Source organism: Pseudomonas sp. GW821-FHT07B01, assembly GCF_059419065.1.
Genome location: NZ_JBWKRA010000023.1, coordinates 55882 through 107808, shown reverse-complemented (window position 1 = coordinate 107808; position 51927 = coordinate 55882). Strand labels below are relative to the sequence as shown.

Annotated in this window: 41 protein-coding genes and 1 pseudogene (1 of these 42 only partly in view); 13 read left to right on the top strand and 29 right to left on the bottom strand. The window is 61.1% G+C overall.

Features of this window, described 5'->3' with window-relative positions; genetic code table 11:
• Positions 1 to 85: 85 nt before the first annotated feature.
• The 6 genes from AC07S6_RS22230 to AC07S6_RS22205 form a co-directional block, all read right to left on the bottom strand.
• Positions 86 to 1582 (bottom strand): GGDEF domain-containing protein, encoded by a 1497-nt coding sequence (locus AC07S6_RS22230; RefSeq protein ID WP_495113063.1) that lies wholly within the window; start codon positions 1580 to 1582, stop codon positions 86 to 88.
• A gap of 102 nt (positions 1583 to 1684) precedes the next feature.
• Positions 1685 to 3007 (bottom strand): OprD family porin, encoded by a 1323-nt coding sequence (locus AC07S6_RS22225; protein ID WP_495113062.1) that lies wholly within the window; start codon positions 3005 to 3007, stop codon positions 1685 to 1687.
• 380 nt (positions 3008 to 3387) lie between these two features.
• Entirely contained in the window at positions 3388 to 4752 is a 1365-nt protein-coding gene (locus AC07S6_RS22220; RefSeq protein WP_495113061.1) for a heavy metal sensor histidine kinase, read from the bottom strand.
• The gene (locus tag AC07S6_RS22215) at positions 4742 to 5434 is read right to left on the bottom strand and encodes a heavy metal response regulator transcription factor (protein ID WP_014716981.1); all 693 of its coding nucleotides are present in this window, start codon (positions 5432 to 5434) and stop codon (positions 4742 to 4744) included. Before AC07S6_RS22215 ends, AC07S6_RS22220 begins: the two co-directional genes overlap by 11 nt.
• Before the next feature lie 7 nt (positions 5435 to 5441).
• Positions 5442 to 8537, bottom strand: coding sequence for a multidrug efflux RND transporter permease subunit (locus AC07S6_RS22210; protein ID WP_495113060.1), 3096 nt, complete (start codon positions 8535 to 8537; stop codon positions 5442 to 5444).
• Positions 8534 to 9700, bottom strand: coding sequence for an efflux RND transporter periplasmic adaptor subunit (locus tag AC07S6_RS22205; RefSeq protein ID WP_197880176.1), 1167 nt, complete (start codon positions 9698 to 9700; stop codon positions 8534 to 8536). Before AC07S6_RS22205 ends, AC07S6_RS22210 begins: the two co-directional genes overlap by 4 nt.
• A 214-nt stretch (positions 9701 to 9914) precedes the next feature.
• Here AC07S6_RS22205 and AC07S6_RS22200 point away from each other — a divergent pair, with 214 nt between their 5' ends.
• Together AC07S6_RS22200 and AC07S6_RS22195 are read left to right on the top strand one after the other, a co-directional pair.
• The gene (locus AC07S6_RS22200) at positions 9915 to 10148 is read left to right on the top strand and encodes a hypothetical protein (RefSeq protein ID WP_495113059.1); all 234 of its coding nucleotides are present in this window, start codon (positions 9915 to 9917) and stop codon (positions 10146 to 10148) included.
• Between the two features lie 162 nt (positions 10149 to 10310).
• Positions 10311 to 11093: a transporter substrate-binding domain-containing protein gene (locus tag AC07S6_RS22195; protein WP_197880177.1), complete on the top strand. Its 783-nt coding sequence runs from the start codon at positions 10311 to 10313 to the stop codon at positions 11091 to 11093.
• A 242-nt stretch (positions 11094 to 11335) separates the two neighbouring features.
• Here the strand turns inward: AC07S6_RS22195 and AC07S6_RS22190 are convergent, their stop codons facing one another.
• The 5 genes and pseudogenes from AC07S6_RS22190 to AC07S6_RS22170 all read right to left on the bottom strand — a co-directional run bounded on the left by AC07S6_RS22190 (position 11336) and on the right by AC07S6_RS22170 (position 15739).
• A complete protein-coding gene (locus AC07S6_RS22190) occupies positions 11336 to 12079 on the bottom strand; it encodes a YkgJ family cysteine cluster protein (protein ID WP_197880178.1) in 744 nt (247 codons plus the stop codon).
• Positions 12080 to 12187: 108 nt separating this feature from the next.
• Positions 12188 to 12670 (bottom strand): GNAT family N-acetyltransferase, encoded by a 483-nt coding sequence (locus AC07S6_RS22185; protein WP_197900829.1) that lies wholly within the window; start codon positions 12668 to 12670, stop codon positions 12188 to 12190.
• Positions 12671 to 12673: 3 nt separating this feature from the next.
• Positions 12674 to 13576 carry a chemotaxis protein CheV gene (locus tag AC07S6_RS22180; protein WP_014716988.1) on the bottom strand — a complete coding sequence of 301 codons (903 nt, stop codon included), beginning with the start codon at positions 13574 to 13576 and terminating at the stop codon, positions 12674 to 12676.
• A 135-nt stretch (positions 13577 to 13711) separates the two neighbouring features.
• Positions 13712 to 14686: pseudogene (locus tag AC07S6_RS22175) on the bottom strand (2-hydroxyacid dehydrogenase).
• An 84-nt stretch (positions 14687 to 14770) separates the two neighbouring features.
• Positions 14771 to 15739: a LysR family transcriptional regulator gene (locus AC07S6_RS22170; RefSeq protein ID WP_038448973.1), complete on the bottom strand. Its 969-nt coding sequence runs from the start codon at positions 15737 to 15739 to the stop codon at positions 14771 to 14773.
• Between the two features lie 181 nt (positions 15740 to 15920).
• Here AC07S6_RS22170 and AC07S6_RS22165 point away from each other — a divergent pair, with 181 nt between their 5' ends.
• From AC07S6_RS22165 to AC07S6_RS22150, 4 genes are read left to right on the top strand one after another with little or no spacing between them, the layout of a single operon-like run.
• Positions 15921 to 17432 (top strand): efflux transporter outer membrane subunit, encoded by a 1512-nt coding sequence (locus AC07S6_RS22165; protein ID WP_073843285.1) that lies wholly within the window; start codon positions 15921 to 15923, stop codon positions 17430 to 17432.
• A gap of 10 nt (positions 17433 to 17442) precedes the next feature.
• Positions 17443 to 19620 carry an FUSC family protein gene (locus AC07S6_RS22160; protein WP_495113058.1) on the top strand — a complete coding sequence of 726 codons (2178 nt, stop codon included), beginning with the start codon at positions 17443 to 17445 and terminating at the stop codon, positions 19618 to 19620.
• Positions 19610 to 19810: a DUF1656 domain-containing protein gene (locus AC07S6_RS22155; protein WP_003188711.1), complete on the top strand. Its 201-nt coding sequence runs from the start codon at positions 19610 to 19612 to the stop codon at positions 19808 to 19810. Before AC07S6_RS22160 ends, AC07S6_RS22155 begins: the two co-directional genes overlap by 11 nt.
• Positions 19811 to 19820: 10 nt before the next feature.
• Entirely contained in the window at positions 19821 to 20681 is an 861-nt protein-coding gene (locus AC07S6_RS22150; protein WP_020301246.1) for an efflux RND transporter periplasmic adaptor subunit, read from the top strand.
• Between the two features lie 38 nt (positions 20682 to 20719).
• On the opposite strand, the gene AC07S6_RS22145 is transcribed toward AC07S6_RS22150, so the two are convergent.
• Complete coding sequence (locus tag AC07S6_RS22145; protein WP_014716994.1) at positions 20720 to 21121, bottom strand: nuclear transport factor 2 family protein; 402 nt, start codon at positions 21119 to 21121, stop codon at positions 20720 to 20722.
• Complete coding sequence (locus AC07S6_RS22140) at positions 21114 to 22301, bottom strand: MFS transporter (protein ID WP_495113057.1); 1188 nt, start codon at positions 22299 to 22301, stop codon at positions 21114 to 21116. The genes AC07S6_RS22145 and AC07S6_RS22140 overlap by 8 nt, the downstream gene beginning before the upstream one ends.
• A 111-nt stretch (positions 22302 to 22412) precedes the next feature.
• Between AC07S6_RS22140 and AC07S6_RS22135 the strand changes: the two genes are divergently transcribed.
• On the top strand, positions 22413 to 23270 hold the full coding sequence (locus AC07S6_RS22135; protein WP_495113056.1) for a LysR family transcriptional regulator: 858 nt from the start codon (positions 22413 to 22415) through the stop codon (positions 23268 to 23270).
• Here AC07S6_RS22135 and AC07S6_RS22130 read toward each other — a convergent pair.
• The 15 genes from AC07S6_RS22130 to yaaA form a co-directional block, all read right to left on the bottom strand.
• Positions 23267 to 24079 (bottom strand): SDR family oxidoreductase, encoded by an 813-nt coding sequence (locus AC07S6_RS22130; RefSeq protein WP_197880187.1) that lies wholly within the window; start codon positions 24077 to 24079, stop codon positions 23267 to 23269. The genes AC07S6_RS22135 and AC07S6_RS22130 overlap by 4 nt on opposite strands.
• 14 nt (positions 24080 to 24093) lie before the next feature.
• Positions 24094 to 24558, bottom strand: a complete 465-nt coding sequence (locus AC07S6_RS22125; protein ID WP_197880188.1) for a multidrug transporter — start codon at positions 24556 to 24558, stop codon at positions 24094 to 24096.
• Positions 24559 to 24832: 274 nt separating this feature from the next.
• Positions 24833 to 26284 (bottom strand): mannose-1-phosphate guanylyltransferase/mannose-6-phosphate isomerase, encoded by a 1452-nt coding sequence (locus AC07S6_RS22120; RefSeq protein ID WP_057976165.1) that lies wholly within the window; start codon positions 26282 to 26284, stop codon positions 24833 to 24835.
• A gap of 187 nt (positions 26285 to 26471) precedes the next feature.
• Positions 26472 to 27128: an alginate O-acetyltransferase AlgF gene (locus AC07S6_RS22115; protein ID WP_032893493.1), complete on the bottom strand. Its 657-nt coding sequence runs from the start codon at positions 27126 to 27128 to the stop codon at positions 26472 to 26474.
• A gap of 17 nt (positions 27129 to 27145) precedes the next feature.
• Positions 27146 to 28318 carry an alginate O-acetyltransferase gene (locus AC07S6_RS22110; RefSeq protein WP_495113055.1) on the bottom strand — a complete coding sequence of 391 codons (1173 nt, stop codon included), beginning with the start codon at positions 28316 to 28318 and terminating at the stop codon, positions 27146 to 27148.
• An 11-nt stretch (positions 28319 to 28329) separates the two neighbouring features.
• Positions 28330 to 29862, bottom strand: a complete 1533-nt coding sequence (locus AC07S6_RS22105) for an MBOAT family O-acyltransferase (RefSeq protein ID WP_495113054.1) — start codon at positions 29860 to 29862, stop codon at positions 28330 to 28332.
• Between the two features lie 189 nt (positions 29863 to 30051).
• Positions 30052 to 31161, bottom strand: coding sequence for a mannuronate-specific alginate lyase (locus AC07S6_RS22100; RefSeq protein ID WP_054898941.1), 1110 nt, complete (start codon positions 31159 to 31161; stop codon positions 30052 to 30054).
• A gap of 8 nt (positions 31162 to 31169) precedes the next feature.
• On the bottom strand, positions 31170 to 32618 hold the full coding sequence (locus AC07S6_RS22095) for an alginate O-acetyltransferase (protein ID WP_060763580.1): 1449 nt from the start codon (positions 32616 to 32618) through the stop codon (positions 31170 to 31172).
• A gap of 11 nt (positions 32619 to 32629) precedes the next feature.
• Positions 32630 to 34198 carry a mannuronan 5-epimerase AlgG gene (algG, locus tag AC07S6_RS22090; RefSeq protein ID WP_019817623.1) on the bottom strand — a complete coding sequence of 523 codons (1569 nt, stop codon included), beginning with the start codon at positions 34196 to 34198 and terminating at the stop codon, positions 32630 to 32632.
• Positions 34198 to 35688, bottom strand: a complete 1491-nt coding sequence (locus AC07S6_RS22085) for an alginate export family protein (RefSeq protein ID WP_495113053.1) — start codon at positions 35686 to 35688, stop codon at positions 34198 to 34200. Before AC07S6_RS22085 ends, algG begins: the two co-directional genes overlap by 1 nt.
• Positions 35685 to 37064, bottom strand: coding sequence for an alginate biosynthesis TPR repeat lipoprotein AlgK (algK, locus tag AC07S6_RS22080; RefSeq protein WP_495113064.1), 1380 nt, complete (start codon positions 37062 to 37064; stop codon positions 35685 to 35687). The genes AC07S6_RS22085 and algK overlap by 4 nt, the downstream gene beginning before the upstream one ends.
• 170 nt (positions 37065 to 37234) lie before the next feature.
• Positions 37235 to 38401: a PilZ domain-containing protein gene (locus AC07S6_RS22075; protein WP_495113052.1), complete on the bottom strand. Its 1167-nt coding sequence runs from the start codon at positions 38399 to 38401 to the stop codon at positions 37235 to 37237.
• Positions 38402 to 38438: 37 nt separating this feature from the next.
• The gene (alg8, locus tag AC07S6_RS22070; RefSeq protein WP_161794312.1) at positions 38439 to 39920 is read right to left on the bottom strand and encodes a mannuronan synthase; all 1482 of its coding nucleotides are present in this window, start codon (positions 39918 to 39920) and stop codon (positions 38439 to 38441) included.
• Between the two features lie 81 nt (positions 39921 to 40001).
• On the bottom strand, positions 40002 to 41318 hold the full coding sequence (locus AC07S6_RS22065) for a nucleotide sugar dehydrogenase (RefSeq protein ID WP_054898938.1): 1317 nt from the start codon (positions 41316 to 41318) through the stop codon (positions 40002 to 40004).
• 878 nt (positions 41319 to 42196) lie between these two features.
• Positions 42197 to 42976, bottom strand: a complete 780-nt coding sequence (gene yaaA / locus AC07S6_RS22060; protein ID WP_133633255.1) for a peroxide stress protein YaaA — start codon at positions 42974 to 42976, stop codon at positions 42197 to 42199.
• A 120-nt stretch (positions 42977 to 43096) separates the two neighbouring features.
• Between yaaA and AC07S6_RS22055 the strand changes: the two genes are divergently transcribed.
• The 6 genes from AC07S6_RS22055 to moaE all read left to right on the top strand — a co-directional run bounded on the left by AC07S6_RS22055 (position 43097) and on the right by moaE (position 51254).
• Positions 43097 to 44221, top strand: coding sequence for a polysaccharide deacetylase family protein (locus tag AC07S6_RS22055; protein WP_197881436.1), 1125 nt, complete (start codon positions 43097 to 43099; stop codon positions 44219 to 44221).
• Between the two features lie 340 nt (positions 44222 to 44561).
• Positions 44562 to 45956, top strand: a complete 1395-nt coding sequence (locus AC07S6_RS22050; protein WP_003188745.1) for a PhoH family protein — start codon at positions 44562 to 44564, stop codon at positions 45954 to 45956.
• Positions 45957 to 46251: 295 nt separating this feature from the next.
• Complete coding sequence (locus AC07S6_RS22045; RefSeq protein ID WP_495113051.1) at positions 46252 to 49980, top strand: autotransporter domain-containing protein; 3729 nt, start codon at positions 46252 to 46254, stop codon at positions 49978 to 49980.
• Between the two features lie 109 nt (positions 49981 to 50089).
• Positions 50090 to 50563: a cyclic pyranopterin monophosphate synthase MoaC gene (moaC, locus tag AC07S6_RS22040; protein ID WP_495113050.1), complete on the top strand. Its 474-nt coding sequence runs from the start codon at positions 50090 to 50092 to the stop codon at positions 50561 to 50563.
• A complete protein-coding gene (gene moaD / locus AC07S6_RS22035; protein WP_014717016.1) occupies positions 50560 to 50802 on the top strand; it encodes a molybdopterin converting factor subunit 1 in 243 nt (80 codons plus the stop codon). Before moaC ends, moaD begins: the two co-directional genes overlap by 4 nt.
• Before the next feature lie 2 nt (positions 50803 to 50804).
• The gene (gene moaE / locus AC07S6_RS22030; protein WP_034128700.1) at positions 50805 to 51254 is read left to right on the top strand and encodes a molybdopterin synthase catalytic subunit MoaE; all 450 of its coding nucleotides are present in this window, start codon (positions 50805 to 50807) and stop codon (positions 51252 to 51254) included.
• Positions 51255 to 51383: 129 nt separating this feature from the next.
• Here the strand turns inward: moaE and rhlB are convergent, their stop codons facing one another.
• Positions 51384 to 51927: the end of an ATP-dependent RNA helicase RhlB gene (rhlB, locus tag AC07S6_RS22025; RefSeq protein ID WP_014717018.1), read on the bottom strand. 923 nt of this gene lie beyond the right edge of the window; 544 of the gene's 1467 nt are visible here — the last part of the coding sequence; its start codon lies off the right edge, out of view; it ends in the stop codon at positions 51384 to 51386.

Sequence of the window (51927 nt, the reverse complement as noted above, 5' to 3'; positions counted from 1 at the left end):
CCCTCGCCACAGATTTAGCGTCGTGCCGAAGTTGTGTAGATACCTATGGCCATCGCAGGCAAGCCAGCTCCCACATTTGACCTCATCAGTTTGAGTTCTTTGAAACATCCACTATCCGGTTACGGCCGCTGTGCTTGGCCTGATACAACGCTTGGTCAGCCTTGAGCAGCAGGTCTTCAAGGGAAATACGGCTGTGCTTTTGCCAAGTACTCATGCCGATGCTCACCGTGATTGGTTGCTCATCCCCGGCCTTGCGCGGCAAGTGCTGGACCCCCTTGCGGATATGCTCGGCGATCACCCAGGCTCCCTTGGCGTCGGTATTGGGTAACACCACCGCGAACTCCTCTCCGCCATAACGCGCCGCCAGGTCGGCAGGGCGGCGGATATGGCTGGCGATCACATGCGCGACTGCGCGCAACGCCTCATCGCCGCCCTGGTGGCCGTGGCGGTCGTTGAAGGCCTTGAAGTGGTCCACATCGATCATCAGCACACTCAACGACTCGATGGAGCGTTGTGCCCGGTCCCATTCCAGCCGCAAGCGTTCGTCCAGCGTGCGGCGGTTGGCCAGGCCGGTAAGGGCGTCGGTGGCTGCCAGTTCTGACAGCACCTGTTCGGCGCGATGGCGACGGCGCAGCTCCATGCACAGTGCCCAGGTCAGCCACAACAGGCCCACGCACAACACTCCGGTCGCGATGCTGACCAGCCACGCCGCACGTCGCCAGGGGGCGAACATTTCATTGCTGGACAAGGCCACTGCCACGATCAGCGGCAAGTTGCCCACATTCGAAAAACTGTAGAGCCGTGCCTGGCGATCGACACTGGAGATACTTTGGAAGCTGCCGTCCCGTTCGCGCAGCATGCGCGCCACATTCGGGCGCTGGCTCAGGTCCTTGTCGACGATATCTGCTTCCAGCAGAGGCTCTTGCGCCAGCAGGATGCCTTGGTGGTTGAGCAGGTTGATGGTGCTGTTGCTGCCGATGTTCAAGCTGCTGAACAACTGATGAAAGTACGACAGGCGCATGGACGCGACCGCCACTCCCAGGAAGCGCCCATCCGGTGACGAAACGCGACGGCTGAACGCGATGCGCCAGGGGTCGGCACACTGGCAGCGCGCCATGAACGGACGGCTGATATACAGGCCCAGGTCGGGGTTGGTGCGGTGCGCCCGAAAGTAGTCCCGGTCGGCAAAGTTACCCAGTTTCGGCGTGAGCAGGGAGGAATCGGCAATCACCTCGCCAGCCGGGCCCAATAGCAGGATATCGCCCTTGTAGGGCGCCGCTGCGGAGCGATCGAACAGCACCAAATGACGGATGCTCTCTGAAACGTCTTGCAGGTCGGTGCGCTCGGTGGCGCTGATCAAGCCTTTGAGGGCCATGTCGTAAAGTTCGACATTGCGCAGCACGTCAGCGTCGATCAATTGAGTGATGGTGTTGGCGGTGCGCTTGGCCGTCTGCAGGGTGTTGGCATGTTCACGAATCAGTAGCGCAGTGACGACCCCCACGATCAGCAACACCGTGAGCGTGCTGCCCAGGATCAGCAGGCGCTCCGGGCGGCGGTTGGGGCGGGTAGGGCTTGAACTCATCGGGCACACTTCTGCATTGAGAATGCCCTTAGCGTAGTAGCAACTCTTAAATATGGCGCAAAGCCAACCTGTAGGAGCGAGCAAGCTCGCTCCTACCTGTACTCAGAACACGTTGATCGGGTAGTCCACGATCACACGGTATTCATCCACATCCCGGTCCACCGCCGAGTAGCCATTGCTGCCGCGATTGGTCGCCCATTGCAGGCGTACGGCCAAGTCCTTGGCCTTGCCGCCCTGCACCACATATTTCAGGTCGATATCGCGCTCCCAGTGCTTGGCATCCTTGCCATCGGCGCTGTACCAGTTGCTGTAGCCGCGACTGTTGGGGTCGACCTTGGTCAGGTCGGTCTTGCCGCTGATGTAGGACACGGCGGACGTCAGGCCGGGCACGCCGAGGCCGGCAAAGTCGTAGGCGTACTTGAGCTTCCAGGAGCGCTCATTGGGCCCGTTGAAATCCGAGTACTGTTGGGAGTTGTCAAGGTACACGCTGTCGCCCTGGGTGATGTAATCGAACGGCGTGTTGCCATTGACCCGCTGATAAGTCGCTGTGACGCTGTGGTTACCCACGCCCACGGTGAAATGCAGGCTGTAGGTGTTGTTGTCGATATCCCCCAGCAGCGATTGACCGGTGTCCTGGGTATGGTAGTAGTGCAGGCCGGGCGTCAGGCTGACCAGGTCGTTCAGGGCGTAGGTGTATTCCAGGTCGTAGTAATACTGGTGCCAGACGTCCTTGAGTTCGGACGCATACAGGTTGCTGGTCAGCCCCTCGATCCCGCTGAACGACACGCCAGCCCAGTCCAGGTGCTGGCTGTCGGTGTTGGCGGGCAGCGTGCCGTAGCTGGTACCAATGCGCCGATGGCCGCTCTGGTTATAAAGCTTGGTGAAACTGGCCTGGCCACCTTCGATCATCCAGCCGTCAAAGCTGTGGTTGGTCAGGCTCACGCCACGGAAAGTCTGCGGCAACATGCGTGTCATGCCGCCGGCGATCACCGGGTTGTTGAGGAACAGGTCGCCGGCTTTCAGTTCGGTGTCGAAGGCGCGCAGCTTCAAGGTGCCGCCAGCCGTCGAGAACGAACCCGGCGCTTTGCCGTTGCCGCTGCCATACGGAAGGATGCTGGAACCATCCGTACCACCACCGCCGTCGAGCTTGAGGCCGAACATGGCATTGACGTCCAGGCCCAAGCCGATGGGGCCCTGGGTGTAGCCGGATTCGAAGGTGCCGATAAAGCCCTGGCCCCATTCCTTGCTGTCGTCGGTATGAATATCGCGTCGGTCGCGGTTCATGTAGTAGTTGCGGGTGTTGATCGTGAGGTGTGAACCCTCGACGAAGCCTTCGACGGGCGGGGCGTCTGCCGCGTGGGCAAGGGGGATGATCGTTGCTGCGATTGCGAGGAATAACGGGGTGAACGTCAGCGAGTTCTTCACCGGTGGAGCTCCTTTGGTCAATCATGAACGGCCAGTGTCGTGGGGTGTGCCCGGCCTTTTTTCACGGCAAAAAAAAGCCGCTGAAGTCAGCGGCTTTAAGACAGATTCCCAGTGTAGAGCCCTGGAAATAAGTCGAGGGAAATTCGGGTGAGTGGTCAGCTGTCTTTGCCGTCGCGCTCATCGATGCGTCAAAGTAACGCAGGCGAGCGGTGCGATACAGAGTGTAACAAGATAATAACTATTGCCCAAACCGCAACAGTGAGGGCCATGGGATCTTCTGTGGGAGCTGGCTTGCCGGCGATGCAGACAGCTCGGTATGCCAAGTGCACCAAGGTGATGCTATCGCAGGCAAGCCAGCTCCCACATTTTGACCGAGTTGTTTAGATCGGCAGGGTGATACCAAACGTATTGCCACCGCCTTCGCTGCGCACAAACACATCCCCGCCATGCATCAACGCAATCGCCTTGACGATCGCCAGCCCCAATCCGTGATTGGCGTCGCTGTTGCTGCGCGATGCATCCACGCGGTAGAAGCGTTCGAACAGGCGTGGCAAGTGTTCGCTGGCAATGACCTCGCCGGGGTTGGTCACGCCAATCGTCACCTGGTGTGCCTGCACTTCAATGTGCACGTCGATGACGTGCCCCGGCGCCGTGTGTTGCACGGCATTGCTCAGCAGGTTGATCAGTGCGCGACGCAGGTGGGCCTTTTCGATCTGCACTACGGCATCGCCGTGCACGCGCACTTCGACCTGGGCGTCTTCGAGGATGAAGTCCAGGTAGTCGAGGGTGGTAGCCACTTCATCGGCCAGGGAGCATTCGATCAGCTTGGTGGCTTTGCTGCCCTGGTCGGCGCTGGCAAGGAACAGCATGTCGTTGATGATCGAGCGCAGCCGTTCCAGTTCTTCCAGGTTCGATTGCAGCACCTCGAAATACTGCTCCGCCGACCGACCGCGAGTGAGGGCCACCTGGGTCTGGCCGATCAGGTTGGTGAGCGGCGAACGCAGTTCATGGGCGACGTCGGCGTTGAACGATTCCAGGCGCGAATACGCCTGCTCGACACGGTCGAGGGTGGCGTTGAACGAATTGACGAACTGGCTCAATTCCGGCGGCAGCGGCGACAGGTGCAGGCGCCCGGAGAGTTTCGGCGGCGCAAGCTTTTGCGCCTCATCCGAGAGTTTGCCCAAGGGCTTGAGGCCGATACGCGCGACCCAGAACCCCAACAGTGCCGCCAGTATTACACCCACCAGCGCGAGGCTGATCAACGCCACCAGCAAGTGATGCTGGGTGGCGCGGAAGTTCTCCGTGTCGATGGCAATCATAAAGCGCAACGCCGGGCGCTGGTCCTTGGCTGCAAATTGGCTGACCAGCACCTTGAAGGGATAATCGTGACCCGGCAGGCGCAGGTCGCGCTTACCTGTGGCGCCTTCGGCAAAGGCGCGAATCTGCGCGTCCGGCTCACCGTATTCGTAGCTCGGGTCGCTGCTGACCACCCAGAAACGGATGCGCTTGTCTTCTTCCCCCAACAGCTTGAGCTTGGACCTGATCTTGGCCCAATGTTCCGGCGTGCCGAAGCGATTGATCGACGATTCCAGCACGCTGTAGCGCGCATCCAGCTCGGCCCCTGGCAACAGCCCCAGGCCACGGTCGACCTGCTGGTACAGCGCGCCGCCGATCAACAGAAAGATCAGCAGCGCCACCAGGGTGAACATGCCACTCAGGCGCAGGGCGATGGAATTAGCGACCACTGTGGTTTTCCTGCATGCGGTTTTCCAGCACATAGCCCATGCCACGAATGGTGTGCAGCAGCTTGTGTTCGAACGGCCCGTCGAGCTTGGCGCGCAGACGCTTGATCGCCACTTCCACCACGTTGGCATCGCTGTCGAAATTGATGTCCCAGACCATCTCGGCAATCGCGGTCTTGGACAGGATCTCGCCCTGGCGCCGCGCCAATACGCTGAGCAGCGAGAACTCCTTGGCGGTCAGGTCCAGGCGTACACCGTTGCGGCTGGCCTTGCGGCTGATCAGGTCGATCCACAGGTCGGCGACGGTGACCTGCACCGGTTCGTGGCCGCCGCTGCGGCGGGTCAGGGCTTGCAGGCGGGCCACCAGTTCCAGGAACGAAAACGGCTTGCCCAGATAATCGTCGGCGCCTTCGCGCAGGCCGCGGATGCGGTCTTCAACGCGCTCGCGAGCGGTGAGCATGATCACCGGCGTCTGCTTGCGGGCGCGCAAGGCACGCAACACACCGAAGCCATCCAGGCCGGGCAGCATCACGTCGAGCACGATCACGGCGTAATCGTTTTCCAGCGCCAGGTGCAGGCCCTCGATGCCTTCACGGGCGACATCGACGGTGTAGCCTTGCTCGGTCAGGCCACGGTGCAGGTAGTCCGCGGTTTTTTCTTCATCTTCAATAATCAGGACGCGCATGACCGCCTCAGTGTGTGGTCGCCAGCGTCAGCGCTGGTTTGGGCCTGTGGAAAAAACGTTCAAGGTACAAGTATATGACCGGCGTGGTGAACAGCGTCAGCGCCTGGCTCACCAACAAGCCACCGACCACCGCGATGCCCAGCGGCTGGCGCAGTTCCGCCCCGGGGCCTGCGCCGAGCATCAACGGCACGGCGCCGAGCAACGCGGCAAGGGTGGTCATGATGATCGGCCGGAACCGCGTGACGCAGGCTTCATAAATCGCATCTTCGGGCGCCAGCCCGCGTACCCGCTGCGCCTCCAGGGCGAAGTCGATCATCAAGATACCGTTCTTCTTCACGATGCCGATCAGCAGCACCAGGCCGATCAAGGCCATGATCGAAAAGTCCTGGCCCAGCACCCACAGCATGATCAGCGCACCGAGGCCCGCCGAGGGCAGGGTGGAAATGATCGTCAGCGGGTGCACAAAACTCTCGTACAGCACACCCAGAATAATGTAGACCGCTACCAGCGCCGCGAGGATCAGCCAGGGTTGGCTGGCCAGCGAGCTCTGGAACGCCTGGGCCGCACCCTGGAAGTTGCCGATGATTGTGCTCGGCATCCCGATTTCGTTTTTGGCCTGGTCGAGCATGATCACTGCATCGCCCAGGGCCACGCCGGGCGCCAGGTTGAACGACAGGTTGGCAGCAGGGAACATGCCGTCATGGCTGATGGACAACGGCCCGACCGTGGGCGGGTCGACTTTGGCCAAGGCCGACAACGGCACCATCTCGTTGGTCAATGGCGAGCGCAGGTAAAAATAGTCGAGGCTTTCGGCCTTGCCGCGCTGTTGGCTGTCCAGTTCAAGTATCACTTGGTACTGGTTGATCTCGGTCTGGAACTCGTTGATCTGGCGCTGGCCGAAGGCGTCGTACAACGCCTGGTCGACATCGGTGGCGGTCAACCCGAAACGTGCGGCGGCCTGGCGGTCGATGCTGATATGGGTGATGCTGCCGCCCAGTTGCAGGTCGTTGGACAGGTCGCGAAACGCCGGGTTGGCGCGCAGTTTTTCGGTGAGACGCTGGGTCCAGGTGTTCAGCGTCGGGCCGTCGTTGCTCTTGAGCACGTATTGGTACTGGGCGCGGCTGGGGCCGGAGCTCAGGTTGATGTCCTGGCCGGCGCGCAGGTACAGCACGATGCCCGGCACCTTCGCCAGTTGTGGGCGGATGCGGTCGATGAACTGGCTGGCGGACACATCGCGCTCACTGCGGTCTTTCAAGGCGATCCAGAAGCGGCCGTTGGCGATGGTCTGGTTGCTGCCGGTAACGCCCACCGAATGGGAAAACGCCTGCACCGCCGGGTCGGCCTTGACGATCTCGGCCAGGGCCTTGTGCTTGGCGACCATGTCCTTGTACGACACATCGGCCGCCGCTTCGCTGGTGCCGAGCACGAAACCGGTGTCCTGCACCGGGAAGAATCCCTTGGGAATGAACACATAGCCGACCACCGCCAGGGCCAGGGTTACCACGAAGATCGCGGCCATGCTGCGTTGGTGCGCCAAGGCCCGGCGCAGGTTGCGCGCATAGCCGGCCAGCAGGCGTTCGCTGAAGCTGGGTTTGGCGTGGGCAGGGTGGGTAGGGGCACGCATGAACAAGGCGGCCAGCGTCGGGGCCAATGTCAGCGAAACCACCACTGAAATCAGAATGGTCGCGGTGGCCGTCAACGCAAACTCCTTGAACAACCGACCGACCACTCCGCCCATGAACAGCAGCGGAATAAACGCCGCCACCAGCGAGAAGCTGATGGACACCACGGTAAAGCCAATTTCACCCGAGCCCTTGATCGCTGCTTCGCGCTTGCCCAGGCCTGCCTCCAGGTGCCGATGGATGTTCTCCACCACCACAATCGCATCGTCCACCACAAAGCCCACGGCGATCACGATGGCCACCAGGGTCAGGTTGTTCAGGCTGAACTCCATCACATACATCAGGGCGAAACTGGCCACCAGCGAGACACCCAGCACCGCAGACACAATCAACGTCGCCGACAGTTGACGCAGGAACAACGCCATCACCGCCACCACCAGCAGGATGGCGATCAGCAGGGTCATTTCCACTTCATGCAGTGAGGCGCGGATAGTCTTGGTGCGATCGGTCAACACGCTGACCTGCACCGAGGCCGGCAACATGCCTTGCAGGCGCGGCAGCTCGGCTTGAATGCGGTCGACGGTGTCGACGATGTTGGCGCCGGGCTGGCGCGAAATCACCAGGTTCACCCCCGGCGTATCGCCGGACCAGGCTTGTACGTAGGCGTTTTCCGAACCATTGATGACCTTGGCGATATCGCGCAGTTGAACTGGCGCACCGTTCTTGTAGGAAACGATCAGTTGGCCGTATTCCTCCGGGTGAAACAGCTGGTCGTTGGTCGACAGGGTGGACACGCTGTTTTCGCCATAGATCGCGCCCTTGGCCAGGTTGAGGCTCGACTGCTGGATGGCCAGGCGTATATCGGCGAGCGTCAGGCCAATGGCCGCGAGCTTGTCAGGGGAGGCCTGCACGCGAATCGCCGGGCGTTGCTGGCCGGTGATGTTGATCTGGCCGACGCCGTCGATCTGGCTGATCTGGCGCGCCAGCAGGGTTTCCACGTAGTCGCTCAGCTCGGTGCTGGGCATGCTGCTGGAACTGACGCTGAGGATCAGCACCGGGCTGTCTGCCGGGTTGACCTTCCTCCAGGTAGGCAAGCTCGGCATGTCGCTGGGCAGCTTGCCGGACGCGGTGTTGATCGCGGCCTGGACTTCCTGGGCGGCGGTGTCGATGCTTTTTTCCAGGGTGAACTGCAGGGTCAAGAGGCTGGAGCCCAAGGCGCTGCTGGAGGTCATCTGGGTCATGCCGGGGATGGCACTGAACTGCACCTCAAGAGGCGTGGCCACCGATGAGGCCATAGTGTCCGGGCTGGCGCCAGGAAGTTGCGCGGTAACCTGGATGGTCGGGAATTCCGCTTCCGGCAGTGGCGCGACGGCCAGGTTCGGGAAGGCAATAATCCCCAGCAACACCAAGGCGAAGGTCAACAGCAGGGTGGCGACCGGGTGATCAACGCACCAGGCCGAGGGCGAACGGCTGGCGCTCATGGCTGCACCTGGGCGTCGGCGGTGTGGATCACTTGCGGCGGCTCCTTGAGCACCTCCACCTGCGCACCGGCCTTGAGCCGAGATTGCCCATCGCTGACCAGCACATCGCCGGCCTGCACGCCTTTGATGATATTGATGTCGCTGTTCTGGTAGGCGACTCGCACCGGCACCACCTCGACTTTGTCAGCGCTTACGCGGTACACGAAATGTGAGTCCAGCCCACGCTGCACCACGGTCGGCGGTACCACCAGGGCGTTCTTGTCGAGGGCCGTCTGGATTTTGATGGTCACCAGTTGTCCCGGCCATAGCTTATGCGCCGGGTTGTTGAACTCGGCCTTGGCCCGCAGGGTGCCGGTGGTGGAACTGATCTGGTTGTCGATCAGGCTCAGGTGGCCTTCGCCGAGCAGGTCGCCGGTCTGGCCATCGGTGTCGGCGCCCAGGTAGGCGTCGACGGTGGCCCGGGCGGGGGCGGCGATCAGGCCCTGCAAGGTCGGCAGCATCTGCTGTGGCAGCGAGAACTCAACGGCAATCGGGTCGAGTTGGGTGACGGTAAACAGCCCCTGGGTGTCGCTCATGCGCAGGAAGTTGCCTTCGTCCACATTGCGGATGCCCACGCGGCCGCTGACCGGGGAGCGAATCTGGGTATAGGAAAGTTGTACTTGAGCCGCATCAATGGCCGCCTGATTGCCCTGCACCGTGGCTTTGAGCTGGTTGACCAGTGCCTGTTGCTGGTCATAGGTCTGTTTCGACACACCGTCGTCGATGCTCAGCGCCTTGTAACGCTTGAGATTGACCAACGCCACTTGCAACTGTGCCTGGCTTTCGCCCAATTGCGCCTTGGCCTGGTCGAGGCTGGCGCGGATCGAGCGGTCGTCGATGGTAGCCAACAGATCGCCAGCTTTCACCGACTGGCCTTCCTTGACCAGCAGTTGTGTGAGGATGCCGTCGATTTGCGGGCGAATCATCACGCTGTGCAACGACAGCACTGAGCCTATGCCGCTGACAAACCTGGGAACGTCCTGTTGCGCGACGCTCACTACCCGTACCGGGATCGCCGTGGGCGCTGCCAGGCGGGGCTTGGCAGGCCGTGTTACTGCCCAGGCGGCCACCGCCAATACCAAGAGGATGCCCACCATCAGGGCCGTGTTTCGTTTTATCTGCATGGGAGGCGCCGGGGCGCAGTTGCACGGTTTAAGCTGCAAGCTGCCAGTTGAAGGTTGGGTAGCTGCTTTATAGCCCGGTAATACGGTCAGCACGGTGACGCGAAACTGACAGCCGCGACAGCTAGCGCTTTTTACTTGTGGGTTGAAGCTTACCGCTTGCCGCTTTGCCCCCGTATACTGGCGCTTTTACGCCTATCGCTGCGCCGGAGCCCCTATGACTTCCCCAACCCAACCCCCTGTCGACGCGGCTGACCTCGTCGATTCGGCCACCGCCGACGGCGTTGAAAAAGCCGAGATCCCGGCGTTCAAGTTCCCCTTCAAACCGGGTGAGCTGACTGGCGCCAAGAATGCCAGCCAGCCCTGGTACAAAGGCGGCGCCAAGAACGGCCATACCAAGACGCCAGGCATGGCGCCTCCGGGCACTCGCCGCTCCATGGGTAAACGCTGAGATTAAAGCGTTGCGTGCGTTATAGGCAGTTGCCTACATCGCCCGTGGACATTTCTGCTTGTAGGTCCGCGACCGATTCTTGAAAGCTTGCACAGCGTTTGCTTCGTCCCGATGACGCTCATCGGGGCGTGGTGAGTCAGCTTTCCGGAAAAGGACATTCCCGTGGCCCTGATACACCTTTGTGCGGTGCTTGCCCTCTTGCTCTCGACAAGTGTCGTTGCCGCCGACGTTCAACCTCGGCGTGAAATCCGTTTCGCCGTCGCTGCACATTTTCCGCCTTTTCAAAGCCGCAATTCCCAAGGGCAATTGGTGGGGCTGAACATCGAACTGGGCAATGCCCTGTGCGAGCAGCTCAACGTGCGCTGTACCTGGGTTGACCAGGTCGTCATGGAAAATTTCCCCGCCCTTGAAGCCAGGCAGTTCGACGCGATCATGGGCATGGCGCCCACCTGCAGTCGACGGCGACGGGTGAGTTTCACTCGTGACCTCTACCCGATCACCACTCGGCTGGTGGCGCGTAAAACCTCGGGCCTGCGCCCTGATCGACGGTCGCTCAGGGGCAAGCGTGTCGGGGTGCTGGTGCGCAGTAATCGGGAAGCCTTTGCCCTGTCGCAGTGGGCGCCGGCAGGGGTAATCATCAGGAGTTTCTGGCTCAACGACCAACTGGTGCAGAGCCTGGTTTCGGGTGATATTGACGCGACCCTTCAAGGCGCCGTGGAGATCCGAGAGGCCCTGCTAGACACGCCCCAGGGCTTGGACTTCAATTTCATGGGGCCGCCTGTGTCGTCTGGCCTGCTGGGTAATAGCGTGGCGATTGCGGTGCGAAAAACCGATACCGCGTTGCGTAATGAGCTTAATCACGCGTTTGAGCAACTGATGCACAATGGCGAATACCAACGCATTCTCCAGCCCTATCGCCTCGATGTATTGCCCGCCCATCCATGAGCGCTAATGTGTGAGTGCAACTCTGTTCCCGAGAGGCGCCTATCTATCTGACACTCCGAGCTCCAGATGTGGGAGCTGGCTTGCCTGCGATGACGGCCTGACAGCCGGCGACTATCTAGCTGACACCCCACAGTTGGATCGAGGGGCGTCAGGGAAATTGTCGTCGAATGGTAGGCCGTCGCGGGAGCAAGCTCCCTCGCCACAGTGAGTAGATACCTATACCGCAATGAGGCCACAGCGGCCTAAGCCGCCCTCAACGAGATAAACGCATAATTGGCCGACACCTCAGTGGCAATTTGCGCCCCGGCATCCAGCACCTGTTCAGCGATGTCCATCCCCGACACATGAAACACCCATTCATTGGCCACTGCCGGCTGTTCAACCGCCTGCTCAATGGCCTGGGCAAACGCCTGCATGTCCGGCAAGTACGCGGTAAACCCGTCGCCCTTGAGTGCGGTCGTGCGAATGCCGAGCAACGCGCATATCGCTTCTTTGGTCTGCACGTCATCACGGTCGGCCTGGCGTGAACGGCGAATCAGTTCGGCCAGTTGCGCATCCATCAACTCACCACCGACGATCAGCGCAGGGCCTTGCTCCCAGGATTCCGGCGGGCAGTCCTTGGCGCTTGGGTTCAGTGGGATATGCGGGTTGATCTCCATCGGGTAGATGCGGCACACCAGCGGGCGCCGTTCGTAGATGCGGCAGCGGTTGTCTTCGTCAAGATTCCGGCAGCGTCCGGCGTTATAGGCGGCAAAGGTAATTGCCACAAACGCCTCGGTATTGCCGCTGGGCACGACCACTGAGCGGCGCTCAGCGTGTTCCCGTTGTTGCAGGGGCAGGCCCAGGCCATTGCCGAGAAAGCCCTCGACCAGAACGATGACGTTGCCGCCGTCCGCCGCCCAGCTGCGGGCTTCTTCGAGGGTCAGGGGCACGTGATGGTCGCTGCAGCATTTACCGCAACCGACGCAGGAAAAGTGTGTGTTCATGGCGGATCTGTCACCAGGCAAGGTCAGAGGGCACGCTTGAGGGGTGACGGGTTTTTACCTCTATCTACCGCTCAGGGGCTCTGGAAGCAAGTTATGCGCCAGTGAGGATCAGCCCTTGGATACGATGTCGCGCAGCACAAATCGCATGCCAGCACTTTCATACAGTTGCCGGGCGCGCAGGTTGCTCTCCAGCACCTTGAGGTCCACATAGGGTTCACCGCGCTGCTTGAATACCTGGAAGCTGTGCAGCAGCAAGGCGCGGCCCAGTCCTTGGCCTTGGGCGCAGGGGTGTACGGCCAGGTTCTTGATAAAGGCGCTGGTCCAGCATTGGGCCACTGCGAGAACACCGTCGTGGTTACTGGCCACCAGGCACAGCGTCGGGTCGTACTCGGCATCGGTGACGAACTGCTGGCGCCACTCATCCAGGTGGCCGACACGGCCGCCGCCCTGGTCCTGGGTCATGCGCAGCACGGCATGGACTGCCGGGGCCAGTTCATCGCGATAATGATCCAGCCGGGTATCCGCTGGCCACTGCGGGGCGGGCAGGCTGCCGGTGAGGTCGCGACGCAGCAGCTGGTAATACTCGCCCAAGGCTTACAGGCCCTTTTGCGCCACGGTTTGTGCGGCGACGACCAGGCATTTGGTCAATTCTGGGGATGAGAATTTGGTGAGTACTGAGTCGGCACCGGCCAGGCGTGCTTTTTCGCTGTTCATCGCGCTGTCCAGGGAGGTGTGCAACAGCACATAGAGGTCCTTGAAATCCGGGGTTTCGCGCAGGGTGCGGGTGAGGGCGTAGCCGTCCATCTCAGACATCTCGATGTCCGACACCACCACGTTGATCTGTTCAACCGTGCCTTGCAGTTCCAGCAACACGTCGATGGCTTCCTTGGCGCTGCGGGCGGTGTGGCAGGTCAGGCCGAGGTTGCGCAGGGTGTGTACCGATTGCTGCAAAGCCACCTGGCTGTCGTCCACCACCAGGATGCGGGCGTTGCCCAGCACTTCGGCTTCTTCCATGGTCAGGTCGGTCGGCGCCGCTTCAATCGGTGCCGGGGCGATGCCATGGATGACTTTCTCGATATCCAGCACCTGCACCAGGCCACCTTCCACCTGGGTAACCCCGGTGATAAACGCCCGATTGCCGCCGGAGCCGTAGGGAGGCGGGCGGATATCGGTGGTCAGGCAATGCACGATCTTGCTCACCGCCTGCACATGCAGGCCCTGCTTGGAACGGCTGACATCGGTGACGATCAGGCAGCCGCCGTCCGGGTCTTGCAAGGGCATTTCACCCAGGGCGCGGCTCAGGTCGATCACCGACAGTGAAGCCCCGCGCAAGGTGGCGATGCCTTTGACGTGCGGGTGGGACTCCGGCAGCTTGGTCAACGGCGGGCAGGGAATGATCTCACTGACTTTCAACAGGTTGATGGCCATCAGCTTGCCGCTGCGCAAGGTAAAGAGCAGAAGCGAGAGTGAGTCTGCGCGGGCTTTGGTGGTGGACATAAAAACCTTCTGTGGATCAGGGATGACGATCTATAGAGAGTTATCGACTTGGCTGGCCTGGGCTTTAACCGGATTTTTGTGTCGGGCACTGTTTATGTGGGAGCTGGCAAGCCAGCTCCCACATTAAGTCCAGTATCAGCCCTTCCAGGCCTGTGGGTTCACCAGATCCTGCGGGCGTTGGCCCAGCAGGGCGCTGCGCAGGTTGTCCACGGCGCGGTTGGCCATGGCTTCGCGGGTTTCACCGGTGGCCGATCCAATATGCGGCAGAGTCACCGCATTGCTCAGCTGGAACAACGCCGATTCAGCCAGCGGTTCCTTTTCATACACATCCAACCCGGCGCCACGAATGCGTTGGGTTTGCAGGGCTTCGACCAGCGCTGGCTCATCCACCACCGGCCCACGGGAAATATTGATCAGAATCGCGCTGGGCTTCATCAACGCCAGCTCCCGAGTGCTGATCAGGTGATGGGTCTTGTCGCTCAACGGCACCACCAGGCAGACGAAATCCGCCTCGGCCAGCTACTGCTCCAGGCTGCGAAACTGCGCGCCCAGTTCCTGCTCCAGCGCGGTCTTGCGGCTATTGCCGCTGTAAATGATCGGCATGTTGAAGCCCAGGCGCCCACGCCGGGCCACGGCTGCGCCGATATTGCCCATGCCGACAATGCCCAGGGTCTTGCCGTGCACATCGCAACCAAACAAAGGCGCGCCCACGCTGGCTTTCCATTGGCCGGCCTTGGTCCAGGCGTCCAATTCGGCCACGCGGCGGGCGCTGCTCATCAGCAACGCAAAGGCCAGGTCGGCAGTGCTCTCGGTGAGCACATCGGGGGTGTTGGTGAGCAGGATCCCGCGCTCGTTGAAGTACGGCACGTCGTAGTTGTCGTAGCCCACCGACACGCTGGACACCACCTCCAGCTTGCTCGCGCTTTCAAGCTGCTCGCGGCCCAGCTTGCGGCCCACGCCGATCAAGCCATGGGCATGGGGCAGGGCTTCGTTGAACTGTGCATTGATGTCACCCAGCTTGGGGTTGGGCACGATCACCTCGAAATCCTCTTGCAGGCGTTCGATCATGGGCGGGGTGATACGGCTGAAGGCCAGGACAGTCTTTTTCATTGCAGAACTCCACTCAACATGTGGGAGCTGGCTTGCATGCTCCCACAATGAATTTATAGGGGGTGGGGAAGCAGCATGCCAAAATCAGTTCGCCATCCGCACGCCACCCACACCACCGCTCAACTCATACGCCACCAACTCCGCCTGGTGCGCCGCCAGAATTTCCGGCAACGAACCGCGCAGGTATTCCACCCAGGTCTTGATCTTCGCATCCAGGTATTGGCGCGAAGGATAGATGGCGTACAGGTTCAGCTCCTGGGAACGGTAGGTCGGCATCACCCGCACCAGCGTGCCATTGCGCAGCCCTTCGATGGCGGCATACACCGGCAGCAGGCCGACGCCCATGCCGCTGGTGATCGCGGTTTTCATCGCATCGGCCGAGTTCACCAGGAACGGCGAGCTGTTGATCGCCACGCTTTCCTGGCCTTCAGGGCCGTTGAAGGTCCATTTGTCCAGCTGGACCACCGGGCTGACCAGGCGCAGGCACGCATGGTTGAGCAAGTCCTGGGGCCGCTGTGCGCAGCCCTTGGCCTTGACGTAGTCCGGCGAGGCGCAGGCGATGCTGTAGGTGATGCCCAGGCGCTGGGAAACGAAACCTGAGTCCGGCAGTTCGCTGGCCAGCACGATGGACACGTCGTAGCCCTCGTCGAGCAAATCCGGCACGCGGTTGGCCAGGGTCAGGTCGAAGGTCACGTCGGGATGGGTGCGGCGATAGCGGGCAATGGCGTCAATAACGAAATGCTGGCCGATGCCGGTCATGGTGTGCACTTTCAACTGCCCGGCCGGGCGCGCATGGGCGTCACTGGCTTCGGCCTCGGCCTCCTCGACATAGGCGAGGATCTGCTCGCAGCGCAGCAAATAGCGTTTGCCGGCTTCGGTCAGCGCGATGCGTCGGGTGGTGCGGTTGAGCAAGCGGGTTTGCAGGTGGGCCTCAAGGTTGGAGACCGCGCGCGAGACGTTGGCCGTGGTGGTGTCCAGTTGCACGGCGGCGGCGGTGAAGCTGCCGGCTTCGGCCACACAACTGAAGGCGCGCATGTTTTGCAAAGTGTCCATGGAGTGTTCTCAAGGGAGATAGCAAATTGTGACAGAAAGTTACGCTTTCAGTGATCCCTACCAACGGATTATCGCCTGAACGGTAACAAAGATTCACAGGAATGCCAGCTTATCGTCCTCCCTGGCGCCGCCTAGAATTGCGCCACCTCTCCCGCAACACCCTCTCAGGAATTCGCTTGCCGTGCCGCGTCGCATCAGCAGAGAGCTGAAGACTCTCAGTGTTTGGGCTTTAACGTCAGTCATCAGCGGTTGCATCGGAACCGGAGGAATCGCCCCGCAAGGCCAGGCGATCAACGCCAATAGCCTGGCCACCGACGCCGCGATCCAGAGCGCCGACCGCGACGCCCACTGGCCCACCGCCCAATGGTGGCAGGCCTACGGCGACCCGCAGCTCAACCGTTGGGTCGAACTCGCCACCCGCAACAGCCCCAGCCTGGCCGTGGCCGCCGCCCGCGTACGCCAAGCTCGGGCGCTGGCCGGCGTGGCCGAGTCGGCCGAGTCGCTGCAGATCAACAGCGACACCACCCTCAAGCGTCACAACTGGCCGAAGGATCAGTTCTACGGCCCCGGCCAATTGAGCGGCGCCAACACCTGGGACAACAATTCGTCCCTGGGCCTGAGCTACGCCCTCGACCTGTGGGGCCGGGAAAGCAACACGACCGAACGTGCGGTCGACCTGGCGCACATGAGCGCCGCCGAAGCGCGCCTGGCCCAGCTCGAACTGCAAAACAACGTGGTGCGCGCCTATATCCAGCTGTCGTTGCAGTACGCCAACCGTGACATCGCGGCCGCCACCCTGGCCCAGCAACAGCAGATCCTGGACCTGGCCAACAAACGCCTGGCCGCTGGGATCGGTACTCACTTTGACGTCAGCCAGGCTGAAACCCCGCTGCCGGAAACCCATCGCCAACTGGATGCCCTCGACGAGGAAATCGCCCTGAGCCGTAACCAACTGGCGGCGTTGGCCGGCAAAGGCCCGGGGGAGGGCGCGCAGTTGCAGCGCCCGACCCTGGCCCTCGCCGCGCCGTTGAAATTGCCCTCCAGCCTGCCGGCGCAATTGCTCGGCCAACGCCCGGACGTGGTCGCCAGTCGCTGGCAGGTAGCGGCCCAGGCACGGGGTATCGATGTGGCTCATGCAGGCTTCTACCCCAACGTCGACCTGGTCGGCAGCCTCGGCTACATGGCCACCGGCGGCGGTATGCTGGAGTTTCTGGCCGGCAAGAAATTTAACTACAACGTCGGCCCGGCGATCACCTTGCCGATCTTCGACGGCGGCCGTCTACGTGCGCAATTGGGTGAAGCCAGTGCCGGCTACGACATCGCGGTGGCCCAGTACAACCAGACCCTGGTCAATGCGCTCAAGGGCATCAGCGATCAGTTGATCCGCCGCGAATCCATGGACAAGCAATCGGTTTTTGCCGCGCAGTCGGTGGCCTCGGCGCAGAAAACCTACGACATCGCCATGATCGCCTATCAGCGTGGCCTCACTGATTACCTCAACGTGCTCAACGCCCAAACCTTGTTGTTTCGCCAGCAGCAGATCGCACAACAGGTGCAGGCGGCACGCCTCAGCGCCCATGCCGAGCTGGTGACCGCCTTGGGCGGCGGCCTCGGTGCTGGCGATGATGTGCCCACGGCTGCCAAGACACTCCCAAGCAAGACTCCGGCGGCGCTCGCCGTGTTTGATCACTGAGTAGGCCTTGATGACTCCCTTGCCTGCACCGCTGCGCTGGCTGCATTCCCTTGAGTGGCGCCGTGGTTTTTTCGACTGGGCACGCAGTGATGGCGTGACCTGGGTGTATATCTTCAAAGTGCTGGTCGCTGCGTTCCTGACGCTGTGGCTGGCGATGCGCCTGGAACTGCCGCAACCGCGCACGGCGATGATCACCGTATTTATCGTGATGCAGCCCCAGAGCGGCCAGGTGTTCGCCAAGAGTTTCTATCGCTTCCTCGGGACCTTGGCAGGCTCGGCGGTGATGGTGCTGTTGATCGCTTTGTTTGCGCAGAACACCGAACTGTTCCTCGGTGCGCTGGCGATCTGGGTCGGCATTTGCACCGCTGGCGCCACGCGCAATCGTAACTTTCGCGCCTATGGGTTCGTGCTCGCCGGCTACACCGCGGCGATGGTCGGCCTGCCGGCCCTGGCCCACCCGGACGGCGCCTTCATGGCGGCGGTGTGGCGGGTGCTGGAAATCTCCCTGGGGATACTGTGCTCGACACTGGTCAGCGCCGCCATCCTGCCGCAGACCTCCAGCGCCGCCATGCGCAACGCGCTTTACCAGCGCTTCGGTGTGTTCGCGCTGTTTGTGACCGATGGTCTGCGCGGGCGCAGCCAACGCGAAGGTTTCGAGGCCAGCAACGTGCGCTTTATTGCCGAAGCCGTGGGGCTGGAAGGCCTGCGCAGCGTCACTGTGTTCGAAGACCCGCACATGCGTCGGCGTAACGGGCGGCTCAGTCGCCTTAACAGCGAATTCATGAGCATCACCACACGCTTCAACGCCTTGCACCAATTGCTCGAACGCTTGCGCGCCGATGAGGCCGACCATGTGGTGGCAGCGATCAAACCCGGCCTGCAAGACCTGGCCGAAGTGCTCGACAGCTTCTCTGGCCGCGCCCTCACCAGCCCCGATGCCGCGCGCCTGGTCAACCAACTGAGCGCCTACAAGGACGGCCTGCCCGCCAAGGTGCGCAGCCTGCGGGCGAGCTTCCAGGAGGGCAACCCGACGGACGCCGAGCAATTGGATTTCCACACGGCCTACGAGCTGCTGTACCGTTTCGTCGACGACCTGCACAACTACGCGCAAACCCACGCGTCCCTGGCCGAGCATCGCCATGCGCGGGAGGATTGGCACGAAGCCTACACGCCAAAGACCAACTGGTTGGCCTGTGCCGCTGCCGGGGTGCGCGCCTCGTTTATCCTGGTTGTGCTGGGCAGTTACTGGGTGGCCACGGCCTGGCCCAGCGGCGCCACCATGACCCTGATCGCGGCGGCCACGGTGGGCCTGTCTGCTGCCACGCCCAACCCCAAGCGCATGGCGTTCCAGATGGCCTGCGGCACCTTGATCGGCGCCTTGGTCGGCTTTGTCGAAATGTTCTTTGTGTTCCCCTTGATCGACGGTTTCCCGCTGCTGTGCGTGATGCTCGCGCCGGTGATCATCTTCGGGGCCTTTCTGTCTTCACGCCCGCAATACGCCGGTGTGGGTGTGGGCCTGTTGATCTTCTTCAGCACCGGCTCGGTGCCCGACAACCTCACGGTCTATAACCCCTACACCTTTATCAACGACTACATCGCCATGGTCATCGGCATGCTGGTGTGCGCGGCGGCGGGTGCGATCATCCTGCCGCCCAACAGCCGCTGGTTGTGGCGCCGCCTGGAGCAAGACCTGCGTGAGCAAGTGGTGTATGCCATCAGCGGCAAGCTCAAGGGCCTGGCGTCGAGCTTTGAAAGCCGCACCCGCGACCTGCTGCACCAGGCGTATGGCCTCGCGGCCGGCCAGCCGCAGGTGCAACGCGATTTGCTGCGCTGGATGTTCGTGGTGCTGGAGGTCGGCCACGCGATCATCGAACTGCGCAAGGAGCAGGCGATTTTGCCGGTGCACCCGGCGTATGCCGAGTCGCAGCCGTGGCGCCAGGCGATCCGCGTGATGGGACGCTCGCTGGTGCGGCTGTTCCTGCAACCCAGCGCCAGCAACCTGGAGCGCGGGTTGATTGCCGTCGACCATGCGATCAGCCGCGTGCAGGCCACCGACGAACCCTTCGCCCCGCACTTCGACACCTCGGCCCTGCGCCGGGTGAAGAGCTACCTGCACTTTATTCGCACCTCGTTGCTCGACCCGCAATCGCCTCTGGCCGCCCTCAAAGGAGCCCCGAATGCCTCGTGAAATTGCATTCCACGGTATCTATATGCCGACCATGACCCTGATGTTCTTGATCGCAGCGGGGCTGGCCTGGGCGGTTGACCGCTTCCTGGCCGGGTTCGACCTGTACCGTTTCTTCTGGCACCCGGCGCTGCTGCGCCTGAGCCTGTTCGCTTGCCTGTTCGGCGCCCTGGCGCTGAGCGTCTACCGTTGAGAATGCCCCGATGAAAAAGTTTTTCAGCCTGCTCGCCACCTTGCTGGTGCTGGCGTTGGCGATCTGGATTGGCCGCACGTTGTGGGTGCACTACATGCAAACGCCTTGGACCCGCGATGGTCGGGTGCGCGCCGACATTATCAATGTGGCGGCTGACGTCACCGGCGAAGTGGTGGACGTGCCGGTACGCGATAACCAGTTGGTGAAAAAAGGCGACCTGCTGATGCAGATCGACCCCGAGCACTACCGCATTGCCGTCAAGCAAGCGCAATCGCTGGTGGCCTCCCGCAAGGCCACCTGGGAAATGCGCAAGGTCAACGCGCACCGCCGCGCCGACCTGGACGCGCTGGTGATCTCCAGGGAAAACCGCGACGATGCCAGCAACATCGCCGACTCGGCACTGGCCGATTATCAGCACGCCCTGGCGCAACTGGAGGCCGCCGAACTCAACTTGAAACGCACGCGAGTGCTGGCGGCGGTGGACGGTTATGTCACCAACCTCAACGTGCACCGTGGCGACTATGCGCGTATCGGCGAAGCGAAAATGGCCGTGGTGGATATGAACTCGTTCTGGGTCTATGGCTTCTTTGAAGAAACCAAACTGCCCCACGTGAAGGTGGGCGACAAAGCCGATATGCAATTGATGAGCGGCGAGACCTTGAAGGGCCATGTGGAAAGCATCTCGCGCGGCATCTACGACCGCGACAACCCCGAGAGCCGTGAACTGATCGCCGATGTGAACCCGACCTTCAACTGGGTGCGCTTGGCCCAGCGTGTGCCGGTGCGGATTCACATTGATGAAGTGCCGGAGGGCGTGTTGTTGGCGGCCGGGATTACCTGCACCGTGATCGTCAACCCAACACAAAACTAAACTGTGGGGGGGCTTACCTGCTCCCACAGTTGACCGCGTCAGGCTTTGATAAAGGTTTCATGCAAGTGTCGCCACAGCAGCGCGCCACTGGCCTGTTTCTCGAACACCACCGTGGCGCGGCGGTCGGTCTGGGTGCCGCTGTCGTCAATCTGATGCTCGCGATACGTCACCGTGGCGCCGCGCGCATGGCGGTCGATGCCGGTCATTTCACTCAAGGTGATTTTCAACCCTGGACGCATCCCGCCCAGACGCGTAAACAACGCATTGACCCCGGCCCTGTTGACCCGCGTACCGGTGGCGGGGGCGATCATGCTGAACTCGGGTGAGAAGCGCGCGAGCAGATTTTCCAGCGTGCCCTGAGGCGCAACGCCGGCAAACCATTGTTCGATCTCGACGTGGGTCTGGATCACTTCTTCAAAAAAATCGCTGTAGTCAATCATGCTTGGGCTCGCTGCAAGGGTGAAGCAGCGTGCGTACTCTGGAAGCATCCAGGCGCAACACTGCGAAAAGCGGCAACAGGGTCAGAGCTGCCGCCATCGTGAAGGTTATGGCGAAGGAATCCAAGGCCGACAGTATTGCACTGAGCACGGCGGCGCCGACGCAGAAGCTTACTTGACGGTTCATGTTCCACAACGCGCTGGCGTGGCCCATGCGCTCGGCGGGAATATCCAGAAAGGCCAGGGTTTGTGCGGTGCTGCTGCACAAGCTGCCGCCCAGGCCCATCAAGACGTAGGCCGCAATAATCAGCGCGGGCTCGTTGAGCAACAGGATGCCCGCGCATTGCAGCGCCATGCCCGCCAGTAGCAAGGGTTTGGGGCCGCAGCGATTGAAGAGTTTTTTGCTCAGGTAGATTGCCACTGCCGAGGCCAGCGCCCAGGGCAACATCAGCGCGCCGGTTTGGGTGGCGTCATAGCCCAAGCTGCGCACATAAAGGATGGCGATCAGACTGGTGCCGATAAACACCCCGGGTATGCACAGGTAGACCAGCATCGCCACGCGCAGCATCGGACTGGCAACCTGTTTGAAAATGCTGCTCAGGTCCAGAGGTGGGCGCACGCGGGTGGGCGCGTCGGGTTTTATCCACAACAAGGCCAGCAGCAGGGTCACCAAGGTCAGTGGCAAGTTGGCGTAGAAAATCCAGCGCCATGACACAGTATCGACAATCACCCCACCCAATGCTGGCGATAGTGCCGGCACCAGCAACGCTACCGACATCACCCGCGCCGTCAGCTGGCTGCGCTCGGCGGCGGGAAAGTGCCGGTACGCCATGGCTTGCCCCACGGGAATCAGCAAGCCGCCGCCGAGCCCTTGCGCCGCGCGCCAGCCTATCAACGCCTCGATGGAACCGGCCTGGCCCACCATCACCGAGGCGCCGGCGAACAGCAGCAGGCTGGTGGAGATCAGCGTGCGTTCGCCCATGATCGCTGCCAGCCAGACACTCAGGGGAATGATCAGGGTCAGCCCGAGCATGTAAGCGTTGCTGATCCACGCCAGTTGCGTGACCGAGGCGTGCAGCTCGCGGGCGATATCCGGGTAGGCGACGGTGGCAACAAACATGTTCACCAGGTCCAGGGCAAAACCCAATAAAAAGATCCAGGCGACTTTCGAGCGGTAGGTCATGAACGCGTTCCTGCAAGTGAAGCCGGCAGGGTAGGCCGCAAGCAGGGTTTGGGATACGCCGGTTTGCCTGCTAGTTTGTCAAAAATATTTTGACAAAGGGGGGCGTCCATCATGGTCAGCCTGGACCGTTTTGACACTTTCAAGGCTGTGGTCGAGGCCGGCTCGCTCACTGCTGCCGCGGACCTGCTGGGCCAGACTCGCGCCGTGGTCAGCTTCAACCTCAAGCGCCTGGAGGCGGAACTCGGCGTCACCCTGCTGACCCGCAACACCCGCCAACTGGCGCTCACCGATGCCGGCGAACGCTTTTACCTGCGCTGCACGCGCATGCTTGAAGAGGCCCGCCTGGCGGTAGAAGAAGCCCGCAGTGAACATGCCCAGCTCAAAGGCACCCTGCGCATCACCACCACTGTCGAATATGCCCTGGCTGTAGTTGCTCCGGCGGTAGAAGCCTTTCGACGCCTGCACCCGGACCTGAATATCCACTTATCCACATCCTCCACCCACGCCGATCTGATCTCCGAGCGTTTTGACGTGGCGATTCGGCTGGGGCGCTTGCTGGACTCCAATCATCGGGCGGTGCAGTTGTCGACGTTCGATGTGTTTGCTGTTGCGGCACCGCAGTTTGCCGGGCTTCAGACCCTGGAAGAGCTGGAGCAGATCCCCCGGTTGGGCCATGGCCGCTTGGCCGAACTGAGCGTCACCGACCCAGCGGGCATTCAACATCAATACCGTGCCGGGCCTGCTGCGTTGGTGGCTGATAGTGCGGCAGTGCTCCAGGCATTTGCTGTGCGCGGCCACGGTGTGGCGATTCTGCCGCAATGGCTGGTGCAGGAAGACTTGGAGGCCGGACGGCTGGTGCGTGTGCTGGCGGATCATCGCTTCGCCCCCCAAGGGGTCTACGCGATGTACCCGGATACCCGGCACCTGCCGCTGAAGGTGCGGGCGTTTATTGATTTTATGAAGGGCTAGAGGCTGCCACTCAAACCAAAGCGCTTCTTCAACACCATCTCCAGCAACCCCTTTGGCAACAGCGCCGCCATCAATGGCAACGCGCGGCTGCCGTTGCCCGAACGCAACAGGCGCGGCGGTTGCGCTTGCTGCACCGCCTTGAGCACCTCTGCAGCAAACTCACTGGCTGGGGTTGGCTTGTCCTGGGACGCTTGGCTGCGTGCCCGAATGCCCTCGCGCAATGGCCACCATGGCGACTGTTCCTGGATCAGTAACTCGGCCTGGGCGCCGGCATTCTTCGCAAAGCTTGTATTGATCGCACCGGGCTGCACTTCCATCACCCGCACGCCAAACGGTGCCAGCTCCATGCGCAGGGCGTCGCTCAAGGCATGTACGGCGGCTTTGGATGCGCAGTAGGCGCCGGCAAACGGCGTCACCAATACGCCGGAAACGCTGCCGATATTCACCACCAGGCCCTTGTTGCGGCGCAGGGCGGGAAACAACGCCTGGGTCACGCCGACGATGGAAAACACATTGGTTTCGAATTGGCGCTGCATCGCCTCGGTACCGCCGTCGAGCAATGGGCCCATGGCGCCGTAGCCAGCGTTGTTGATCAGCACATCCAACTCGCCCCACTGCTCGGACAAGCGTTGCAGGGCGGCGCTGTCGTTGACGTCCAGTTGTAGGGCATTAAAGCCTGCGGCGGTAAGCGCGGCGACATCATCGGGTTGGCGGGCGCTGGCCCATACCTCGAAGCCTGCGGCTTTGAACGCATCGGCAAGGGCGCGGCCGATGCCGCTGGAACAACCGGTGATCAGTACGTTGGGCATGCATCATTCCTTTGTCAGTCCGAGAAACTGCCTTGCAGGTGCTCGGCGCGAAATTCCAGGGTTTGTGGGCGATAGCCGGGACGCAGCGGCGGGGTGGGCAGGCAGTCATCCCAGGTGGCGCCCGCCTGCAACTCGCCGGGGCCGCGATAGCGTGGGGCGGCGTAGACATTGTCGGCCAGGTTGACCGTATCGCCCGGTGCATAGGCGGCGACGCGCCAGCGCAGTTCGGTCAGTGGCACGTCGTTGCCGTTGTTCAGGGTCAGTTTTAAAGGACGGTCGGCCGGGCATTCCTGTGGGGCGTAAGTAATGCGCAGCTCAAGGCGAGCCAATTGCGCGGCTTCGCGGTTGTCCAGCCATACCACCCAGACGGCGACGAAACCCAGGCCAACGGCAGCGGCCAACGATACCGGCAGCGCCTTGGACGGGTAGCGTAGCAGCAGGATCAGCCAGGTGATGATCAGGAGAACACCGAAGAACATGGAGACCACCTCGAATAGGGAACGAGCATCCTAACTTAAGCGTAGGCGGGATTGGTTAGCTTGAGCATTGTGTTGGCCGGGCAGACGCCATCGCAGGCAAGCCAGCTCCCACATTCGACCGCATTCTAAAGTGGGTGCGCGGTCAACTGTGGGAGCTGGCTTGCCTGCGATGAGGCCTGTACAGTCACCACAAACCCCAAATAAAAAGCCCCCACCCAACCCACTGCGGATAGGGGACGCAATGGGCTGGGCGAGGGCTTCTTGTACGACTGTTTTACTGCGCGATAGTTTTCACCGATACGCCACGTTCAACCGGTGTCGAGCGCCCGTAGATATCTTCGAAGCGCTCGATATCGTCTTCACCCAGATAGCTGCCCGATTGCACTTCGATGATCTCCAACGGGATCTTGCCCGGGTTGCGCAGGCGGTGCACCGAGGCGATCGGGATATAGGTGGACTGGTTTTCGCAGAGCAGGAACACGTTGTCGTCACAGGTGACTTCGGCGGTGCCGCTGACCACGATCCAGTGTTCGGCGCGGTGGTGGTGCATCTGCAGCGACAGGCACGCGCCCGGCTTGACCGAGATGTGCTTGACCTGGAAACGCCCGCCCATGTCCACCGAGTCGTAGGAACCCCACGGACGATAGACTTCGCAGTGGTTCTGGGTCTCGCTGCGGCCTTGTTCGTTGAGGGTGTTGACCATCTGCTTGACGCCCTGGACCTTGTCCTTGTGGGCAATCATCATCGCGTCCTTGGTTTCCACCACCACGATGTTGTCCAGGCCGATCACCGACACCAGTTTGCCGTTGCCATGCACCATGCAGTTGCGGCTGTCCTGGATCACTACATCGCCTTTGCTCACGTTACCGTTGGCGTCTTTATCGTTGACCGCCCACAGCGACGCCCAGCAGCCCACGTCGCTCCAACCGGCTGCCAGCGGGACTACGCAGGCGCGCTGGGTTTTTTCCATCACGGCGTAGTCGATGGAGTTGTCCGGGCAGCAGGCGAACGTGGAGTCGTCGAAAGTTACGGTGTCGGCGGTCTGCTCGCTGCGTTCCAGGGTCAGCACGCAGGTGTCATAGATATCCGGGTCGTGCTTTTTCAGCTCTTCGAGGAAGCGGCTGGCGCGGAACAGGAACATGCCGCTGTTCCAGAAGTAGCCACCGCTCTTGACGAACTCGATTGCACGTTTTTCATCGGGTTTCTCCACGAACTGCTGCACGCGGCTCACGCCTTCAGGCAGCAGCGAGTCGTTGGTGGACTTGATGTAGCCGTAGCCGGTTTCCGGGCGGGTGGCCGGCACGCCAAACAGCACCATCTCGCCACGCTCGGCAGCCACGGTGGCCAGGGCCAGTGCGCGTTGCAGGGCTTTCTGGTCGTCGATCACGTGGTCGGCGGGCAGTACCAGCATCAGCTCGTCACGGCCTTCGTTGACCAGCATCATCGCGGTCAGGGCCACGGCCGGCGCAGTGTTGCGGCCGAAGGGTTCCATCAGGATGCGCTGGCAGTCGAGCTTACGTGCGCTCAGTTGCTCGTTGACGATGAAACGGTGGTCTTTGTTACAAACCACGATGGGGGCGTCCATGCCTTCGAACACCAGGCGCTCCAGGGTTTGCTGGAACAAGGTGTGCTCGCCGGTTAGGGCCAGGAACTGCTTGGGGAACTGTTTACGGGAAAGCGGCCAAAGACGTGAGCCGCTACCACCGGAAAGGATTACTGGGATCATGGGTGTTTCTCCTTGAATCAGTTTGGGTCAGAGCTACGAAGGTTTGTCGTTTCACTCTTGTTTTTGTCTCGGTCCTGAGTTGAAACCCGTTCAGCGTGGGAGCTGGCTTGCCTGCGATGGCGCCTTCAAGACCGCCATCGCAGGCAAGCCAGCTCCCACGAGGGGGCGTGTCAACTCAGGGAAATAATCAGCGGGTCGACACTGGGCGTTTCACCCACACTGGCGACAGGCTCGAGCCCGAGCCGGTGACATACAGCACCGCCGCTTCACCGCGTTCCAACGCAACCGGCTTCACATCGCCGACTTTCTTGTCACCGTCATACAACGCCAGGCTCACTTTCACCGGGTTGATCTCACGCTCGCCACGGCCCTTGGCAGCCACCGACTTGACCACATCGGTCTTGCCATCGGCGGTTTTCAGGGTCAGGGCCTTGTCGCTGAGGTTCTGCACGCGCACCAGGGATTTCTGCTTGTTCTTGAACGGGGGCTCTTCAATCAACTGCGGCTGGCCGCTGCCACTGTTGACCAGGGTGTAGTAGTGGTCGGCAGCCAGCTTGACCGGCAGGGTCTGGCTGCCGACCTTGGCGCTGTAGTCACCGCCCGGCATGAAACTGAAGTCGCTGCTGGCCAGTGGCGCAACGTCGCTGAGGTTGGTGCTGCCGACGGTGGCGCTGACCTCCTGGTTGCTGGCGTTGTAGATACGTACAAAGCTGGAGCCTTTTGGTGCAGTCGGGCCGTACAGGGCGGCATCACCGGCAGCGAAGGCCGACAGGGATACGAAGCTCAAGCCTGCTGCGATAGCCAGGGTTTTAGCGAGACGACGAGGAGTAGTAGTGAAAGTCATTGTGAGTTACCTCTCTTTCAGTTTTGCGCCCGGTCGGGCGTCTCGGATTTAGATGTGTTGATTGCCATGTTCTGTTGGCGCGAACCGGCTTGTTTAAGCTGCGCAACCCAGGCTGGGTCGGCATCACCGATTTCGTTGTTGACGGGCAGATAGCGTTCAGGAAACTCCCAGATCAGCACCTGGGGCGGGCTGTTCTTGAAGTCATCACTTTTGAGATAGCTGAGCATCGGCAGGATCGGACCGTGGCCGTCTTCGGCGTAGCTGACCACGTCGCTGTGCAAGGCTTGCTTGAGCGCCCCCACGAAGTTCCAGTTGGGGTTTGCGCTGTAGCTGGTACCGACCAGAGCCACTGGGGTTTCGCTGTCGCTGAACAGCGCGTCGTCACCTTTCTGTTCGGCCAGGTGGGTGACGCGTTTTTCCAGCGGCTCTTTGGGCGGCATCAGGTTTTCGAACAGCGGGTCCAGGGGCAGGAACAAACGCAGGTCGCCTTTGTGCGGTTCGGTTTTCTCAGCCTCGGTGACAAAACGCTGCGGCTCGCCGCTCAGTGGGGTTTTGTCGGCAATCGCCTTGGCCAATTGCTTGGCGGCGACTTCGGCACCGTCCGGTGTCCAGTGAGTATCGGTGCGCAGGAACACCTGCTTGCCGGCGAGCTTGGCCTGTTGCAGCGGGCCGAGCAGATCTGGAGCTGGAATGTTGTCCGCCGCCACTCGGGCATGGAAGTCCTGGTACAGGTTGGCGTGCACGGTGGCCGGTTTCACTTCACCCAGATGCTCCGGATACAGGCGCACCTTGGCCGGCACGATCGCCATAACCAGTTGGATGCCCTGGGCCTTGAGCTTCTGGCGTACGCCTTCGACCAGCGCGTAGTTGCCTTGCAGGTTCTGGTCTTCGTTGACGGCGGGGTTGAATTCCTCGTCGCTGTACAACCAGTGATCACGGCCCAGCACTACGCCAGGGCGGCCTTCATTGAACAGCTTGTAGTCCAGCGCTGCCCACAGGTTGGTGCCCAGGCGCTTGATCGGGAACTCGTCGTCGTAGTGAGTCTCGACGGCTTTGGTCCAGCGACCGTTAAGCACGGTGGCATCAGCGTTGGTGCTGAAGCCAAAGAAGCTGCGCAGCGACCAGGCGCCCAGTGCCAGCAGCAGCACCAGGAACAGACTTATGTAGAGGACGCGTAATGAACGGGTCATGGTCGGCTCCCTCAGAATTGGAAGTAAAGGAACGGCGAGAAACTCTGCGCCGACAGTTTGAGAATCGACGCCACGAACAGCAGCAGCACCGCAGCGCGCATGGCGTAGCGTGGCCAGTCAGCCGTCCAGTAGGCCGGTTGCACGGCAGCGTCGCGGCCCACGCTGAAACCGGGCTCGTGGATGCTGCCAGGGTTATCGCCGGGTACGGCCTTGATCAGGCTCGGGTCGGCTGGCTTGGCCTTGTCGGCCGGGCGGTTGGTGTAGAAGTCGCGCAGACCGAAAAACGCCAGGGTTGCGTAGGCCACCACCAGGGTTGCCACTTGCAGGCCGGTAAGGTTGGCGCGGTTGAGTTCCGACAGCGACCACTCGCTGAAGCTGAACATCGCACCGTACATACGCCCGGCAACGTGCAGGTTTTCGGCGCGGAAGATCACCCAGCCCATCACCACCAGCAGGAAGGTGAAGGCCCAGCGCAGCACATTGAAACTGCGCGGCGCGGTGTTCAGGCCGATGGCTTTTTCAATCGCCAGCCACATGCCGTGCCAGGCGCCCCACACGATGTAGGTGATGTTGGCGCCGTGCCACAGGCCACCGAGCAGCATGGTCAGGAACAGGTTGCGGTAAGTGGTCAGGGTGCCTTTGCGGTTGCCGCCCAGGGTGATGTACAGGTAGTCACGCAGCCAGGTGGACAGGCTGATGTGCCAGCGCCGCCAGAACTCGGTGATCGACTGGCTGATGTAGGGCTGCTTGAAGTTTTCCATGAAGCGAAAACCCATCATCAAGCCCAGGCCGATGGCCATGTCGCTGTAGCCGGAGAAGTCGAAGTACAGCTGCGCGGTATAGGCCAGCGCGCCGAGCCAGGCATCGCCTGTAGTGGGGTTTTGCAGGGCGAAGCAATGGTCGGCCACCACCGCCAGGGTGTCGGCGATAAAGACCTTCTTGATGAAACCCTGCATGAACCGCGTGCAGCCCTCGGAGAATTTATCCAGGGTGTGGGTGCGGTTGTTGAACTGGTCGGCCAGGTCGCGAAAGCGCAGCACGGGACCGGCGATCAGGTGCGGGAAGATCGCCACGAACGCTGCGAAGTCGATGAGGTTGCGGGTCGCCGGGGTGTCGCCACGGTACACGTCGATGATGTAGCTGATGGACTCGAAGATGTAGAACGAGATCCCGATCGGCAACAGCACGTGAGTGAGGATGAACGGCTCCAGGCCTGCCGACTTCATCATTACATTGATGCTGTCGACGCCGAAGTTGGCGTACTTGAAGTAGCCGAGGATGCACAGGTCGACCGACACCCCGAGCAACAGCCAGCGCTGCGCCGGCTTGGTGCGTACACCGGCGGCACCGACCTTGAGGCCGATCCAGTAGTTCCACAGCGTGACGGCCGCGAACAGCGCCAGGAAGTCCACTCGCCACCAGGCGTAGAACACGTAGCTGGCAATCAGCAGCAGCAGATTGCGATAGCGTTGCCCGCTCAAATAGTACAAGCCGAGAAAGATCGGCAAGAACAGAAACAGGAACACATTGGACGAGAAAACCATCCCGATCTCTCCATGTTTAACCAATAGTCAAGGGCCAGAGCCCCCCCAAACCCCCCCACGATGTCGGGGGAGGCTGTGATCGTTCCCACGCTCTGCGTGGGAATGCCTCTTGTGGCGCTCTGCGCCACGCTTTGGGACGCATAGCGTCCCGTGCTGCATTCCCACGCAGAGCGTGGGAACGATCAGCGACTAGCTGCCTTTGTTGCCTTTTTCATGCGCCGGGTCGTAGACCTTGGTCAGGTCGCCGCCCAGGCGGAAGGTCTTGAACGGTTGCATGCCATGCTTGCGTTCGATCACGTCCGGGGCGCAGGTGTAGAGGGTGCAGAAGGGCTCAAGCCAGGCAAATTTCATGTCTTCTTTGAGGTCCTTCATGTCCTGCTCTTTGCCGTTCTTCTGCTCGAAGATGTCCGGGTCTTTCACCCCGGCCAGCACCTTGTCGCCCAGGCGCTTGAGCGCGCTGTTGTTTTCCTGGCGCAGGTCCACGCCGTTGACCAGCGCAAAACTGGCGATCATCGACAGCGGCGGCAGGGCGTAGTTGTGGTACGACAGGGCGCGTTGCTGGCGCTTCAATTCGTTCGGCAGGAAGCCCTGGTCATCGACCTGGTTCACGCCGACCTTGTATTCCTTCACCGCCCAGTCAAACAGGTCGCGGCGGTTGGTAGCGATGGACGTTGCCATCACCGACCAGGCGGCCCAGTACGAGTGGTTGTTAGTTTTTTCCAGGGGCAGGTTGTCCCAGTCGCTCACCACCTGGTCGGCCAGCTTGTTGAACCAGGCTTCGATTTGCTGGGCTTCCTGCGGGTGCTTGGCCAGCGGCTGCGACTCGGAGAACTTCAGGCGTACATAGGCCGAGGCCATGCTGCCCAGCGCCCATTTGCGCATGGACTTGCCGGTGTGGTTGAAGTCCTTGGACATCAACGCATCGGCCTTGGCCCACGACACCAGCCAGTTGAGCGTGCATTCGAGTTGCTGCGGGCGACCGTCACGCATGAACTGCATCACGCGCTTGCTGGTGTCTTTTTCCAGCTTGGTGATGTCGGCGGTGCTGTCGCGAAAGGCTTTTTCCGACTGCACATTCAGGGTCGAACGGGCCTTGTCGGAGCCTTCGTACTTGCTGCGAAACTGCAATGGCCCGGTGTAGGGCGTTGGCATGCTGTCGCAATCATTCTTGAAGTCGCCGGTCTTGAACGCTTCGATCGGTGCGAAATAGCCCTGGGGCGGGCGCAACGGCGCGGCCGCATTCACGGAGCCGGCAAACACGGCCAGGCCCAGCAGGGTAGGGAGCAATAACTTTTGCATAAGTAACCTCACTTCCCGAGTTGGGCGGTCTGCTGACCACCGCTTGGGAATACGTTGCGTGTGCAAATTTTCGCTTCAACCTTCTGCGCCGCAGCGCCCGCTTCGGGGCCCTGCACTTCCACGGCCAGCAAGTTCTGCGAGGCCCAGTCTTCATCGGTGCGCAGTTCAAAGGCGAAACGCCCGTCTGTATCGGATGTTTCGGGTTTCTCGATCTTGATGTCCTCGTGGCGCCCGTTCATGTACCAGAGGGTGGCTTGCAAGGTTTTCACCGAGGGATCGGCGAAGCGGATATCGACCTGATGGTTGGCGTTGCGCAGGTCTTTGTTCGCGCTGTTGACCATCAGTTCGTTTTTGCCCGGTTTGAGCGTGGTGCTGGCCGACATCTGCGCGGTCTTGCCTTCGCAACCGTTGTCCAGCAGCGCCATCATCTGGCGATAGATGGTTTCCTGGTCGAGACGGTACAGCGGCGAGAATTCCCAGATCAGGATCTTCGGCGGGGTTTTCTGGAACTCGTCGCTGCCTAGGTACTGCAGCATCGAGCCTTCCAGGCCACCGCCGGGGAAGGCGACGTTGAGGATGTCGGCACCGATTTCTTCTTCCAGAAAGCCGGCGAAGTTATAGTTCTTGCCACTGTGGCTGGTGCCCACCAGAGTGATCTGCGGGTTGCCCGAATCGCCGAACAGGTCGCCGTCACCGGCTTCGCCCTTGGGCTCGGTGGTGAACTGGTCCATGTACTGGATCGCATAGCTGGTGCCACACAGTTGCCCGGCCATGTTGTGCAGGGTGCCGGTCTTGCCCATGCGGCCCGAGCGCTTGGTCTCGAATTCACGCTTGGGAATCTCGGCATATTCCGGCATCTGCTTGACCTTGGCCGCGACGATTTTCGCGGTGCGCTGGGCGCCGTATGGGGTCCAGTGCTGGTCGCCACGGAAGTAGAAGTCGTGGGCCGGCAACTCATCCGGCAGTTGCTCGTTGGTCAGCGGCGACAAGTCTGGCACCACGTAGCCCATCTTGGCGAAGCGGCCGAGCATGGTTTTGTAGTTGGTCAGGGCCTTGTCGAAATCGTACTTGGCCTTTTCCTCAGGGTTGAGCTTGTTGCGGTTCACCAGGCCACGGGTCGGCTGGTAGACCACCACCAGTTCCACGCCCTTGCTCTTGAACGCATCGTGCAGCTGCTGCATGCGCTTGTAGCCGGCCGGGGTGGTGTCGAACTCGGTGCGCAGGTCTTCCTGGGTACGGAACAGCCAGTCGCCCTGGGCTTGCACCAGGGTGGTGAAGTTCTGCTGGTAGCGCGTGGTGTAGTTCTTCGCGTCATGGGCGGCGGGGCACAGGCTGCAGCAGGGTTCAGCGGTGAAGGTCGGGGCTTTGACTTCATCGGCGCGTACGCCCTGGCTGGCCGCCAGCAGGCCGAGGGTCAGACCCGAGAGGCTCAGCAGTTTGATCATGTGTGGGTGCATAAGGGTCATCCTCAGTCCTGCAATTCGGTCTGGCGTTCGACGGGGTCGATCAGCACGGCTTTCTGCTGGCGCACCAGCAGGTCGAGAATTTCTTCCTGGCGGTCGCCCAGGATGCCGGAGAAGCTGATGCCGCTGGATTTGGTCGGCGCCAGCATCGACACGCGATACAGCTCGATACTCAACGGCGAGTCGATGGACAGCGGCCCGCTGCCGTTACCCGCCAGTTCACCGCCGACCACGATCAGCGAGACCTTGGCGTCGAACGGGTCGAGGGCGATGTCGCGGTCGGTGTCGGTCAAGTCCTTGATGTGGCCGTACACGCCGGTCAGCCCGTTGGCCATCGAGGTGTTTTCGTAGAGCTTGATGTTCACGCTGTTACGCACGCGGATCCCGTGGCGACGGTTGCTGATCACCTTGTTGCCCCACAGCAGGTTGTCGCCGCTCTCATAGAGGGTGATGCCGTCGGTGTGGTTGCGGTAGATCTCGTTGTCGGCGATCAGGTTGTTCACGCTGTTACGGTCGATCACCAGGCCCGAAAGCTTGTTGTCATAGCTGCGGTTGTTGAAGATGAAGCTGTCGTTCACTTCCCGGGAAATGATGATGCCGTGCTTCTTCTTGGTGCCGTACACGGTGTTGTCCGCGATGATCAGGCCGTGAGAACGGTCATGGGGGTCAATGCCGTAGACGATGTTGTCTTTGTAGGTATTGCCCTTGATCACAAAGCCTGTGGTCTCGTAGCAGTAGAAGCCGTACCACATGTCCGAGAACTCGGAGTCGATGATCCAACCGGTTGGCTCGGGGCGCTTGAGCACCTTGGCCATGTTCGGCGTGTACTGGGAAATACTCACCCCGTAGGACTTACTGTTGGCGTAGCCGAAGCTGGCCATCTTGGTCTTGGAGATATAGGTCTCGGTGCCGCCCCAGGCCAGCAGGAACGGGCGGAACTCCTTGGCCGACTTGAACAGCGCCGGGCCGTTGGCTTTTTCATCCCAACCGGTGACCTTGGTGTCACGCACGAACAGCTGGCCGTCGTTGATCAAAAACGCGCCGGCTTGTTGGGACAGGCGCAGTTCCTGGGTGTTCTTGTCGATATCGAGGATGCCTTTACGGCCCACCACGATCGGCAACTTGGCCAGGAACACACCCGGCGACGTTTCGCTGAAGTACTGCTTAGGCACCTTGCCCAGCAGGTCCTTGAGGTTCATGTAGCCGTCATCGACGAAGATCGCCTGGGGAATGCCGTGTTGGCGCACTACCCATTCGGCCATCTTGTTATCGCCGCCGATAAAGTCCTTGAGCGCGTCTTCTTGCATCATGCGGCGGATGCTGATTTTGCCCGCCTTGGTCTTGACGATTTTCTTTTCCATCGCCTGCGCGGTGTAGCCCGACAGGTCGGGCAGCGCCGGCTTGGCCATTTCCAGCGGCGCGGTGGGCGGGCTGGAGATGGTGTAGGTTTTGGCCTGTTGCAGTTCCTTGGCGATGATCGGCGCCTTGGCCGCCGTATCGGCAAACGCTGTGGCGCTGGCCATCAGCATTGCCGCGACGAGTAGGCTTTGAGCATTCATGGCGCAGGCTCCCATCAGAATTTCCAGACCACGTCGACAAACGCGCGGTGCATGTAGGAGTCGACCTGGCTGCCATAGGCATCGCCGGGCTTGAACACGCCGGCACGCAAACGCACCAGGGCTGAAGGCTCGTCGATCGACTGGCTCAGCGCCGCTGGCAGCAAGCCTTTCTTGAAGTACTTGGTGACCACCAGGTCCATTTCTTGGCCGAGGTCTTTCTTGCCGTCTTCCAACGGCAGGGAGGTGCTGGAGAGGATCGCGCCGGTGACGTCATCGGTGTTGTTCTGCACCGCGTCGATACCGTTGCTGCCCACCGGCTTGTTGCCATCCACGCGCCAGAACTTGTGGTACACCAGGCTGGCGTCGTAGTCCTCGCGCAGTTGCCAGGAACCGAACAGGCTCATGGACTGCATGTTGTTCATTTCGCCGCGAAACGCTTCACCGAAGCGATGCACGCGGGACTGGGTGCCGGTCCAGTTCGAACGGTTGCTTTGCAGGCCGTTCTGTTCGTACTCGGCACTGGCGCGCGAGTACGCGGCACCCACTTGCCACTGCGGATCCAGGCGCAGGCGCACGCCGATATCGGTAGCCCAGCCGCTCAGGTCATCGCTGCGTTTGGCGGAGGTGGGGCGGCTGCCGTCGGCGTTCAAGGCGTTGACCTTGTCGCGGTCGCCGCGCATGCCGGTGATGCTTGCCCAGTAGTTGACGGTGTTGGTGTTGTGCCAGTTGTAGGCGTCGCTGTTGGCTTCGATGCCCAGCCAGGTCAGGTCGCCGTTTTCGCGCTTGTCCAACGGGTCGCTGGCGACACCCGGTTCGGCGTAGTCGAGCTTGCCGTCGTCGTGGGTGTGGTGGCCGCGCAGGCCGATCCACTGGCCCGGTGTCCACTGGTAGGCGGCGTCGGCGTAGAAGTGCTGGCGGTCCTTGTCGACCGGCGACAATTCCTTAAGGTCGGTCCGGTATTCGCTGAAGCGTTCGGCGGCGCCGACATTGGCCTTGAGCAAGGTGGTGTCGAAGGTCCAGTTCAACGCTTCGATGTTGGTGTCGCGCCACTGGCCGTCGTCATTGCGCAGGCGCTGGCGGCCGAACTTGAGGATCTCGCCGGGGTAGGGCGTGAAGCCGCTGTAGCCGACCCAGAACTCACGCAGGGCCAGGTAGTTTTTCTTGGCCTTGCGGTCGTCGTTGCTTGACTGCTGATCGGTGGTGTCATCGGCCGACTGTTGCAGGGTGTCGGTCTCGATGATGTCGCTGGACACCACTGCCTGGCCCATGGCGTAGGCGCTCCACGCGCCGCTTTCGCCGTAGATCCAGGGGCGCAGGTCGAGGCCGATGCCGTTGACGTCGCCGCCTTTCTGGGTGCCGAGGTCGCGGTCATCTTCAGACTGCGCGGTGGCTTTGACTTCCAGGCCGAAGTTCTTCGCTTCGGTGAGCGCGGCCAGGGTCGGGCACGACCACAGCAGGGCGAAGGACAGGCCGATACCGGCCTTGACGAATGGGTTGAGCTTCATAGGGATTCCTCGCCGTCTTCTTCTTGCAGGGCGTGCAGTTGCAGCGTGCTTTGGGCCAGGGTGCCGCGGGCGGCCAGTTCCTGTTGCACCAGGCGTTGGCCTTCGGCGCGTTGCGCAGGCGTCAGCGGCGCTTCGAGCTGGGTGGCCAGGTCATTGGCTTCTGGCGTGTCCTGGGCCTTGGCCAACTGGCTGAAGACATAGGCGTTCAATGGGTCGGGCTTGGTGCCCTTGCCTTGGGAAAACAGTTGGGCAATGGCGAAGTCGGCGCTGTTCTGGCCGTTGCGCGCTGCGGTCAGCAGGTGGTCCAGGGCTTTTTGCGGGTAAACCTTGCCCAGGTAGCCACGGCGGTAGATCTGGCCGAGGTAGTAATCGGCGGCCACTTCACGGCCCACGGCTTTTTCGAAATGCGCCTCGGCGGCCTTGGCATCGGCGGGCACCCACTTGCCTTCGTAGTAGAGCTTGCCCAGCAGCAATTCGGCGCGTGGCTGGTCGGCGGCGCGGCCGTTGTCCAAGTACTTCATCATCTGCTCGACATCGCCTAGTTCGGGGAAGTCGTAGAGCAGTTGCGCCAGGCTGACCCAGGACGCCGGGTAGCCAGGGGCGATTTTTTCCAGCAACGCCTGGGCGGTTTTTTCGTCCGGGGTGCCGAGGGTGGCATCGCCGAGTACGCGGGCCACGCTGTCGACGCGCTGCGCAGTCACGGTGCCACGGCTTACGCCTGCTTCCATCTGCTTGAGCAGTTCGGCCTGTTGTTCCGGCTGCTGTTTTTTCTGATAGACCGTGGCCAGTTCGACGTAGCAGATATCGGTGGTGTTCAGCGCGGCTTTGCAGATGCGCTCCACATCATCCAGATGCTGGTCGTAGGTACCCTGGGTGCGATACAGCAGCACCTGGGCCAAGCCGGCCTCCGGGTAACCCGCCGCCTGCCATTGGCTGATCTGCTGTTGGGCATTCACATTGGGGAAGCTGTGGGGGTATTGCAGGTACAGCATCGCCAGCGGGATCAAGGTGTTGCCTTCGCCATTGGCAAAGGCTTTTTTCAGTAGGCTTTCGGCTTCATGGTGCTCGGCCTCAGTGGCGCCCGGCTTGGCCGCCAACAGGCGACCCAGGCGTGCCTGGGCGCGGGGCGAGGTGTCTGCCGCCGCACGGTAGGTGGCTTCGGCCTGCTTGATTTGCGCTGGGTCGCGGGTGCCGACCTGGATATCGGCCAGGCCCACCTGGGCCTCGCTGTAGCCCAGGTCTGCCAGTTGCTGGTAATTCTGCTGCGCGGTGACGGTGTCGCCGCGCTTGAGGGCTTCGTTGGCCAGGCGCTGGTCGGGCAGGCCGGCGCAACCGGCCAGGCTGATTGCTAGGGCGATCAACGCTACAGAACCAATGTGGGCACTGCCTTTGTGGCGAGGGAGCTTGCTCCCGCTGGGGTGCGCAGCGCCCCCAAAAGCCGGCTCCAACTGCGCTGTCGAGCGGGAGCAAGCTCCCTCGCCACAGCAAGCCCGCTCCCACAGGGATTGTGGTGTTTTTGAGAGAGTCATCACAGGCATGTCCTCGCTTACAGACCGTGAGCCATGGCTTTGTCGATCAGCCAGTTCAGCGATGGGCCACGGTCGCTGGTGACTTCCACCGGGCGGCCGGCGTAGGTGCTGTCCAGCGGTGCATCAGGCTTGATATGCACGCGGATGTCGGAGGACAGGTCGGCGCTGTTCAGGCTGGTGCTGCTGACGATGGTGCCGGTGCGAACCTGTTCTTCATCGGCGACCTGAAAGCTCACCGGCGTACCTGGGCGTACATCGCCAAACTGGCGGTAGGTGAAGCGGGCTTCAACGTTGGCCTGGCTGCCGCGTGGCACCAGTTGGAAGATCACATCGCCCTTGCTGGCGTACTGGCCGTCGGCGACCAGTTGCTGGGCCACCACGCAATCGCACGGCGAAGTCAGGGTGCCGGTCATTTGCTTGCCGAACAGTTCTTCGACCTTGGCCGGTTGCAACTGGTCTTCGTCCAGGTGACCCTTGAGCACATCGAGCATGCTGGTGCTGAAGGTCGCCAGCGGCGCGCCCTTGGCTGCTACCGAATCACCCTTGAGCAGGCTTTGCACGGTGCCGTCACGGGGCATGGTCACGTTCATGCCCGGTACGCTCACAAGGCCTGCCTGGGCGTGGCTGACGAAGTACATGCCGTAGAGCGACTTGACCACAAAACCGAAGGCCGCCAGGCCGACCAAAAAGATCGCCAGGCTGAAGGTCACGGCGCGCAGGCGACCGAACGCGGTCATGCCGCTGCCGCCGTCCTTGACCTTGCGTGCCTTGGTGAAGTTGTCGCGTTGCAGGGTCGCGAGTACGTCGCCCATGGTCACGATGTCACCGGACAGGTGCGAGGTGATCAGGTGGCGCAGGGTAGAAATATCCTGGGCATCGAGGTTCTGGAACTGGCAACCGGTGCGGCCGGTCTGGCGGTCGTAGGAGCGAATCTGCAGCTCCACGTCCATGGCCAGGCCGAGGTTATCGATCACGAACTGCAGACGGCCCTTGTGCACTTGGCCGATGGTGAGTGGCTGGGTGGCGGTGAAAGCCAGGCCGCCGGCAGACAGGTCGATAACCTTTGCTTCGGTCGGCGTGCGGTCGCTGTTGAAGAAGCGCAGCTTGGCCGGGATTTTCACCCGGGCGTGTTGGCGCTGGGCTTCGGATTCGTGGACAACGTTGGCGTTTACTTGGCTATTCATCGGGTGTAATTCCTAGGTTAATTCAGGCTTGGCAGGGTCAGACCATCATCAGCAACACGGCAACGAAGATGCTGCCGGCGGAGAAGGTCATGGTCCGAGACGACCAGGTGTTGAACCAACGTTGAAAGCTGGCCAAATCGCGGGTCAGTTTGGTGTCCTGGCGGGTCCAGGACTGTTGATCAAGGCGGAAGAACACGTAGATCTTCACCAACGCGCCCATGATCTGGTTGTAATAGAGAATCAGCGGGTAGGCCGGGCCAATCTTGTGGCCGGAGCACGACAGCAGCAGGGTCAGGATCAGGCGGGTGATGCCGATCCACAGCAGGTAGGCGAGGATGAAGGCGCCGCCGTACTTGAAAGTGGCAATCATCGCTACGGTCAGGCCGAGCAGGGAGGTCCACATCGACACGCGCTGGTCGAACAGCACCACGCTGGTGAACAGGCCGAGGCGACGCACACCCAGGCCCAGGGCACGGGAGTTCTGGCGCAGGTTGTTGCCGTACCAGCGGAACATCAGCTTGCGGCTGGCCTTGATAAAGCTCTTTTCCGGCGGGTGTTCCACGGTGTTGATCGCGGCGTCCGGCACGTAGAAGGTGTCGTAGCCCAGGCGCATCAGGCTGAACCAGCTGGACTTGTCATCCCCGGTGAGGAACTTGAAGCGGCCCAGGCGCCAGTGTTGCAGCGAGTCGCTTTCCACGTCGGCGATAAAGCCCGGGTCAGTCACTACGCTGGCGCGGAATACCGACATGCGCCCGGTCATGGTCAGCACGCGCTTGGACAGGGCCATGGAGCACATGTTGATGTGGCGTTGGGCGAAGCGCAGCTTGTGCCATTCGCTCATGATGTAGCCGCCGCGCACTTCGCAGAATTCGTTGGTGGTCAGGCCACCGACATTGCCGAACAGCTGGAACCACGGCACGGTCTTGCGCACTACGCCTTCGGCCAGCACGGTGTCGCCATCGATCACGGCGACCACGGCGCGGTCGTCCGGCAGGTGGCGCGAGATGGCGCGAAAACCGAAGGCCAGGCCGTCACGCTTGCCGGTACCAGCGATGCGCACGAAGTCGAGCTTGACGTGAGCCGGCGGGTTCATCTTTTCCCAGAGGCTTTTCACCAGCAGCTCATCGGACATTTCCACCAGCGAGCACACCACGGTGGTCGGGAAGCCGCAGTCGATAGCTTCGCGAATCACCGAGCTGTAGACCTGGGCGGTGGTCAGCGCGTCGATACGAAAACTGGTGACCATCAGGAACACATGGGACGGGTCGGCGGCCTTGCCCAGCTTGCGCACTTTGCGGCGCAGGTGCGGGTACACCACATACAGGAACAGCATGCCGCGAAAGAAATGCGTCGCGCCCATCGAGTAGCGCCAGATACCCACGGCACCAATCAGGAAAATAAAATTCTTCGATTGCGAATCGAAGGTGCTCGCCGGCAACAGCAGGGCGAGCCCCATCAGCAGGCTGAGAAAGAACAGCCAGCCGGCCGATTGCAGAAATACATGTTTTAACTTGGACATAAACGTCATCCGCAAGGTGAGGAGGCTTCAGGCTGCAAGCGCTGGGGTAAGCCACTTGCAGCCTGAAACTTGCCGTTGCTGTTACCAGCAAATACCTTCGGTACGGCCGCTCACGCTGGTGGCCTTGGACATGAAGCCCACCAGGTCGACCACTTGCTTGCCGTGCGGGGCTTCGTGCGCCAGGGCGCGGAACTTCTCGTCACGGTTACCGAGGATGATCACGTCGGAGTTGTTGATCACTTCGTCGAAGTCCGAGTTGAGCAGGGACGACACGTGAGGGATCTTGCCTTCGATGTAGTCCTTGTTCGCGCCGTGCATACGGGCGTACTCGACGTTGCTGTCGTAGATGCTCAGGTCGTAGCCCTTGCCGATCAGCATTTCCGCCAGTTCTACCAATGGGCTTTCACGCAGGTCATCGGTACCGGCCTTGAAGCTCAGGCCCAGCAGGGCGACTTTGCGCTTGTCGTGGCTGGAGACGATGTCGAAGGCGTTCTGCACTTGGGATTCGTTGCTGCGCATCAGCGAGTTGAGCAACGGTGCTTCCACGTCCAGGGAGCCGGCGCGGTAGGTCAGGGCACGCACATCTTTTGGCAGGCACGAACCGCCGAAAGCGAAGCCTGGGCGCATGTAGTACTGGGACAGGTTGAGGGTCTTGTCCTGGCAGACCACTTCCATCACTTCACGACCGTCAACGCCGACGGCCTTGGCGATGTTGCCGATCTCGTTGGCGAAGGTGACTTTGGTGGCGTGCCATACGTTGCAGGTGTACTTGATCATTTCGGCAACGGCGATGTCCTTGCGGATGATCGGCGCGTCGAGTTCTTCGTACAGCGACTGCAGGACGTCGCCGGAGGCTTTGTCGAACTCGCCGATAACGGTCATCGGTGGCAGGTCGTAGTCGGCGATGGCGGTGGATTCACGCAGGAATTCCGGGTTGACCGCAACGCCGAAGTCGACGCCGGCTTTCTTGCCGGAGCAGTCTTCCAGGATCGGGATCACCACGTTGGCCACGGTGCCTGGCAGTACGGTGCTGCGCACCACGATGGTGTGGCGGGTGGTCTTGTCACGCAGCACAAAACCTATCTCACGGCATACCGATTCGATGTAGTTGAGCTCCAGGTCGCCGTTTTTCTTGCTCGGCGTACCGACGCAAATCATCGACAGGTCTGTGTCGCGGATGGCTTCGGCGAAATTGGTGGTGCCGCGCAGTCGACCGGTTGCGATGCCTTGGCTCAACAGTTCGCCCAGACCCGGTTCAACGATGGGGGATTTACCCGCATTGATCAGGTCGATCTTGTCCTTGGAGATGTCTACGCCGACCACTTCATGGCCACGGGCAGACAGGCAACCGGCACACACGGCGCCAACGTAACCCAAACCAAATATGCTGATGCGCATCGCAATTACCTCTATGTTTAAATCATGCCATTAGATGGCCGGAGTTCATGTTTGCAAGCGTCACTGATGCCGCGAAAGTTAGGCGAATAGACGCCGACTTACCGCGTGCAGGCATGTTAAATAGCGAGTGACTAACTATTGCACTCAAGTTGTGCGCAACGTGGCCTTATTATTGGGGCTTGCCCTGAAATGCAGCCGGTTTTCCGTGGCGGAAGGGTCCGGCGCCAGTGCCGCAGAGCTTTGATACAGGTAATAAGCCTTTTGATATCAAAGCCTTGGGTGTTAACACTGGCTCATTTAGGTCAGCGCTGCCTTGGCCTTTAGGGGTTGGCAATGAGTCCTTATCGCCGCCCTCAACTCAATCAGTTGATGATATGACCCTCGAGCCAAAGTGCTTTATGACAACTTGGCTACTTCCATTGGTCGGTATGTAAGTCATCTCTTACGTAAACAGAGAATTTCGTTACCGGTGGTATGAGCGGTGCTTCAAGACGAAGTTCCGGGCCGCTCATCCCCTTTCCGGAAATTTTTTGAAATATTAGAAAAGATGGCACTAGTACTATATTGATAGCACTTGCTATTTAGGCCAGTAGTTATGGGGAGTTGGTGCGAGAGGATAGTTTTGTGCCACTACCGTTAAAAAAAAGTGGTGCCACTACGAAAAAAACCGACGAGTGTCGAGTGAAGAAATTGTTAGAGATGTGTCTTGATATTTTTTGACGCCAAATAAATGACGATTGATAGGGTGAAATGCAGGCAAAAAATGTGGGAGCTGGCTTGCCTGCGATAGCGGTGTATCAGCGACATGTGAGTCGGCTGACCCTCTGCTATCCCAGGCAAGCCAGCTCCCACAGTTGATGTTGGTGGCTGTACAGGCCTTATTCCGGTGCGTGATCGCGCAAAAACACTAGGTTATCCGGCTTGGATTGCTCCGCATTGAAGCGATAACCCTGCACATCGAACTGCTTGAGCCTGGCCGGATCGTTGATGCGTTCTTCAATCACAAAACGGCTCATCATGCCCCGGGCCTTCTTCGCGTAGAAGCTGATGATCTTGTACTGGCCGTTCTTCAGGTCCTTGAACTCGGTGTTGATGATCCGCGCGTTCAGGGCTGTGCGCTTGACCGCCGAGAAGTACTCATTGGAGGCCAGGTTGAGCAGTACATCGTCGCCTTGTTCGGCCAGGGCTTCATTCAACCATTCGCTGATGCGTGTGCCCCAGAACGCGTAAAGGTCCTTGCCGCGGGCGTTGGCCAGCTTGGTGCCCATCTCCAGGCGATACGGCATCATCAGGTCCAGCGGACGCAGCAGGCCGTACAGGCCCGAGAGCATACGCAAATGGTCCTGGGCATAGCTGAAATCGGCCTCGCTGAAGGTTTCGGCATTCAGGCCGGTATACACATCGCCCTTGAACGCCAGCAGCGCCTGCTTGGCGTTGGCCGGAGTGAAGGCCGGTGTCCAACTGCCGAAGCGCGCGGCGTTGAGGCCACCGATCTTGTCGGAGACATGCATCAACTCACTGATTTGCGCCGGGCTCAGTTCGCGCAGTTGCTCGATCAGTTCCTGGGAGTGGTCCAGGTACTGCGGCTGGGTGAAGCGCGCAGTGACCGGCTTGGACTCGAAGTCGAGGGTTTTGGCGGGGGAAATCACCATCAGCATGAAGTTGGCTCCTGGAATCGTGGGCGAGATTCTAGGGGTTGGGGCGTTTTGACTCCACCTATGATGGCGATAGATGCGATCCGCTATGATGGGCGGTAACTCTGTAGAGGGAGACCCCGTGTGCGATTAGCGCTTTTATTGTCCGCTTGCCTGCTGTGCCTGAATGCCCAGGCCGCGCCGGTGGATGTCGCCAGCCTGGACCGTGGTACCTGGCCGGAAAAACTCGCCAGCCCGGCGCTGTTCGATGTGGCTTCGCGGGCGGAAATCCTGATGTTTGCCCATGGTTTAATCGCCAGCGAAGCCCAGGACGAAACCGCGCTCAAGCAACGGCTGGGGCTGAAGATCATCAACCTGGCCGCCATCGATGACCTGCGTCGCCAGCTCTGGCAACGGCTGTTGGAGAACTACACATTCGCCCAGCAGAGCTGCGAAGAAGACGCCTCGTTCTGCTACCTGGTGGAAAACATGGACGACCTGCGTGAGCAGGCCGGCAAGTTCGAGGTCAGTGACAACTCTTTCTATATAGGCTGGGCTGCCCCCAGTCGGCACTTTCACGAACGCTATCTGGACGAATTGTTGCGCAAGGCCGCGCTGTTTCCGCAGATCAGCAGTGAAGTGGCGCGCTTTGGCGATCATGAGCGCAACGGTGATGAACTCAATGACCGGATGTTTTTACTGACCTTCGACGGTGGCCCTGCACCTGTCAGCGGCAATACCGACTGGCTCACCGATTACCTGCGCAAGCAAAAGATGAACGCGACGTTCTTTGTCCTTGGCAGCAGCTTGCAAACCCGTGTGGAGCGCAGTTCCGCCGCCGATGTGCAGGCGCTGTACCAAGGGCAGTGCGTGGGGCTTCAGGGCTGGCAGTACCGCTCCCACAGCCATTGGGTCGACTGGCAAAGCTCCATCACCCGCAGCGCCGGGCTGGTACAGAATCTGCTGCCGGAAAACTATGTGCCGCTGTTCCGTCCGCCCTATGGGCAGCGCCGCGCGGACAGCCAGGGATTCTTCCAGCAACAGGGTTTGCAAGTGGCGTTATGGGACATCGATTCCCAGGACGAGCCGGGCAAGCTCAAGGCCGATGAGTCGGCGCAACGGGTGCTGACGTTGATGCTGCTATGGCGCAAAGGCGTGATCGTGTTTCACGACACCCAGGACAAGGCGCGGGTGGCATTGCCGATGGTATTGCAGGCAACGGCGCAGAGTGGCTTGGGTTGGCAGGAGTGTCGCGAGGCATTTCGATGAAGTGCCCGGCTTTGCTGGGGATGGGGTGTTTTCGGGGCGATTTGCTGCGACATTTCGATGCAGGCGGACTTCCGACTTTAACGGGGTACATGGCACTCGGCTAGTGCTATTCGTCATCCTGAAAAATAAACTTCAAAAAAGCGTCAAAGTACTTTTTCCTGTCATGGGTTTTGCGGTATTACGAAGTCAGACCGCCGAAACCTGCAGCACAGGTGGCGTCTTCCAAGACTCCTCCTGTGGGCACTGCACTTGACCTTGTTCAAGGTGCAATCGGTGGTCGAATCGAGGCGCAGCACCGCCCAGGTATTGCGTCGAATGGCTCCCACAAAGGTGACCGAGTATGGATGATCATGGACGTAACCCTTCTTCCGACCAGCCAATCCTTTATGTGCTTGATACCAACGTATTGATCCACGATCCAAACGCACTGCTGAACTTCGAAGAACACCACGTCGCCATCCCGATGATCGTGCTTGAGGAGCTCGACAAACTCAAAAGCGGCCACCACAGCGTTGCCGCCGAATGCCGCCAGGCCATCCGCCTGATCGACAAGACCCTGGGTGAAGCCTCGCCCGAGGACGTCGAGGTCGGCGTGCCGATCCAGCGTGGCAAGGGCGGGCCCAAGGGCTTGCTGTCGATTCTGATGAGCAAGCGCAGCGAGCCCAACAGCCTGCTGCCGGAAAACCTGAACGACAACAAAATCATCAACCAATTGATCGACCTGCACGCCCGCGACAAGGACCTGCGCGTGGTGCTGGTGACCAAAGACATCAATATGCGCCTCAAGGCACGAGCGTGTGGGATCGCTGCCGAGGACTACAGTACCGACCAACTGGTCGACGACGTGTCGATGTTGTCCCGTGGTTATCACATGATGACCGGCTCGTTCTGGGACCGTGTGAGCAAGGTCGAAACCCGTCAGGACCACGGCCGCACCTGGCATCAGGTACAGCTGATCGACAACCTGCCGGCCGTGCATATCAATGAGTTTATCGTCGATGAACAGGGTTTCGTGGGCTGGATCAAAGAGATCCAGGTCGACAAGCTGCTGATCCTCGACCTGCATCAGGAACCCCTGTTGCACCAGGAAGCCTGGGGCCTGAAACCGCGTGATATCTACCAGAGCCTGGCGCTGTATGCGCTGCTCGATCCGGACATTCACCTGGTCAACCTGACCGGCGCCGCAGGTTCGGGCAAAACCATCCTCGCCCTGGCCGCCGCCATCGAACAGACCATGGTCACCAAACGCTATCGCCGCATCATCGCCACCCGCAGCGTGCAGGGCCTGGACCAGGAAATCGGCTTTCTGCCCGGTACCGAGGCGGAAAAAATGGAGCCGTGGCTGGGGGCGATTACCGACAACCTCGAAGCCTTGCACATGGATGACGAAAACACCCATGGCAGCGTCGACTACATCCTCAGCAAAGTGCCGTTGCAGTTCAAATCCCTCAACTACATCCGAGGTCGCAGCTTCCAGCAGAGCCTGATTCTGATCGATGAATGCCAGAACCTCACACCGCACCAGATGAAAACCATCATCACCCGTGCCGGCGCCGGTTCCAAAGTGGTGTGCCTGGGCAACCTGGCGCAGATCGACACCCCTTACCTGTCCGCGACCAGCTCCGGGCTGACTTACCTGACGGAACGCTTCAAGGACTTCCCGAACGGCGTGCACATTGCGCTGCAAGGGGTACCGCGCTCGATTCTGGCTGAATACGCCGAGTCCCATCTGTAACTACGCTGAACCCGCTGCGAAAAGCCCCGGATTTTTCACGAAATCCGGGGTTTTTGTTCTGTGCGACATTTGCCTGCGTTAACGCGTCCTGGGTGCTTGTGGGTTCTGTAATTATTTTGTTACATTTTTTTTGCGGTAAAAACAATAAGAACACTGCTTGACCCCGTCGGAACGCCACCTCCTTGATTCGACGAACGCTTGGAAAACCTGTCCAGGGTTTTCACCGTGACCCTGCCTATTACAAAAGCCCGAAACACCGCTCATTGATGACGCACATATCCAAAGGGAAAGGAAAATGGACGTAGCAGGTAATGGCTTCACTGTGTCGCAACGCAATCGTACCCCCCGCTTCAAGACCATCCCCCTCACACCCATAGCACTCGGCCTGGCGTTATGGCTGGGCCACGGTTCCATGGCCAGGGCAGACGATAACCCTTACACCCCGCAGGTATTGGAGTCGGCGTTCAGGAAAGCCGTCGCCTCATTCGGCCCTGATACCGCCGTGTACAAAAACCTCAGGTTTGCCTACGCGGATATCGTCGATCTCGCGGCCAAGGATTTCGCCGCCCAGTCCGGCAAGTTCGATTCGGTCCTCAAGCAAAACTACGAGCTACAACCCGAAAACCTGACCATCGGCGCCATGCTCGGCGACACCCGGCGGCCACTGGACTATGCCTCGCGCCTGGATTACTACCGCAGCCGGCTGTTCAGCAACAGCGGCCGTTACACCACCAATATCCTCGACTTCTCCAAAGCCATTATCGCCAACCTGCCGGCCGCCAAGCCTTACACTTACGTCGAGCCGGGCGTTAGCAGCAACCTCAGCGGGCAGTTGAACGCAGGCCAGTCCTGGGCTGGGGCAACCCGTGACTGGAGCGCCAACGCGCAAACCTGGAAGACCCCGGAAGCCCAGGTCAACTCCGGCCTGGACCGCACCAACGCGTATTACGCCTATGCCCTGGGCATCACTGGCAAGGGGGTCAATGTTGGCGTGCTGGACTCGGGCATCCTCACCGAACACTCCGAGTTCCAGGGCAAGAACGCTCAGGGCCAGGACCGGGTGCAGGCGGTAACCTCCACGGGCGAGTACTACGCCACCCACCCGCGCTACCGCCTTGAAGTGCCCAGCGGCGAGTTCAAGCAGGGCGAACATTTCAGCATCCCAGGGGAATACGACCCCGCGTTCAACGACGGGCATGGCACAGAAATGTCCGGGGTGCTGGCCGCCAACCGCGACGGCACCGGTATGCACGGCATTGCCTTCGACGCCAATCTGTTTGTCGCCAACACCGGCGGCAGCGACAACGACCGCTACCAAGGCTCCAACGACCTCGACTACAACGCATTCATGGCCAGCTACAACGCCCTGGCGGCGAAGAACGTGGCGATCGTCAACCAGAGCTGGGGGCAGAGCTCGCGTAATGACGTGGAGAACCACTTCGGCAACGTCGGCGACAGCGCCGCGCAGAACCTGCGCGACATGACCGCCGCCTATCGCCCGTTCTGGGACAAGGCCCACGCCGGGCAGAAAACCTGGATGGACGCCATGGCCGATGCGGCCCGGCAAAACACGTTCATCCAGATCATCTCTGCGGGCAACGACAGCCACGGTGCCAACCCGGACACCAATGCGAACCTGCCGTTTTTCAAGCCGGATATCGAAGCTAAGTTCCTCTCCATCACCGGCTACGACGAGACCAGCGCCCAGGTCTACAACCGTTGCGGTACCTCCAAGTGGTGGTGCGTGATGGGCGTGTCGGGCATCCCGTCCGCCGGCCCCGAGGGCGAAATTATCCCGAATGCCAACGGCACCTCGGCCGCCGCGCCGAGCGTTTCCGGAGCCCTGGCGTTGGTTATGCAGCGCTTCCCCTATATGACGCCCAGCCAGGCGCGGGACGTGTTGCTGACCACCTCCAGCCTGCAGGCGCCGGATGGCCCGGACACGCCGGTTGGCGAGCTGACCGGAGGCCGCACCTATGACAACCTGCAACCGGTGCATGATGCCGCGCCGGGTGCCCCGCAAGTACCAGGTGTGGTCAGTGGCTGGGGCTTGCCCAACCTGCAAAAAGCTATGCAAGGGCCGGGGCAGTTCCTCGGTGCGGTAGCAGTGGCGTTGCCCAGCGGTACCCGCGATATCTGGGCCAACCCGATTTCCGATGAGGCCATTCGCGCCCGTCGCCTAGAAGACGCTGCCGAACAGGCGACCTGGGCCGCCACCAAGCAGCAAAAAGGCTGGCTCGATGGCCTGCCCGCCAATGCCTCGGCCGACGATCAGTTTGAATACGACATTGGTCATGCCCGGGAGCAGGCAACACTCACCCGCGGCCAGGACGTGCTCACCGGCAGCACGTATGTCGGTAGCCTGGTCAAGTCCGGGGATGGCGAGTTGGTGCTGGCAGGCCAGAACAGCTATTCGGGCAGTACTTGGGTGCGTGGAGGCAAATTGTCGGTGGACGGCGCATTGACCTCTGCCGTGACGGTAGATGGTAGCGCCGTAGGCACGCGCAATGCCGATAACGGCGTGATGACCACACTGGGCGGCACCCTGGCCGGCAACGGCACGGTGGGTGCCTTGACCGTCAACAACGGTGGGCGAGTGGCCCCGGGGCATTCGATTGGCACACTGCGCACCGGCGATGTCACGTTCAACCCGGGTTCGGTGTATGCCGTCGAAGTAGGGGCCGATGGCCGCAGCGACCAGTTGCAGAGCAGCGGGGTGGCGACCCTCAATGGCGGTGTGGTGAGCGTGTCCCTGGAGAACAGCCCCAACCTGTTGACCGCCACCGAGGCGCGCAGCTTGCTGGGCCAGCAGTTCAATATCCTCAGTGCCAGCCAAGGTATCCAGGGGCAGTTTGCAGCGTTTGCCCCCAACTACCTGTTCATTGGCACTGCGCTCAACTATCAACCGAACCAGTTGACCCTGGCGATAGCCCGCAACCAGACCACCTTCGCCAGTGTCGCGCAAACCCGCAATGAGCGAGCGGTGGCGACGGTGGCCGAGACATTGGGCGCTGGCAGCCCGGTCTACGAAAGCCTGTTGGCGTCTGATTCCGCCGCCCAGGCGCGGGAGGGCTTCAAGCAACTTTCAGGGCAATTGCATTCGGACGTGGCCGCAGCGCAAATGGCTGACAGCCGCTACCTGCGTGAAGCGGTCAACGCTCGCCTGCAACAGGCGCAGGCACTGGACTCCAGCGCGCAGATCGACAGCCGTGACAACGGCGGCTGGGTACAGCTACTTGGTGGACGCAACAACGTCAGTGGTGACAACAACGCCAGCGGCTACTCCTCGTCCACCAGCGGCGTACTGCTGGGCCTGGACACCGAGGTGAACGACGGCTGGCGCGTGGGCGCGGCGACCGGTTACACCCAAAGCCACCTCAACGGCCAGTCGGCGTCGGCGGACAGCGACAACTATCACCTGTCGGTCTATGGCGGCAAACGCTTCGAGGCAATTGCCCTGCGCCTGGGCGGTGCCAGCACCTGGCACCGTCTGGACACTTCGCGACGGGTGGCCTATGCCAATCAGTCGGACCATGCCAAAGCCGACTACAACGCGCGCACCGACCAAGTGTTTGCCGAGATCGGTTACACCCAATGGAGCGTGCTTGAACCCTTCGCCAACCTCACCTACCTGAACTATCAAAGCGACTCGTTCAAGGAAAAAGGCGGTGCCGCAGCCTTGCATGCCAGCCAGCAAAGCCAGGACGCCACGCTCTCCACTCTGGGCGTACGTGGCCATACTCAGTTGCCGCTCACGTCCACCTCGGCGGTGACCCTGCGCGGTGAGTTGGGTTGGGAGCACCAGTTTGGTGACACCGATCGTGAAGCTTCTCTGAAGTTCGCCGGTAGTGACACGGCCTTCGCCGTCAACAGCGTGCCTGTGGCGAGGGATGGCGCGGTGATCAAAGCCAGTGCGGAAATGGCCCTGACCAAGGACACCCTGGTGTCGTTGAACTACAGCGGCTTGCTCTCCAACCGAGGGAACAATAACGGGATCAATGCCGGGTTTACCTTCCGGTTCTAACCTTGAATGTAGGAGCGAGCAAGCTCGCTCCTACAGGATGGGATAAACAGCCCTGCGCAAATTTTGACCCACAGGTTTACAATCGCTGCTCCTGATCAGGAGTATCCCTGTGCTGACTCATCTCGATTCCCAAGGTCGCGCCCATATGGTCGACGTCACCGACAAAGCCGTGACGTTCCGTGAGGCGGTGGCCGAAGCGCGGGTGCGCATGTTGCCCGCCACCCTGCAAATGATTGTCGACGGCGCCCACCCCAAGGGCGACGTGTTTGCCGTGGCCCGCATTGCCGGGATCCAGGCAGCGAAAAAAACCAGTGACTTGATCCCCCTGTGCCACCCGTTGATGCTCACCGGCGTCAAGGTGGAGCTGAGTGCCGACGGTGCAGACGCGGTTCGTATCGTGGCGCGCTGCAAACTCTCCGGCCAGACCGGCGTTGAGATGGAAGCCCTGACCGCCGCCAGCGTCGCGGCACTGACGATCTACGACATGTGCAAGGCGGTGGATCGCGGCATGACCATTGAGAGTATTCGCCTGCTGGAAAAGCTGGGCGGTAAGAGCGGGCATTTCAAGGCGGATCAGCAATGAGTATCAACGTACTGTTTTTTGCGCGCTACGCCGAAGCGGTGGGCTTCGATTCGCTGGAGATGGAAGGTGAGTTTGCCACTGTTGACGCCGTGCGCCTCGCGCTGGCTGCTGATCCGGAATTCGCCGTGCTCAACGAAGCGAGCCTGATGTGTGCGCGCAACGAGGAGTTGTGCAGCCTGGACGAGCCGGTGCAAGCCGGTGATGAAGTCGCCTTCTTCCCACCCGTGACCGGAGGCTGATCATGGCCATTCGTGTGCAGGTCGAGGCCTTTGATCCGGGTGCCGAAGTCAACGCCATGCACGCGGCCAACGTGGGCGTGGGCGCGGTGGTGAGCTTTGTCGGCTATGTACGCGACTTCAATGACGGGCGCGAGGTGTCGGGGATGTTTCTTGAACACTACCCCGGCATGACCGAAAAAGCCCTGGCCAAGATCGCCGTGGAAGCCGAACAGCGCTGGCCGTTGCTCAAGCTGGAGGTGCTGCACCGTATCGGCGCGCTGGAACCGGGCGAGCCGATTGTGTTTGTCGGCGCGGCCAGTGCGCATCGGCAGGCAGCGTTTGATGCCTGTGCATTTGTGATGGATTACTTGAAGACGCGGGCGCCGTTCTGGAAGAAGGAAAACACCAGCGAGGGGCCGCGTTGGGTAGAAGGGCGCAGCAGTGACCACGCCGCAGCGGATCGCTGGAAGTAGCCACCCAGACGCAGAAACCGATGTGGGAGCTGGCTTGCCTGCGATAGCATCACCTCGGCGTGACTGAAAAACCGAGGTGTCTGCATCGCAGGCAAGCCAGCTCCCACATTTTTTTATCGCATTCCGGTATCAGGGGCGTTTGCGTTCTACAGCCCGCAGCAAGTGCGTCGGCGGCGTCTCACAGCTGATCTTGCGCCCCAGCAACGCCTCGATGGATGGCAGCTGGTACGAGTCATCTTCCCCTGCAAAGCTGATCGACACACCCGCAGCCCCAGCACGCCCGGTACGGCCAATGCGGTGCACGTAGTCGTCCGGCACTTCCGGCAGGGTGAAGTTGATCACGTGGCTGATGCCGTCGATGTGAATACCGCGACCGGCCACGTCGGTGGCTACCAACACGCGGATCTTGCCTTCGCGAAAGCCTTCCAGGGTCTTGATGCGCTTGTGCTGCGGTACATCACCCGACAGTTGCGCAGCGTTGACGCCGTCGCGCACCAGGCGTTCTTCGATGCGGCGCACCTCGTCCTTGCGGTTGGCGAAGACCATCACGCGTTCCCAACCGTTGTCGTTGACCAGGTTGTAGAGCAGCTTGTACTTGTCGGCACCGGCGACGGCGTAGATATGTTGCTCGACGTTTTCGCTGGCGACGTTGAGTGCTTCGATCTCGACGATA

Excerpts from the sequence above, each read along its gene's own strand:
- AC07S6_RS22230 (WP_495113063.1), bottom strand. The coding sequence starts at position 1,582 with ATGAGTTCAAGCCCTACCCGCCCCAACCGCCGCCCGGAGCGCCTGCTG.
- AC07S6_RS22215 (WP_014716981.1), bottom strand. The coding sequence starts at position 5,434 with ATGCGCGTCCTGATTATTGAAGATGAAGAAAAAACCGCGGACTACCTG.
- AC07S6_RS22210 (WP_495113060.1), bottom strand. The coding sequence starts at position 8,537 with ATGAGCGCCAGCCGTTCGCCCTCGGCCTGGTGCGTTGATCACCCGGTC.
- AC07S6_RS22205 (WP_197880176.1), bottom strand. The coding sequence starts at position 9,700 with ATGCAGATAAAACGAAACACGGCCCTGATGGTGGGCATCCTCTTGGTA.
- AC07S6_RS22200 (WP_495113059.1), top strand. The coding sequence starts at position 9,915 with ATGACTTCCCCAACCCAACCCCCTGTCGACGCGGCTGACCTCGTCGAT.
- AC07S6_RS22190 (WP_197880178.1), bottom strand. The coding sequence starts at position 12,079 with ATGAACACACACTTTTCCTGCGTCGGTTGCGGTAAATGCTGCAGCGAC.
- AC07S6_RS22180 (WP_014716988.1), bottom strand. The coding sequence starts at position 13,576 with ATGTCCACCACCAAAGCCCGCGCAGACTCACTCTCGCTTCTGCTCTTT.
- AC07S6_RS22170 (WP_038448973.1), bottom strand. The coding sequence starts at position 15,739 with ATGGACACTTTGCAAAACATGCGCGCCTTCAGTTGTGTGGCCGAAGCC.
- AC07S6_RS22160 (WP_495113058.1), top strand. The coding sequence starts at position 17,443 with ATGACTCCCTTGCCTGCACCGCTGCGCTGGCTGCATTCCCTTGAGTGG.
- AC07S6_RS22155 (WP_003188711.1), top strand. The coding sequence starts at position 19,610 with ATGCCTCGTGAAATTGCATTCCACGGTATCTATATGCCGACCATGACC.
- AC07S6_RS22150 (WP_020301246.1), top strand. The coding sequence starts at position 19,821 with ATGAAAAAGTTTTTCAGCCTGCTCGCCACCTTGCTGGTGCTGGCGTTG.
- AC07S6_RS22145 (WP_014716994.1), bottom strand. The coding sequence starts at position 21,121 with ATGATTGACTACAGCGATTTTTTTGAAGAAGTGATCCAGACCCACGTC.
- AC07S6_RS22140 (WP_495113057.1), bottom strand. The coding sequence starts at position 22,301 with ATGACCTACCGCTCGAAAGTCGCCTGGATCTTTTTATTGGGTTTTGCC.
- AC07S6_RS22135 (WP_495113056.1), top strand. The coding sequence starts at position 22,413 with ATGGTCAGCCTGGACCGTTTTGACACTTTCAAGGCTGTGGTCGAGGCC.
- AC07S6_RS22130 (WP_197880187.1), bottom strand. The coding sequence starts at position 24,079 with ATGCCCAACGTACTGATCACCGGTTGTTCCAGCGGCATCGGCCGCGCC.
- AC07S6_RS22125 (WP_197880188.1), bottom strand. The coding sequence starts at position 24,558 with ATGTTCTTCGGTGTTCTCCTGATCATCACCTGGCTGATCCTGCTGCTA.
- AC07S6_RS22120 (WP_057976165.1), bottom strand. The coding sequence starts at position 26,284 with ATGATCCCAGTAATCCTTTCCGGTGGTAGCGGCTCACGTCTTTGGCCG.
- AC07S6_RS22115 (WP_032893493.1), bottom strand. The coding sequence starts at position 27,128 with ATGACTTTCACTACTACTCCTCGTCGTCTCGCTAAAACCCTGGCTATC.
- AC07S6_RS22110 (WP_495113055.1), bottom strand. The coding sequence starts at position 28,318 with ATGACCCGTTCATTACGCGTCCTCTACATAAGTCTGTTCCTGGTGCTG.
- AC07S6_RS22105 (WP_495113054.1), bottom strand. The coding sequence starts at position 29,862 with ATGGTTTTCTCGTCCAATGTGTTCCTGTTTCTGTTCTTGCCGATCTTT.
- AC07S6_RS22100 (WP_054898941.1), bottom strand. The coding sequence starts at position 31,161 with ATGCAAAAGTTATTGCTCCCTACCCTGCTGGGCCTGGCCGTGTTTGCC.
- AC07S6_RS22095 (WP_060763580.1), bottom strand. The coding sequence starts at position 32,618 with ATGCACCCACACATGATCAAACTGCTGAGCCTCTCGGGTCTGACCCTC.
- algG (WP_019817623.1), bottom strand. The coding sequence starts at position 34,198 with ATGGGAGCCTGCGCCATGAATGCTCAAAGCCTACTCGTCGCGGCAATG.
- AC07S6_RS22085 (WP_495113053.1), bottom strand. The coding sequence starts at position 35,688 with ATGAAGCTCAACCCATTCGTCAAGGCCGGTATCGGCCTGTCCTTCGCC.
- AC07S6_RS22075 (WP_495113052.1), bottom strand. The coding sequence starts at position 38,401 with ATGAATAGCCAAGTAAACGCCAACGTTGTCCACGAATCCGAAGCCCAG.
- alg8 (WP_161794312.1), bottom strand. The coding sequence starts at position 39,920 with ATGTCCAAGTTAAAACATGTATTTCTGCAATCGGCCGGCTGGCTGTTC.
- AC07S6_RS22065 (WP_054898938.1), bottom strand. The coding sequence starts at position 41,318 with ATGCGCATCAGCATATTTGGTTTGGGTTACGTTGGCGCCGTGTGTGCC.
- yaaA (WP_133633255.1), bottom strand. The coding sequence starts at position 42,976 with ATGCTGATGGTGATTTCCCCCGCCAAAACCCTCGACTTCGAGTCCAAG.
- AC07S6_RS22050 (WP_003188745.1), top strand. The coding sequence starts at position 44,562 with ATGGATGATCATGGACGTAACCCTTCTTCCGACCAGCCAATCCTTTAT.
- AC07S6_RS22045 (WP_495113051.1), top strand. The coding sequence starts at position 46,252 with ATGGACGTAGCAGGTAATGGCTTCACTGTGTCGCAACGCAATCGTACC.
- moaD (WP_014717016.1), top strand. The coding sequence starts at position 50,560 with ATGAGTATCAACGTACTGTTTTTTGCGCGCTACGCCGAAGCGGTGGGC.
- moaE (WP_034128700.1), top strand. The coding sequence starts at position 50,805 with ATGGCCATTCGTGTGCAGGTCGAGGCCTTTGATCCGGGTGCCGAAGTC.